Genomic DNA, 57,671 nt, shown 5'->3' on the forward strand with positions numbered 1-57,671 from the left:
TGAACTGGGCCTTGAAGCGGGCTGGCGTATTGCGTGTAGAGGCCGAAACAGAGCCGGATAATGCAGCTTCGCAGCGTGTTCTGGCAAAATGTGGCTTTGTTCCCAATGGAATCGTTGGCGAGGAAGGGCCTCGCTATGTAAGAAGGTAAGGGGAGCGGTTGAACATGCAGGTTTTGTATATACATGGCAAAGGTGGAAATGCTGAGGAAAGCAAACATTATGAGCCACTTTTTCCCCAAGATAAGGTTAGCGGGCTGGATTATCAGACCTTTTCGCCTGGGGATACTGGCCGGGAGATTCGGACTGCTGTTGAGCAGCTGACAGAAAAGGGTGAGGAGATTATCCTGATTGCCAACAGCATTGGTGCCTTTTTCAGCATGAATGCGGGAATAGACGGGCTTATTCAGAAGGCATATTTCATTTCACCCATTGTGGACATGGAGCGTCTTATTCTGGATATGATGAGATGGGCCAATGTAACGGAGGCGGAACTAGAAGCTCAAGGTGTAATTCATACCGAATTCGGCGAGGATTTATCGTGGAAGTATCTGAGCTATGTCAGAAATCATCCCCTTAAATGGAATGTGCCAACGCAGATTTTGTACGGCGAAAAAGACCAACTGACATCGCTGGCAACGATGAAGGATTTTGCCGAAAAGCATCATGCAGGGCTGACGGTTATGGAAAATGGTGAGCATTGGTTCCATACGGAGGAACAGATGGCTTTTCTTGATAAGTGGATTTTGGAGGCAAAGTAATGGATATAGAAAGCATGGCCCGATATTGGTCGCAGGATGCAGAAAATTATGGTGATATCATACGGAAAGAACTGGCCAGTTTTCGTGTAGAGGCGTGGCAGAACTATTTGCGGGAAAAATTGCCTGCGGATACGCACAAGGTGCTCGATTTGGGCTGCGGCCCCGGATTTTTTTCCATTATCTTGGCCCAAATGGGCTATGAAGTAACAGCCGTGGATTGTTCAGAGGGGATGTTGGCTCAGGCAAGGCAGCTGATTGAAAGTGCAGGCATCGAAATCACGTTACAGCAAAAGGACATCAATCATCCGGAGTTTCCGGATGATTCCTTCGATGCCATTGTGAGCCGTAATGTAACCTGGACTTTATCAAATCCGTGGCAGGTATATGAGGAATGCCAGCGGATGCTGCGGACAGGTGGACGCCTGCTGCTCTTTGACGCCAACTGGAATATGCCGCTTTTTGATGAAACTATGGCCAAACGGGCAGAAGACCGGCGGGAAGAATGCTTACGCCAGTATGGAGATGCTCTGGATTCTGCAGCGGATATAACCGAGCCTTTTGATCCGTTACAGCTGCCCCTCAGTGGAACAAAACGTCCCTATTGGGATGTAGAGCTGTTGCGTAACATGGGCTTTGGCGATGTGCATACAGAATTTGATGTGACGGAAAAGCTTTGGGATGATAAAGAGCGGCTGCTCTACGGTGAAACGCCAATGTTCGGCATCTTTGCCACGAAATTCTAGGAGGCTGGCTGATGGTTACTTATGAATATGGTAATCCCAATGCGGTTATTACACTCGTTCAGACTGTGGATGAACATGATATAGCAGGAATGGATGATGAAGTGGCAGAAATTCAGAGGCTGTCCGGCAAAGAATTTCGCTTGTTGGCCGTCAAGGTGGAAAGCTGGAACCGTGATTTATCTCCGTGGCCGGCACCTGCGGTTTTTGGAAAGGATGATTTTGGCGATTGTGCAGGAGAACTGTTGACCGAAATCCTAAAGCTTTGTCAGGACGAAAGCAAAATCTATTATCTGGGCGGATATTCGCTGGCGGCCCTGTTTTCCCTTTGGGCTGCTTACCAAACCGATAAATTCGCGGGCATTGCTGCTGCTTCACCATCTATCTGGTTTCCGAGGTTTGTTGACTACATGAAGAGCACGGCGATTAAATGCCCAAACGTATACCTCAGCCTTGGCGATAAAGAAGAAAAGACCAAGAATGCGGTTATGGCTAGTGTGGGCGATTGCATCCGGGATGGTTACGCATGGCTGAAGGAGCAGAGGATTAACTGTACGCTGGAATGGAATACAGGCGGGCATTTTCGGGAGCCCGAGATTCGGACAGCGAGAGCCTTTGCGTGGCTTCTAAGTTCAGTCGCGGTAGTTCATTGTAGTCCTGAGAGACTTTAAGGAGATAATATTTTTGCGTAATTTACTAATTGGCTCGCTGCTATTGTCGCTGGCCGGCAGTATTTGGGGCGCTATGTTTATTGCGGTCCGCCTGACCGTAGGCGTGATTACGCCTGTGGCTTTGGTTTGGCTGCGGTACGGTGTGGCGCTGGTCCCGCTAGTGCTTATCATGTTGTATCAAAAAACTTCCTGGAAAATTGAGCGCAAGGACTGGAAGCTCCTGCTTATTTCTGCGTTGACCGGTCAAACGCTCTCCATTGTCACGCAGGAATCGGGAACCATGCTGACTTCAGCACAGATGGGTTCGGTGATAACGGCGGCTACACCGGCATTTATGGTGGTGTTCGGCTGCCTGATTCTGCATGAGCGGTTTAATTTCAGCCGTTTGTTGTCTGTAGTTTTGGCAACGGTGGGGGTACTGCTAATCGTCGTTGACCCGGAGAATCTGCAAACCGGCAGTCTTTTGGGCGGTGTCTATTTGTTTGTAGCAGCTATCACCTGGGCATTGATGTCCATACTTGTGAAACTGCTCAGCCGCTATTCGGTGTTTACGCTGACTTTTTATAGCGTACTCATCGCGTTTTTGGTGCTGAGTCCCTATGGAATATGGTGGCTGATTAACGAAGCAAATTATGGGGCTTTGGTTATGCCGCAGATATGGGGCTCGGTACTTTATGTGGGGATGATTTCCACCACGGCAGGATTTGTTCTTTGGAGCAAGGGGCTGACGTATATGGATGCATCCATTGGCGGTTTGTTTATGTTCTTTCAGCCGATCGTTGGCACAATCTTAGGCTGGTTATTACTCGGTGAAGCCATGACCAGTTATTTTTTGCCCGGTTTTGCGCTTATTGCCGTTGGTGTATTGCTGGCTATGAAGGGCGGCAATACAACTGCCGAGGAAAAACTGCAAAGAAGCCGCAAAGAGTATGCACAAAGGTGTTCGCGGTAATGTTTCTTTAGTTAGATAGCTTTTAGGAAATGTTATATTGGGAGGAGAGGTTACGATGAAAGTCGAATTGGTTCATGTGGGCAATAAGGCAATTCGCGGCTGCATAGGCTGTCGGGCATGCAGACCATGCGGACATTGGCGCGTAATATGACCTTCCTGATGAAGAGCATCCAACTGGGCAAGGAAAAATTTGGCCTGCCAGAGAAAGAATCTTGGCAAGCCACTAACTTTATTCGCTGATTGCTGCTTTTGTGTACCATTCCTGGGCCTTCTGCAGATTTTTTTCTACGCCCAGCCCGTTTTCATACAGATGCCCCAAAGCTGCCATGGCCGGTGCTGCGATAATATCACCGCGCTGGGCGGCGAGGCCGGCATCTTGTAAGGCTTTGGCAAGTAAGCTGTGTGTCTGGCCGTCTTTGCGTTGCTGGAACAGCCAGTCGCGGATGGCTTCGATATCATAGGCAAATGACCAGGTATACATATGGTTGCCGCCGGCAAAGACGGAGTAATTAATAGGCGCGTTGGCTGCGGTCATATCTTTGACGTTTGCATTGATTTCTGTCATATTTGCATGACTGTCCCAAAAGGTCTTATTCCGCGCAACTTTGCTGCCCAGGGATTCCCAAAGGGCTGTTGCGGCATTCATGCCGGGGAAGGCTTTGGTATCGCCCTCACAGACGGTGATCCAGAGTTTTTTGTCCTTCATGGCGGCCATTTCTTCCACATTCCACTGGCAGGCTACGAGCCATTGCGCGGCAAATAAATCCGGATATTTATCGCTGATGGCAATGTTGGCCATACCGCCCTGCGACTGGCCGGTGCCATAGATGCGATTCTTGTCTACGCTGTAACGCTCAATCACATCATGGAGTAAATTGGACACAAGGGTAAGTCCCGGTGTCCAGACATTTTCATCGGTGGTCATCATGCCGATTTTGTCAACTAAGTCGGCGGTATACTGCGGAGCAAGGATGATGCATTCATGCTTGGCCTGTTCGCTGTCGCTGGCCCAAATGGTGGCGCCGTTGCCCTGGAACAGCGGTGTTTTTATCGCGTTGATGTTGGCACTGGCATCGGCCACGAAAAACAGCAGGGGATATTTTTTCTTTGGGTCATAGTTTTGGGGCAGATATAGATTATAAGGAATCGTGGCGCCCACTTCCTTATCGGTGTATTCGTATTGCTGGAACCGTTCTAAGTCCGGCTCATTTACGGCTGTCGCGGATACAGTCAGTGGGGCAAAGGTGGTGCCGTCAATAGCAGTAAGAGGACGCACCTGTTGTACCTGCAGGGATAAATCCGGCAGTTTGCGGTTGGATTGGCGGGGCGCATCAGTGCCCTGGCCGTTTTTATCATCGGCAGGTTTTGCCTGACGCCCCGGCTTTTTGCTTAAATCCCCATCATAGACATTGTTTTTCTGGGCAAACTGTAGGATGACATAACGCCCTGCCTGCGCCTTATTCGTAAGTTTCGGTTTATCGTTTACCATTACGGCGGTAATCTCTTGGCCGGATACAGCAAAGTCCGTGGGTTTTACGGCTGAGGGTAAAAGTGCTTTCGGGTATTCCAAAATCGCTTCGGCAACCTGTTCGCCGCTGCCATAGACACGCGTTACAGCTGTAACTTTTTGCAGGCCATGAATAGCAGCGCCTGCCTGCACTTCACCAGCTTGTACGGTGGCTGCCTGTACGGGGAGTGTGCCCGGCAGCATAAATGCTCCTGTCCCCACCAAAGTCAAAGCCAATATTTTTTGATATCTGCGCATAATCGTACCTCCATACTCATTTTAAGCAATAAAAAAATCGACGTTCCCTAAAAAGGGCAGAAAGCCACAGAGGCTATCCACGTCGATTTTCTGCCGCCGAAGCGGCACGGCTCCTACACAGCCGTTTATGCTATTGGACATACTATACCATATTTATGGCATTAAGACAATCGTTATTTTGTGTATTTGTCAGTGATGTATTCTGCAAGTTGACAACTGCTGGCAATCGTAATAGAATACGAAGTGTCGAGTATTTTATTCGGCTAAATATTGTTTTTTACTGTTAAGGAGCTTGCTGTTTGAGAAACAACACCTTGGAGATTGCAGGCTGACCGGGAGGTTGGCTTAGGAGCAATTTCACACCGACCTCCCTGTATTGCAGTCATCAATCATCAGGAGGAAAAACAATGAGCAAAAATGACTATCGTATTCGTTTGGAAAAAATTGAGGAACATCGTGAAGTAGAAAACATGGTACGGGAATCCTTTTGGAATGTCTACCGTCCCGGTTGTTTGGAGCACTATGTGCTGCATTGTCTGCGAAATGACCCAGCCTTTGTGCCGGAGTTGGATTTTGTCATGGAAAAGGATGGTCGGTTGATCGGCCAGAACATCTTTATGCGTGCCGTTATCAAGGCTGATGATGGCAGGAAAATCCCGATTATGACGATGGGCCCTATTTGCATATGTCCGGAACGGAAAAGGCAGGGCTATGGCAAGATTTTGCTGGATTTCAGCTTGCAGAAAGCTGCTGAATTGGGTTGTGGGGCCTTGTGTTTTGAAGGAAACATCGGTTTCTATGGCAAGAGCGGCTTTGACTATGCCAGCAATTTTGGCATTCGCTATCATGGCCTGCCGGAAGGGGCAGATGCATCCTTTTTCTTGTGCAAGGAACTTGTACCGGGTTATCTGTCAGGCATTACTGGTGAATATACCACGCCAAAAGGTTATTTTGTAGATGAGGCGAAGGCTGAGGCATTTGACAAGGATTTTCCTTTCAAAGAAAAATTGGTGTTGCCAGGGCAAATTTTCTAAACGTATGCTAGTAGAACTAGGCCCAGTGAATGAAACCGGTCCGTTGAATGAGACTGGCCCATTAACCGGCCGCAGATGAACAGGGATTAGCTAGATAAAACAATGGGGCTGCTGCACAAAAGCCTTTTACCGCAATAACCAATATGCAAGAAAGATTTGCATACTGGTTATTGCAAGGGAAAGGACTTGTGCAGCAGCCCTGTTTTGCGTGGATTTTAAGATGGCGTAATCAAGATTTATTCTTGACTTGAAGTCTGCTCCAAGTGTTAAAATTGAAGCAATAGAGAAATCATTGGCAGGAGATCATAATGAATAGAAGAACTTTTATCGTGGGAGGTTTGGGAACCTTGGGAGTATTAGCTGGCGGCGGTGCGCTCTTTACCCAGCGGCCGGAATTTGGCAGGCTGCCGCAGGGGGAACGTCTGGCACGGATGGAAGACTCACCGCATTATAGAAATGGCAAGTTCCAAAATCTAGTTCCCGTACAGGTCATGAATGAGGAGAATGGTGAAAATCGTTTTGTGGCGATGGCAAAATTCCTCTTTGGGGATAAGTCTCATTTATCGCCGAAGCAGGTAATGCTGTCAAAGAAGACGGATTTGCGCAGCCTGAATCCGCATGATGATGTGGTGGTCTGGCTGGGGCACTCCAGTTTCTTTATGCAGCTCGGAGGCTATCGCATCTTAATTGACCCCGTGTTCAGTTCCTATGCGTCGCCCATCTTTTTTATCAACAAGGCATTTCCTGGCAGCAACGTCTATACCGCCGAGGATATGCCGGAGATTGATGTATTGGCGATTTCCCATGACCATTGGGACCATTTGGACTATCCAACGATTATGGCACTGAAGCCGAAGGTGAAACGTATTGTCTGCCCGTTAGGCGTGGGAGAATACTTTGAAGGCTGGGGCTTTGAAAAAGAGCTTTTGCACGAAGAAGATTGGGATACGGAAATCAAATTAACGGATGATTTATCTATTCATATCCTGCCGTCCCAGCATTTCTCGGGGCGGTTTCTGACTTCTAATCCCACGCTTTGGTGTGGCTTTGCGTTTGTAACTCCGCAGCGCAAGGTATACTATACGGGAGATGGCGGATACGGTGCACACTTCAAGGCCATTGGGCAGAAGTTCGGCGGCTTTGACTTGATGCTGGGCGAAAACGGCCAGTACAATATGGCCTGGCATGCCATCCATATGCTGCCGGAGGAAACGGCGCAGGCGGCAGTGGATGTGGGGGCGAAAATGCTTCTGCCTGCTCATAGCGGCAAGTTTGCCCTGTCCCGTCATCCCTGGCAGGAACCTTATCAAAGACTTTCGCAGGCCAGCCAGGGAAAGGGATATAAACTGATGACGCCGGAAATCGGCGAAGCAGCTTATATTGCTGGCGGTCAGGCAGCAGGTTTTGATAACTGGTGGGAGCGTATGCAATAAAAATTTGACTTGGAGTAAACTTTAAGTGGTAAAGTAAAAGCAGTTTTTAGCAGGGAGGTTGATGTGATGAAGAAGAACATAACACGCAGGAATTTCGTGAAATTGGCAGGCATGGCGGTAGCAATGACGGCTTTGCCGGGCTGTGCGATTTTTGCGGCTGATACGCCAGAAAAAAAGCCAGAGGCAAAGAAAAAAGTTGCCGGTACCGGCGGTGAACATTATGTTCCGTATCGTGAACGGCAAGGGGCCGAGTCTGTGGTTTACTTTACCCGTGACCTGTCAGCGGCAGGCTTGCTGAAAATTTATGACCGTGTCAAAAAAGATTTGGGCGGCAAGGTGGCCATCAAGCTGCATACCGGCGAACCGCATGGCCCGAATATCATTCCTCGTCCCTGGGTCAAGGAACTGCTGCAGAAGCGTCTGCCGAAGGGCACCATCATTGAAACCAATACCTATTATGGTGGTGGCCGCGACACGACGGAAAGGCATCGTCAAACCCTGCAGGTCAACGGCTGGACGGATTTTACCAAGGTGGATATTACAGATGCCGAAGGGACAACGATGCTGCCGGTACCCAATGGTAAGTGGTTAACGGAGATGTCCGTGGGCAAGAATATGCTGCAGTATGATTCGCTATTGACGCTTACGCATTTCAAAGGCCATGCGATGGGCGGCTTTGGTGGTTCCAATAAAAATCTGGGCATTGGCTGCGCCGATGGCAAAATCGGCAAGAAGATGATTCATGCCGGGGACTCCGGCTCTCAATGGGGCGTAAATAACGAGGAATTCATGGAGCGCATGACCGAATCCACGCAGGCTACCGTCAACTATTTCAAAAATAGAATTGCCTTTATCAATGTGATGCGCAATATGAGCGTGGACTGTGACTGCGCTGGAACCTCAGCTAAGCCTGTGGTCACGCCGGATATTGGCATTGTGGCCTCCTTGGATATCCTGGCCGCTGACCAGGCATGTGTTGACTGCGTTTATGCGCTGCCCGAAGAGAGCAAACATGATTTAGTGGAGCGCATGGAATCACGTCACAGCATGCGTCAGCTGACCTATATGAAGGAAATGGGCATGGGCAATGACCGCTATCAGCTGATTGATGTGGATAATGGCGACAAAGTCATCACGGCTGCCGAAGCGGTAAAGGGCGTCAAAGGTACCTGGGTGCCGGATGGCAACTGATTAGCACAAAGGAGCGATAATATGGATTTGAAAACTATTCAGGAAAACAGTATGTTCCCGGTGGGCGGCGAAAATGTCAACTATGCCCAGTATTTTGACGGCAAGAGCTATCTCAATATGATTTCTATGGAGCAGGTGGTTATCGGCAATGTGACCTTTGAACCGGGCTGCCGCAATCATTGGCATATCCATCATGCCGACAAGGGCGGCGGACAGATGCTTCTCGTTACCGCCGGGCGTGGCTGGTATCAGGAATGGGGCAAGCCCGCGCGGGAATTAAAGGCTGGTGATGTCGTGCATATTCCCGCTAATGTCAAGCATTGGCACGGTGCGGCCAAGGATTCTGCCTTCCAGCATATTGCCATTGAAGTGCCGGGTGAGAAGACTTCTAATGAATGGTGCGAACCGGTGGAGGTGAATGAATACAATAAGCTGCCATAAATAATTGGCAGCTTTGGTAATGGATGTATTCAGTTGGTTTTCTTTATCTTTTTTAGTTCTCTATGCAGCCAATCCAGACGCTGTTTTTCCCGCAGGATGGCCTGCTCCAGGATGCAGCGGTGGCCGAAATGTTTCTGCTGTTCGCTTTCATCCGCGAACAGCAGCTGCCAGCGGGTCTGCAGGTATTGGTACTTTTCCTCATGTCGGGCAATTTCTTCCTGAAAGAGCCGGGTGACCAGCGGATGGTCGGCCGAGTCAAGCAGATACAATTTCATCGTGAATTCATCTCGGGTAGGCACCAGCGGATTTAAGGATTCATCCATCCAGGCGGACAGAAGTTTCTGTCCGTCTTTTGTGATTTGGTAGAATTTCTTTTCGAGTTTTTTGCCCACCAGTTCCGTGCGCGAGGAAATCAGGCCGTCGTCTTCCATGCGCCGCAGCTCCGGGTAAATCTGACTGTGGTTGGAGTACCAGAAGTCGCCGAGCTCTTCTTCAAACAGCTTTTTAATGTCGTAGCCTGCTAGATCCTCACGGTTCAGCAGCCCTAGAATGATATATTTTAATATGTTTTTTTGTGCCATAGTCATTCGTCCCTTCGTATATATCTGGAATCAGTATAGCATAGATAAAAAAAAATATCATGTATTTTATTACATGATATTGACAAGTCAAATAATCTGGTTTATGATACATATATCAACATCATGTAAATAAATACATAATGGCTTAGGAGGAATTTAACAATGAAATTTAAAGAACTAGATGACTTTTTGGGTACGCATTTTATTTATACCTACGATAATGGCTGGGAATATGAATGGTATGCCAAGAATGATCATACGGTGGATTACCGTATTCATGGCGGTATGGTCGCCGGCCGTTGGGTGAAGGATCAGGAAGCCAATATCGTCAAACTTACGGATGGCGTATTCAAGGTAACCTGGACGGAACCGACGGGCACGGATGTGGCTTTGGACTTTATGCCGAATGAAAACATCATGCACGGTACGATTTTCTTCCCAAAATGGGTACAGGATCATCCGTCCATTACGGTATGCTTCCAGAATGAGCACATTGACCTGATGGAAGAATCCCGTGAGAAGTACGAAACCTATCCGAAATATCTGGTACCGGAATTTGCCAAGATTACCTACATGGGCAAGGCTGGTCAGGACAACGAAGAAGTTATCGCCGAAGCGCCTTACAAAGGCATGACGGATGACATTCGTGCTGGCAAGTATTTTGATGCCGACTACAAGCGTGTAAAGAAATAATAGCTGGAGGTTCGTCATATGAACGCAGATAAATTGAGAAAAATATCGGTAACAGCTTTGCTGTCACTGGCTCTTATGGTTCCTGTAAATGGTGTTGGTCATGCATCTGGCAAGCAGGAGAATCTTATTTCCATGCAGCCGACTTATCGGGATGTAGTAGTCGCCAATGTAAAAAATGACAATGGCGCGCCCCGCCAGCTGCGCATGAATGTGTTCATCCCGCCCCAGGCCAAGAAAGAAAAAGTCCCTGTGTTGGTGTTTGTACATGGCGGCGGTTGGGCCAGAGGCACCTATGAAGGCGATGATGTAAAGCAGCAAGCGAAGCAGAGCAAGCAGAGCGGCAATGGCGCTTTGATGGATAAAGACAATACTTCGTCCTATAAGATTTTCAAAGATGTCCTGAATCATGGCATTGCCTTTGTTTCCGTGGATTATCGTTTGAACAGCGAAGCGGCTTTTCCTGCTCAGATTTATGACGTGAAAGCAGCAGTGCGTTTTGTCCGTGCTCATGCGGCAGAATATGGCATTGACGCCGACAGAATTGCCATAGCCGGTACCTCGGCTGGTGCTCATTTGGCAACAGAACTGGCTGTAACCAGTGGCAACAAGAACTTAGAAGGTACTGTAGGCGGAAATCTTGGCTATAGCAGCAAGGTCGCAGCCTGTGTTGACTTCTATGGCCCCACCAATTTGTTGACCATGGCTCCGGAAATGAGTCCCCAGCTGCAGTCACCTGCTGAAGCTGCAGAAACCCATGATTCGGTACGCGCCAATGAATCTATTTTATTGGGCTTTACGGGGGAAGGACAAGGCGTAGGCACCCTGCGTAAGATATATGAGGATGGTGATAAAACCTCTCCCTATTGGAGTATGGTGGAGAAGGCCAAAATGGGCAGCCCGGTATATCAGGTGACGAAGGATGCGCCGCCGTTCTTTATCGCACATGGCGGACATGATTCACTGGTACCCATTCAGCAGAGCATCAGCCTGCAAAAGGCATTGACCGATGCCGGCGTGGAAAATCTTTTCATGTGCAATTCTGAAGCACAGCATGGTTATGTGGGTGAAGATACCAATAAAGCCATGATGCGCTGGCTTTGCCAAAAGCTTGGCGTTAAATATTGATTCCCAAACATTTCCAAACAAATACACTTTAAGAGAAGCCGTCTGACAGGTGATTTTGTCAGGCGGTTTCTTGTTCAAAATCGCAATATATTACAGCAACTGAATTTGTCTGTCGACAAGAGGTAAACATTAGCGTTATAATATAAAAGAAAGCTTAAACATAAATTATGTAAATCGGAAGGGAGAGCACGATATACATGTTGGAATTGAAGAACATTTCCTTCCATGTCACCGAGGGCAACAGCCAGGTGGATATTATTCAGGACCTGAGCCTAACCGTTGACAACAGGAAATTTGTGGTCATTACGGGGCCCAACGGCAGTGGCAAGTCCACCCTGGCGAAAATTATAGCGGGCATTGAGCAGCCCACTTCCGGCCAGATTCTTTTGGACGGCCAGGATATTACCAATAAGAGCATTACGGAGCGGGCACAGATGGGCATCAGCTTTGCCTTTCAGCAGCCTGTGCGTTTCCGCGGCCTGCAGGTTATTGACTTGTTGCGTCTGGCAGCCGGGAAAAAGATTTCCCATATCAAGGCCTGCGATTATCTCTCCGAGGTAGGGCTTTGCGCGAATGATTATCTCAACCGTGAAGTGAACAGTTCCTTGTCTGGTGGTGAACTCAAGCGTATTGAGATTGCTACGATTCTGGCCCGAAAGACGAATCTTTCCATCTTTGACGAGCCGGAGGCGGGGATTGACCTTTGGAGTTTCCAAAACCTTATCCGCATCTTTGAGAAAATGCGGGCAGAAATTGAAGAAAGTTCCATCATCATCATTTCCCATCAGGAGCGCATCCTGCAGATTGCTGATGAAATCATTGTGCTGGCCGACGGCCGGGTACAGGAACATGGCGCCGGCAAAGACATCCTGCCTAAAATCATGGACACGGAAGTCAGCATGCCCATGTGCAGAAAATTTCAGTAAGGGGGTAGCGCTATGTTGAAGATGGACGAGATACAGAAAAGACTGCTGCTGGAGGTGGCTGACCTGCACGATGTCCCCATGGGGGCTTACAATCTGCGCGCTAACGGCAAGTCCGTGGGCCGTGGCAGCAGTGCCAATATCGAAATCACCTCCAAGGAAGACGGTTCCGGCATTGATATCCGCATCAAGCCCGGCACCAAGAATGAGAGTGTACACATTCCTGTCGTCATGAGCGAAAGCGGCATGAAGGAAACGGTGTACAACGACTTCTACATCGGCGAAGGCGCTGATGTGGTAATTGTGGCAGGCTGTGGCATTGACAACTGCGGCACCCAGGATTCGGAACACGATGGCGTTCATCGCTTCTTTGTGGGCGAAAATGCCAAGGTCAAATATGTGGAAAAACATTACGGTTCCGGCGATGGCAAAGGCCAGCGCATCCTGAATCCCGTAACGGAAGTGACCATGGAAGCAGGCAGTTCCATGGAGATGGAAATGGTACAGATTAAGGGCGTGGATTCCACCAGCCGTACCACCAAGGCAAACCTCAAGGCAGATGCCAGCCTGATTGTGCGCGAACGCCTGATGACGCACGGCACGCAGTATGCTTACAGTGAATACGAAGTGACGCTGGATGGCGAAAATGCCAGCGCTGATGTAGTGTCCCGCGGCGTAGCTAAGGACAAATCCTATCAGAAACTGGATTTGCGCATCGTAGGCAACGCAGCCTGCCATGGCCATACGGAGTGTGACTCCATCATCATGGATGAGGGCAGAATTCTGGCGGTGCCGTCCCTGGAAGCCAATAATGTGGATGCCATGTTGGTGCATGAAGCAGCTATCGGCAAGATTGCCGGGGACCAGCTCATCAAGCTGATGACTTTGGGCCTAACGGAAAAAGAAGCCGAAGAACAAATTGTCAACGGCTTCTTAAAGTGATATTCTTCTATAGAACTCCTTCAGTTTTGGCTGGGGGAGTTTTTTGCAGTTCAGCATTCTTTTGCCAGGCGGCGTTTGGCTTTATAACTTTCGATTCGCATGAGAAATCGCTTTTGCAATGCCTGAAACTTTTCCGGTGAGATAACGATATTGCGTTTACGAGCTCCTGCCATCTGGTCGATTTCCGCATCTTCCAGTTCAAAGAGATCTGCATCCTGCAACAATAATAATTCATCTGCCTGGAGTATCATAAGTATTTCCTCCCTATTTCGACATTTAGTATGTAATGTTGTTCCTTCTATAGCCATATACGATTGGCAGATAAATGTATTACAGTTTCTCCAAAAGAAAATTGAATTTTTTTACCAAAATCACAGGATGATAAAACTAAGCCCCTCCGTGCCAGGAAGGGCTTAGTTTTATTTTTTCGGATAAACACCGATGGTGAGTTTATTGAGGATGGGAATGGCTTCGCCGATTTTCCGGCAGATAATAGCGGCCAGAATGGAGAGTATCAGCGTTGCCCAGTAGAAGGTGATAACAACAGGCGCGGTCATAAGTTTGCCGTGGTTCTGCAGCCACAGGCCGATGTAGGTGATGAACAGGGGATGGGCCAGATAGGCGAAGTAGGAATGTTTGCCTAAGATATGGAGCAGATTGTTTAGGGCTTTGGGATAGCTCTGATAGGTGAAGATGGCAAAGAAGAACAGGCTGGCGGCCATGGTGTAGAGAATCCCCCAAGGGCAGAGCTGATGCGCCGTGTTGATGGCCTCAAGTGCCGTGTAACCGTCAAAGTAAATCTTCTCGTAGTAATAGGTCATAAGACCGCCCAAGGTGAAGAAGAAAAAGCAGCAGAGTCCATGAAGATGTTTTTTCATAAAGTCCATGAACTTATCGCTGTGAACGGAAAGCCAGCCCCCCAGCAGGAAGATGAAGAAGTAATGGAGCACCCAATAATTGAGGCGGTACATCAAAAAGGGCTTGAGAATGCTGTTATCGGGCAGGCTGTAAACGTAGAGGTTGAAGGCTGTATCAAAGCTCGACCAGTAGTCAAAGGCCATCTGCAAAATCAATAAGATACCCAGACGGTAAAGGGTCAGGCGGCGCACTATGGCAATCCAAAGGGGCATCAAGAGATAGAACCACAAGAGAATGACCATGAAGTAGAGCTGATACTTGGCATTGCCGAAGAACAGGACGGATAACAAATGCAGCGGGTCAGGAAAACCGACGCCGTAGAGCAGACCGTCATGCAGCAGATAAAGCAGGGACCAGGCAAGATAGGGAATCAGCACGGTCTTTAGACGCCGCTTGGTGAAACTCACGAAATCAAAGGGCGCGTTGATGTTCAGATTGTAGAACAGGCCAAAGGCAGAGATAAAGAAGAAGATGGGCACGCTGAACCGGGTAAAGGTTTCAAAGAGCGCCACCAGATGGATGTTGGCCGCCGGGTTCATGATGTACTGGGAACCGATATGAATGCCGATAACCCCCATCATGGAAATGCCACGGATGTATTCGATGGCGGCAAGCCTGGGCTTGCGGGGCAGAGTTGCTGTTTGCATAAAGAAAAAACACCTCGATAAAAAATAATTACCTACCTATCATAACAAAAAATAAGACGCAATGCCACCAAGGATTCAAGAGGATATTTTATAGTGGATAGCGAATAGCTTACATAATGGGTTTCGTGAAAGAGATTTGCGAGGCATAGGAGATGGAATAAAATGGAAAAATACACCGTAGCTGAGCTGCCTTTGGACGAGCAAAATGTGCTGGAACAACTCTATGGCGGACAGATGAATGAAAATCAGGGCTATTCGCCCAATCATATTCTCTATGTGCGGGAGCTTACAACAGCAGAAGAAGGGCTGTTTACGAACTGTACATCCTTTCAGCCTTTAGGTGTGTTGGTGCAAAATCTGTACAAAATTCGGGGCAGATTGCTGCCGCCGCATTTCAATCGGGCACTGTATAAAATGGTGGAAGAATGTGACGCCCTGCGCCTGAACTACTGCTCGGTGGGCAAGCGCATTTTGGCTGTGGTCTTTCAAGAACGGCGTGTGCTTGCCCCAGTTGTCTATCGCAATCTGGAAGGCATAGAAGAGGATGAACTTGATGCAACCTTGCACCGTATTATGGATGCAGATTTGCGTCAGGGCATTGATGTGCGTCATGGGTGCCTGATGCGGTTTTCCATCTTTCACACCCACAATGATGAATATGCGGTGCTGGTAACGGCTGTGCAGGCCGTGCTGACGGATTTTGATGTGCGTAAGCTCTTTGTCAGAGCTTTGGGCTTAAAATGGGAGGACAGTGCGCAGCCAGCCAATGGCGCCATGATGCAGAAGTCTGCCATGGCGGCCCCTGTGCGGGAGTACTGGAAAAAGATACTCGGGAACTTCCCCCAGAATTGCCGTATTCCCAAGTATGGCAAAACCTCCATTCCTGTCCCCAGACATCGGGCATATTTTACGCATTTGCCCGCGCCCATTTTGTCGGATTTGCGGGAAAAGGCCAAAGACAAGAAAAGTATGCTCATGGCCATCCTGCAGACGGCTTGGGGGCTTTTCCTGCTTCAGGAAAATGGATGCCGGGATGTAGGTTTCTGCCTGCGGGTGCCCCGCCGGGAAAAAGGTGCTGACGGACAGAGCCGCATTCCAAGTTTGGTGCCCCTGCGCCTGCAAGTGGAAAATGACAATGTCACCATACAGGAAATCGTGAATAAACTGTTCCAGCAGTTTGTAATTTCCCAGCCTTATGCTGCTTTGGGCCGGTCGGATATCGAAAGTCTGATGGGCAAGCAGAAGGGGATTTTTGACCATTTTCTGGATTTTTGTGATTTCCACTATGAGACCCACTCCTTTGAGAAAGCTTCGGGAGCTGTGGATGGGCAGCTTATTCTGCAAAAATTCTGGGACGGACGGGACAACAAATTAAGTATAGCCTTCCATCATGAGGAACATCAGTTGTCCATAAGCATGCAATACGATGAACGCTTTTTTGACCGGGAGAGAATCGAAATTCTGGTCAAGGAATATCTGCAGGTCCTCCAACAGATGCTGACGGATTGGAATCTGCCGATAGGCGTTTTCCAGGAGAGATTGGGCAACCGCCTGGAGAGAGTGGAGAATTCTGTTACCGAGAGAGTGGACAGCCGTGCCGTATTGCAGGATTATTTGTCTCGTATCACTCTGTTCAAGGAATTGGACCGTGGATTCATTCAGCGCTTTATGGAATATGCCCGGTTGGATGTCTATTTTGAAGGGGACCGTCTGGCGGGGAAGGATTTGGATGGACAAATGGTCTTTTTAGGAATGGGCCGGGTGGCTCGCAGTATCGAATTGGGTGACGGCTGGTACCATACGCTCGATATCCAGAAGGAAGGCGGCTGGCTCAACGAAACGGTGCTGCTGCCAGATAGAAAGGGCGATATGGCCCTGGAAGTGCTTACGGAGCGGGCGGTGATTCTCACCGTTCCCTTGGACAAGGCACATATTATTATGGACCAGACCCCGTTGATGCCCAAGTGCGTTATCCAATACGTTATCCGGCAGATGGAAAAATATCAGCGGTTGTGGATTCAATCCTAATCCTGTATAATTATTCCGTAATCATTTTTGCGGAGGTGCAGAATGCAGAAGCGAAGAATTGTCATTGGTGGCATCCTTTGCCTGGCTCTTATAGGAGGCGGGGCGGCTCTTTTGTGGCCGTCCCGGGAAGCTCCCGCCAGCCAGCAGATAACGGAAACCACCGTGGCCACCAGAAACGAAGATGTATCCCCAATCAATAAGATTCCGCAGACTGGGACGGAGCAGCCCAAGGAAAAGCCTCCGGTAAAGCAGCCCATCAAGGATGTCTTTGCCTACAGCTTTGAAGGTGAGAAGGTCTTTATTGTGGCCGGTTCGGTAACGGCTAATAAAGAAAAGCATGAATGGCAGGCCAAGATAAAGAGCATCAACAAGAAGGGGGAGCCCCAGTCCGTACAGCAGGTGTTCTTCAAGCAGGAAGGCAAGCAGATTCTCACCAGCAACGGCAATGGCAAATGGCGTCCCATCGACGAGATGGATAAGTCTCTGTTCAATAAAGTCGTGGATATTTCCGGCACCTTTTGATAAATTTGTTAAAGTTTTTTTGAAAAATTGTATTTTAGGTGTTGACAAGGCTTGCCCTTATCCGTATAATAATACATGTCGCTGAAACACAGCGGTAAAAATTAAAGACGGCCCGGTAGTTTAGTTGGTTAGAATGCCGCCCTGTCACGGCGGAGGTCAGGGGTTCAAGTCCCCTTCGGGTCGCCACTTGCGGAAATAGCTCAGTTGGTAGAGCATCACCTTGCCAAGGTGGGGGTCGCGAGTTCGAGTCTCGTTTTCCGCTCCATTTTTATGGCGACATAGCCAAGTGGTAAGGCCGAGGACTGCAAATCCTCTATCCTCAGTTCGATTCTGAGTGTCGCCTCCAAAATGAAAGCAAGCCTTCTCCTGTTTGACGGGAGGAGGCTTTTCTGTATTGAAGTTACGGCATAAATATTGTAGAATATAGAGTATGTGATTTGCGGGGAGGCTGTAATCAATGGAAACAAGTGATAAAGATTTAATCGAAGAAAAAACTGGCAGTGAAAAGATTTTTGACGGAAACCTGCTGCATGTTTATAAAGATACAGTGAAACTGCCCAATGGCGGCGAAGCTACGCGCGAGTGGATTAAGCATCCTGGTGCTTCCGCCGTGATTCCGCTGACGGATGATGGTCAGGTGATTCTCGTGAAGCAGTACCGCTATCCCATCGGCCGCATTACCTTGGAGATTCCGGCAGGAAAGCTCGATGCTCCGGATGAGGACCCGCTGCTTTGTGCAGAGCGGGAGCTGTCTGAGGAAACGGGTTACAAGGCGGAAGAGATTACGAAGCTTACCACCATTGCTACGACCGTGGGCTTTTCCAACGAATACATTCACCTCTATGCGGCTACGGGCCTTACGGCAGGCAAGCAGCATACCGATGAGGATGAGTTTATCAACGTGGTGAAGATGCCGCTGGAGAAGGCCGTGGAACTGGTACTGAAGGGCGAAATTTACGATTCCAAATCCGTGACGGCGATTTTGATGTTGGAACGCAGCCGGAAGGAGAAATAAATGTTTGATTTTGATATAATGCATATTATCGCAGGCCTGCCGGGCTTGCTGATTGCCATGGTGGTGCATGAGTATGCTCATGCCCAGGTGGCGGTATGGCTGGGGGATTTTACGCCGCGACTAATGGGGCGCCTGACCCTTAACCCCAAGGCTCATGTGGACCCCATTGGCATGCTGATGCTGTTTTTGGTGCACTTTGGCTGGGCCAAGCCGGTGCAGATTAATCCCCGGAATTTCAAGAACCCCAAGCGGGATGATATTCTGGTATCGCTGGCCGGGCCTATGGCGAATTTTGTCACGGCCTTTTTAGCGCTGGTAGCCCTGCTGGTTTACCTGCGGGTGGGGGGCGATATGACCGCTGGCGTGTCCATGGTCTTTCAGATGATTATTGAGTTCAATATCGGCTTTGGCATCTTTAACCTGATTCCGCTGCCGCCCTTGGACGGTTCCCATGTACTGATGCAGCTGCTGCCCCGGGATATGGCCTACAAACTGGCCGAGCTGGAGCGCTACAGCTTTTTGATTCTCATTGTGCTACTGATGACGCCGGTGCTCAGCATGATTTTGATTCCTTGTCGGGCTTTTATCTGGCAGGTTTTCATGTTACTGTTACGGCCTTTTATCTAAATGGAAGATTACAAGATTAAGATTGATGCCTTCGAAGGTCCTATGGACCTTCTTATGCATCTCATTGAGAAGAACAAGATTGATATCTATGATATTCCCATTGCGGAGCTGACCCGTCAATATTTGGATTATCTGGACAAGTTCCGGGAATTCAATATGGAGATTGCCAGCTCCTTTCTGGTGATGGCGGCAACGCTTTTGCAGATTAAATCCCGCATGATGCTGCCCAAGGCACCGCAGGCAGAAGGGGAGCCCGAGGAGGACCCCCGCTTCGAACTCGTACAGCGGATTTTGGAATACCGCAAGTTCAAACAGGTCAGTCAGGTGCTCGGAGATATGGCAGGCGTGCAGGAGCGCTTTGTGGCCCGTGAGCCCATGGAACTGCCGGTGCATCATTTGCCACCGGGAAATCTCTCTTTGCGCCAGCTGGTGGAGGCTTTTCATACGGTGCTCTCCGTCAAGGAGGAGCTTTCCATCCCCAAAGCATTGGTGGAACCGGAGGAATACAGTATCAAGGACAAGATGGAAGATATTATTCTGCTGCTGGGACGCAGCCGGGGGAAGCTGCTCTTTTCCGAGGCGTTCCGTTCCGGCACCAGAGGGGAACTCATCGTGACCTTTCTGGCCCTGCTGGAACTCATGAAGCTGCGGACGGTAACGGTCAAGCAGCAGCGTTCCTTTGCGGAAATCTATATCTGTGTCCGGGAGGAGGAAGTTCATGCCTGAGAAAGTACGGGCAGAAATAGCCGATACAGGGCTCGTGGAAGCGGTGCTTTTTGCGGCGGGCAATCCCATGACCGTCAAGGAAATCGCTCATATCATCGAGCTGGATGTATTGGGGACCCAAAATATCATTACGCGGCTGCAGGCGGAACTGGACGAGCGCAAGAGTGGCCTGACCTTGCGGCAGGTGGCAGGCGGCTATCAGCTGGCCACCCGGCCCGAAGCCTTTGTAACCGTTGAGCGGCTGAGTCAGGTGGTGGATCGGAAGATTTCGGCGCCGACCATGGAGACGCTTTCCATCATTGCCTTTAAGCAGCCCATCACCAAGGCGGAGATTGAAAATATCCGCGGGGTGCGCATTGAACGCGCCCTGCAAAAATTACTGGAATTGGAACTGGTGGCGGAAGTGGGGCGCAAACCTGTCTTAGGGCGGCCCATTCTCTACGGCACCACGGATACCTTCCTGCGGTGTTTCGGCATCAATACCTTGGAGGATTTGCCGGAACTGCCCACCACAGAAGAGGCGGTGGCAGGACTCGACAACGAACAGCTGGAACTTTTCCAGGAGGTTCAGCATCTGCAGGAAGTACAGGAAATGGAAACAAACGAGGAGACGGAATAAATGGTTGAATTATTAGCCCCGGCAGGCAGCCGTGAGGCGCTGATTGCTGCCGTGGAAAGCGGCGCAAATGCTGTTTATATGGCCGGTACCCAGTTCGGGGCCCGGGCCTATGCCAATAATTTTGATGAGGATGGCTTGAAAGAAGCCATCCGTTTTGCACATTTGCGGGACGTGTTGATTAACATCACCGTCAATACCATTGTGGATGATGAGGAAATTCCCGCCCTGAAGGAATATCTGCTGTTCTTGCGGGAAGCAGGGGCGGATGCCATTCTGGTGCAGGATTTGGGTGTGGCGAAAATCGCCCGGGAAATCGTGCCCGATATGCCGCTGCATGCCAGCACGCAGATGACGGTGCACAGCCTCGAAGGCGTTTTGGCCCTGCAGGAATTAGGCTTTACCCGCGTGGTATTATCCCGCGAATTATCCTTAAAGGAAATCGCCCATATCTGCGCCAACTGCAACGTGGAGATTGAAGTCTTTATGCATGGCGCGCTCTGTGTCTGCTATTCGGGCCAGTGCCTTATGAGCAGCATGATTGGCGGCCGCAGTGGCAACCGTGGCCGCTGTGCCCAGCCCTGCCGTTTGCCCTATACGCTGGTAGATGAAGCGGGCAATGATGTGCTCGGGGATAAGGCCGGCAGTTACCTGCTGTCCCCGCGTGACCTTAATACCATTGATGTGATTCCTGACCTGATTAAGGCAGGTGTCGCATCCCTCAAAATCGAAGGCCGCATGAAGCGTCCCGAATATGTGGCTACGGTGGTAGGAACCTACCGTCAGGCCATTGACCAATATTTGACAAGTCAAATATACGAAGTTGACATGTCAGCCCGGGATAATCTGGCGCAGATTTTTAATCGTGACTTTACCACGGCATATCTCCTGAATCGTCCCGGTAAGGCCATGATGAGCGACAGACGGCCAAACAACCGCGGCCTGCTCATTGGCCGGGTAACGGCTTATGACTGGGATAAGCGGCTCGTGACGGTGAAACTTTCCGGCCGTCTGGCTCTGGGCGACCAGGTTGACTTTTGGGTCAAGGTCGGGGGCCGGGTGACGGCCACGATAAATGACATGTCAAATGTCAAAGGTCAAAAACTGACGGAAGCGGCTAGCGGCGATACGGTGCGCTTTGCCATACCCGCCGCTGTGCGCGACCATGACCGCGTCTTTAAGGTCTACGATGCCCAACTGATGGAACAGGCCAAGGGAAAATACGCCAGCGGTGCTCCTGTGCGCCGCATTCCCATCACTGCCGAAGTCAAGGCCGCCATTGGCAAGCCCTTGACGGTTGTTTTGCGGGATAATGCCGGACATGTCGGCCATGGAAAAACGGAGTTTATCGGTGAAGCCGCCAAGAAGCGTCCCCTGTCGGATGAAGTCATCCGCAAACAAGTGGACAGACTCGGTACATCTGTCTATGAACTGACGGAGCTGCAGGCGGAAATCAGCGGCGAAGTCATGGTGCCCATGAGTGAAATCAACGAGGCCCGCCGTCAGGCTGTCGAAGAACTCGATGCGCAGCGTTTGGCGCATTATCCGCTGCGCGTAGCAGAGCCTGTGCCTTTCAAGGCCGAAGCATTTGCCGGGAAACTCTCCCAGCCCAAACTTATGGTGGCAGTGGATAGTTTAGAAAAGATGCGCGCCGCCATCGAAGGTGGTGCCGACGGCATCCTCTTTGGCGGCGAATCCTATGAGCATGAAGCACTGACTGTGATGGATTACGAAAAGGCCTGGCATCTGGCCAAGAAGGCCAACGTGCGTCTGGACTTTAATCTGCCACGCATCATGCGCGACGATTTCCAGCCCTTCTTCGAGAAGATTCTCACAGCGGCCAAGAACTTCCCGCCAGCGGCTGTGCATGTCCATAATATCGCACAGATTGCGCTCGTGAAGCGGCTGACGGATTTTGCCATTCATGCCGATTACAGTTTGATTTCCTATAATAAGAGCACGCTGGCTTTCCTAAAAGATTACGGTGTGGCTTCGGCAACCTTATCGCCGGAACTCAAATGGCAGCAGATGGAAGCCTTGGCCAAGGAAGGCGATTTGCCTTTGAGTGCTATCGTGCACGGCCGTTTGGAACTTATGGTTTCCGAATACTGCGTGACGGGTTCCTTCCTTGGCAATGTCGGTGAAGGTGCCTGCAGCCATCCCTGCACCAAGGGGCGCTATGCGCTCAAGGACCGCAAGGAGGCGCTGTTCCCGCTGCGTATGGACCAGTTCTGCCATATGCACGTGCTCAACAGCAAGACGCTCTCCATGCTGCCTCATGCCATGAAGTTTAAGGGTGCCGGCATCAAGACCCTGCAGATTGAAGCTAAGGCCATGAAGCCGGCGGAAATCACGGCGATTACCCGTGCCTACCTGCAGGCTATGAAGCTGCCCGCCCAGCTCGACGAAGCCCAGGAAGATGCGTTAAAGCGTCAGGAAGGCATGGATATTACCCGCGGACACTACTTTAGAGGAGTTCAATAATTCAATGGAACAGGAATCGTTTAAGGTTTTAGAATACAAGAAGATAACGGATAAGCTGGCAGAATATGCCGGTTCTGCACTGGGCAAGGAAAAGGCCCATGACTTATTGCCCAGCTCGGATTTTGCGGAGGTGCAGGAGTGGCAGGAGCAGACCACGGAAGCCGTGAAGGTGCTCTCCATGTCGGCGCCTCCTTTGGGCGGCATTCGCGACATCCGCCTGCTGCTCAAAAAGGCTGCCAAGGGTGCCATCTTAGAACTCGAAGAACTGCAGAACATCATGAGCACCATGTATGCCATGCGCACCATCAAGTATTTCTTCCGGGATTTGGAACTGGAAGCTCCGATTTTGCAGGAATGGGCGCGCTCGCTGGAAATTTTGGGGCAGTTAGAACGCAATCTCAACAATGTCATTGACGAACACGGCAATATGCGTGAAGATGCCAGCGTGGAACTGCGCCGCATCCGCCGCGAGCTCAAATCCTCCCAGACCCGCATCAAGGATAAAATCAACAGCATTCTCCATGACGGAGCTTATCAGAAGATGTTTCAGGATGCCATCGTCACCGTCCGTGATGAGCGTTATGTTATTCCCGTAAAGGCCGAATACCGCGCGCATTTCCCGGGGCTTATCCACGACCAGTCTGCCAGCGGTTCCACACTCTTTATCGAGCCGATGGCTGTGGTGGAACTCAACAATGATGTGAAGCAGCTGACGCTTGCTGAACAGCAGGAGATTCAGCGCATTCTGCGTCAGCTCTCGGGAGAAATTCAGCGCGAGAAGGATACGCTTTATGCCAACTGCGAGATTTTAGGGGATATTGACTTCACCTTCGCCAAGGCCAGACTGGCAGGAGCCATGAAGGCTGTGCGCCCGCTGATTAATGATGAAGGCCGCACGGTGCTCAGTAACGCTCGTCATCCCTTGATTGCTGCCGACAAGGTGGTGCCCACCAGCATTACACTCGGGCAGGATTACCGAATGCTTCTGATTACCGGCCCGAACACTGGTGGGAAGACCGTCACCATGAAGACACTCGGCCTTATGGTACTCATGGCCCAGGCAGGTCTTTATCTGCCGGTCGAGCAGGGGTCGGAAATCTCCATTTATGCTAATATCTACGCCGATATCGGTGACGAGCAGAGCATTGAACAGAGCCTGTCCACCTTCTCAGCGCATATGACTCATATTGTCAGCATCCTCGATAAGGTGGAAAGCGACGACTTGCTGCTTCTCGATGAATTGGGCGCCGGCACTGACCCGGAAGAGGGCGCGGCACTGGCGATGTCTATTCTGGAAAAATTGCTGGAGGTCAAGGCAACTACCGTGGCCACCACGCATTATTCCGAGCTCAAGACCTTTGCCTATACCCGCGAGGGCATTGAAAATGCCTGCGTGGAATTTGACATTGAAACCCTGCGGCCCACGTACCGTCTGCTGATCGGCATTCCGGGCGCCAGCAACGCCTTTGCCATCAGCCGCCGTTTAGGGCTGGCCGATTCACTCATCATCCGCGCCCAGCAGCTCGTCAAGGCCGACCATGCCCAGTTCGAGCACGTTATCAACGAACTGGAAAATGAAAAGATGATGTACGAGCAGCGCAACGCCGATATTGCCGAGCGTCAGGCGCGGGTCAAGAAGCTCGAAGAAAAACTCTTGAAGGCCAAGGAAGAATTGAGCCAGAAGAAAGGCGATATCATCCGCAAGGCCAAGGACAAGAGTGCGGCCCTTATCCGCCAGACCCGCCGCGAGTCGGAAGAGGTTATCAGCCAGCTCAAAGAGCAGTTTGACGACCTGGGCATCAAGGCGCGCCAGCAGGCCATCCAAAATGCGCGGGCCAAGATTAACGAGGCTTCCGCGAAAGCCAACCCGGGCATTATGGCCCAGAAGGGTGTCGGTCAGCGCATTGACCTCAAGACCATCCGCGTGGGTGATACGGTTTATGTGAAGAAGCTGGACCAGAAGGGCACCGTGCTTGAAATTCAAGGCAAGGACCTGACGGTACAGGTTGGTGCCCTGCGCACGAAACTCAAGGCCAACGCCTGCACCTTTATCTCCCATAAAGTAGCAGAAAAGCCAAGTGCCAGCACGGGCAGCCGCAAGAATTCCCAGTCTGCCAGCTTCCTGCAAAAGACCGCCAACATCGGCCGTGACATTGACATCCGCGGCATGATGGTGGATGAAGCGGAAATGGTGCTTGGAAAATTCATCGACGATGCGGTAATCGCCGGCCTCAGCCAGGTGCTGATTATCCACGGCAAGGGCACCGGTGCCCTGCGCAAGGGCGTCCATGCCTACCTCAAGAGCCACCGCAACGTGCTGAGCTTCCAGTTCGCGGATATCAACGAAGGCGGTACCGGTGCAACGGTGGTGGAATTAAAATAATACGGCCCTGTTAATACATGGACGATAGTGGGAATTTGTGTTACAATGGGGAAGTATAAATTTAAGGAGGCAGCTCATGGATAAACATTCTAATGCGAGCCGTCAAAAGCGTTCTGCTAAATCTGGCGGAACAGCAAAGCGTGTCATTTTAGGCTTTGGTCTGGTGCTCATGGTGATGATTACCGGTATCGGCTGTGGTTTTTTAACCGCGAGCATGAATACCAAGCCGGATTTAGCCAATGACATTTTGCCACCGGCATCTTCACAGATTTATGATATTAACGGCAATGAAATTGCCAATGTGCATGCGGCGGAAAACCGCCGTCCGGTAAAAATTGCCCAGGTTCCCAAGCAGCTGCAGGATGCGTTCGTAGCGGTGGAGGATAACCGGTTCTACGACCATTCCGGCGTTGACCCCCGGGGCATTGCCCGTGCGCTATATACCAACATCCGCGGTCATGGTGTAGCCGAAGGTGGTTCCACCATCACCCAGCAGCTGGCGAAGAACGCTTACCTGACCCAGGAGCGCACGCTGACCCGTAAGGTACAGGAAGTATTCCTGGCCCTGCAGCTCGAGCGCCAGTATACGAAAAAAGAAATTCTGGAAATGTATCTGAACCAGATTTACTTTGGCCAGGGCGCCTATGGCGTGCAGGCCGCTGCGCAGACTTACTTCGGCAAGAACGTGGAAGATTTGGATTTGAATGAATGCGCCATGCTGGCCGGCATTCCCAAGAGCCCGAACTATTATTCCCCGCTGAATAATCTGCAGGCCGCTCAGGAACGCAAGGCCATCGTCCTTGACCAGATGGAAAAGTACGGTTATATCACCCATTCCACGGCCGAAAAGACCAAGAAGGAAGATATGAAACTCGTGAAGCCGGCCAAGAAGAGCGATTCCGGTGTGGCTTCCTATTTCATTGATTATGTAACCCAGAAGCTCATCGATAAATACGGCGCTGATGCAGTTTATAAGGAAGGCCTCAAAATCTATACCACCTTAGATATGGATATGCAGAAGGCCGCCGAAGAAACCGTCAGCAAGCTGCCGACCTATAAGACGGATGGCAACGGCCTGGCCCAGCCGCAGATGGCACTCGTGGCCATTGACCCCCATAACGGCTATGTAAAAGCCATGGTCGGCGGCCGCGGCAACGACCAGTTCAACCGCGCCACCATGGCTGTACGCCAGCCTGGTTCGGCCTTTAAGCCCTTTGTCTTTATCGCTGCTTTGGAAAACAAATTCACCCCGAACACGGTGATTAACGACAGCCCCATTGACATCAATGGCTGGCGCCCGCAGAACTCCAGCGGTAATTTCAGCGGCAAGGTCACACTGCGGGAAGTAGCGCGTCATTCCATGAACGTGCCGACGGTTAAGATTGCGCAGAAATTAGGTATTGACAAGCCCATCTATTATGCGCAGGAAATGGGCATTTCCACCTTTGTTTTGGAAGGCCCGGCCAATGACCGTCAGCTGGCTACTTCTTTGGGCGGTATGACGAAAGGCGTAACGCCTCTTGAAATCACCAGCGCTTACGGCACATTTGCCAACAAGGGCGTCCATGTGGACCCGGTGGTAATCGTCAAGGTGCTCGACCGCAACGGCAAGGTGCTGGAGCAGAACGAGCCGAAACAGCGCAGTGTAGTCAGTGAAAACAGTGCGGCTGAACTCACGGATATGCTTGAAGATGTCATCAAGAAAGGCACGGGTACCCGTGCCAACATCGGCCGTCCGGCAGCCGGTAAGACTGGTACCACCAGCAACTACAACGACGCCTGGTTTGTCGGCTATACCCCGGATCTTGTTGCCGGTGTATGGGTGGGTAATGATGACAATACGCCAACCCGTGGCATCATGGGCGGCATGCTGCCCGCCGAAATATGGCAGGCCTTCATGAAGAAAGCCACGGCGCAGACTCCTGCCAAGAACTTTGATGGTTCACGCTCCAGCAATTATGGCGGTGTGGGTGAACTCGAAGACGACAAGAAGCAGGAACTCAAGAAGACCGACACGAAGAAAAAAGACGATAAAAAGGATGCTGACAAGAAGGATGCCAAGAAGGGCGCCGATAAGAAGTCAGATCCGAATAACAAGCAAAACAACAATCCGGCTGCCCCGCCTGTAGCTGCCCCGGAACCGGGCGGCGTAGGCAAGGGCCGGAACTAATAGAAAACATACAAAGGAGAGAGTTTGTTGGCAAACGTATTTGACACATTACAGGAACGCGGCTTTATCGCCCAGTGCACCAATGAAGCAGAACTGCGGGAACTTTTCGATAAGGAGCGCGTGACGTTCTATATTGGTTTTGACCCGACCGCTGACAGTCTCCATGCAGGACATTTTATTGCCCTTATGGCAATGGCTCATATGCAGCGTGCCGGCCACCGTCCCATCTGCCTCGTAGGCGGCGGCACGGGTACTGTTGGTGACCCGTCCGGCCGTACGGACATGCGCAAGATGCTGACCGATGAAGACATCGAGCATAACTGCGAATGCTTCAAGAAGCAGATTTCCCGCTTCATCGACTTCAGCGATGGCAAGGCCATCATGGTCAACAACGGCGATTGGCTCCGCAAGCTCAACTACATCGACCTGCTGCGCGAAGTTGGTGCCTGCTTCACCGTTAACCGCATGCTGGCTGCTGACTGCTATAAGCAGCGCTGGGAAAAGGGCCTGACCTTCCTCGAGTTCAACTACATGATTATGCAGGGGTATGACTTCCTGGAACTCAACCGCCGTTACGGCTGCAAACTGGAAATGGGCGGCGACGACCAGTGGTCGAACATCATTGCTGGTGTGGAACTGAACCGCCGCAAGAACAACACGGCTGTTTACGGTCTCACAAACAAGCTCTTGACCAAGAGCGACGGCAAGAAAATGGGCAAGACCGCAGGCGGTGCTCTGTGGCTCGATGCGGAAAAGACCAGCCCGTACGAATTCTACCAGTATTGGCGCAATGTGGATGATGCTGATGTGGAAAACTGCCTGGCGCTGCTGACCTTCCTGCCCATGGATGAAGTACGCCGCTTAGGTTCCCTCAAGGATGCCGCCATCAACGAAGCTAAAAAGGTTTTGGCTTACGAAGTGACGAAGATTGTCCACGGCGAAGAAGAAGCCAACAAGGCGCAAGCTTCTGCTGAAGCAATGTTCGGTGGCAACGGTGCCGGTGCAGACATTCCCGAAGTCAAGGCCGAAGCCGGTCAGAAACTTCTCGATGTGCTCGTAGCAGGCAAAGTCTTTGCCTCCAAGGGCGAAGGCCGCCGTCTGATTCAGCAGAACGGCCTGTCCCTCAACGATGAAAAAGTCAGCGATGTGGATTATGTGCTGACAGATGCTGACTTCAAAGATGGCGAAGCCATCGTGAAGAAGGGCAAGAAAAAATACTATAAACTCACGAAGTAAACTTATGGCTGACATGTCAATTTTTGACATGTCAGTTTTTTTATCCGTTGACTTGTCAATTCCTTGCAGGAGTTTTCCATTGTTTGGCGAATAGAAAATAATAGTTAATGAAAAAAACATAAAATAAAATGCAAATTTTTCTGACAAAAGTATTGCTAACCTATGGATTATTCGCTATAATTAAGGTAGTAAGAAGTCTGAAAACTACATAAACAACACCGTGGCAGACATGTGATGGCTGCACCAGCAGGAGGACACCTTTATTCCATCGAAAGATGCGAATGAAGTTTCGCTGGTTTGTAAAACGGAGCTTTGAACTTCCCTGCACAGCAGGAGGGCATAAGGTGAGGAGACTAAGTGCTCATAAGCGATAAGTGAAGTTTACAAACGAAAGAGGCGAGCAAAATGAAGACCTGGCAGCGGATGGTTTCCCTGCTGGTTTTCGCGGTGGTTGTTATGGCAGCAACTCCGGCTATGGCCGCCAATTTGGAAAACAGCGTTCTCCATTTCGTAAATGTAGAACGTATGGCAGCTGGCGTACAGCCCCTGACCATGGACGAAACTTTGGCTGCAGCTTCTGACATTCGTGCAGAGGAAGCAGGCGTTCATTTCGCTCATCAGCGTCCGGATGGCCGTGAAGTTCAGTCCGTAGTAGCAGACGAATCTTACAGCTGGTTCGGTGAGAACCTGGCCGTCAGCACGGCAGAAGATGCAGCGGAAATCGTTCAGGCTTGGATGAATTCTCCGACTCATCGTGCCAACATTCTCAACCGTCATTATACGAAAATGGGCGTTACCTGCGCTAAAGGGGCCGATGGCCGTTACTATTGGGCACAGGAAATGGCTTGCGATTGAGATGGAATTGCTGAGAGATGTTTTATAGACTGTGGAATACTTGCGTCAGAGGACGCAAGTATTCTTTTTTTGTGTGCAGAAAAGAGTGTGGATTTGTTTGAATTGGAAATTACGTTATCTTGGAGTATTGATGACCGCGGCAGTGGTCTGGGGAAATCATGCGGAAGCTGCAGTGTTGGTCCCTGGAGGCCCCGATGCACCTGATGCAGGCAGTTTGACTAGAGAGCAGCAGGATAGAGATTTGACCCATCCTGAGGATGAAGTCAACCGCGCGTCGATTGCCGCTCCGGAGAAGGAACGGCCGAACCTTACCATGCCGGACGAGGTGAAAATTCAGGTCAAGGGTTTCAAAATCAGCGGTCAGGACATATACAGCGATGATGTCCTGCAGGCTCTGGTGGCCGAATATAATGGGAAAATGGTGACCTTCAAGGATTTGCAGGCCGGAGCCGATAAAATCACTGCCTATTTCCGCAAACACGGTTACCTTATGGCCCGCTGTTATATTCCCGCCCAGAAAATCAGCGGTGGCATAGTGGAGTATGCCATCCTGGTCGGACGTTTGGACAAAGTGGAAATTGACAATAAGACGAAAATTCATGAGTCAGCGCTCAAACGGGAAATTGGCTTTTTGAAACCGGGAGATTATTTGACCCGTCAAAAATTGGAGCGGGCTGTATGGCTGTTGTCCGATTTGGCTGGGGCAGAAGCCAAGGCAACGTTAGCAACAGGCCAGCAGACCGGCACGGTAACGGTCAAGATTGAATTATCGGGCCATCAGGGCAAATGCGGCCTGTTAAGTGCCGATAATTACGGCAACCGCTATACGGGCTATTATTCCTATGGCCTGTCCTATGATATATTGAATCCTGCCCGTGAGGGCGACCAGCTGGCCTTGGCGGGAAACACCACAGGCTCTAAGCTGTACAATTATGGTTTGAATTACATCCTGCCTGTGGGCAAGGATGGTTTGCGGCTGTCTCTTGGCTATAACAAGCTATCCTATGAACTGGGGGATGTCTATGAACGATTGGATGCCTGCGGCACATCCCGCTCCGCTTCCTTGGGGCTAGATTACGCCATTAAGCGCAGCCAGATGCATAACCTCTATGCGGGCTTGCGCTATGAGCATAACAGCTTAAAGGATGAAATCCGCACGGCAAATTCCAATGTGCCCAAGCATAGCGATGGTGTGGTGTTGTCCCTTTACGGTGATGACCTGTCAGGAAGAGGCGCATTCAGCTGGCGGGTGGATTATAAATGGGGGAATCTCGCCTTTGAAAATGATGAAGGGCGGAGACGAGGACAGATAAGTCAGACATCCGGCACCTTCCATAAGCTCCGCTTCAATCTGATGCAGCAGCAGCGCTTGACCAATCGCCTGAATCTGATTTTGACTGCCAGAGGTCAGCTTGCCAGCTCCAATCTCGATTCCTCAGAGCATTTCTCCTTGGGCGGAGCCAGCGGTGTGCGGGCATATCCTGCCAGCGAGGCTTCGGGAGATATCGGCTATCTGTTGCGTGGTGAATTGCGTTACGCTCTGCCACCGCAGGGAAAAAATCAATGGCAGCTGGCCGCCTTCCTTGACCATGGCGGCGTGCAAATCAATAAGCATGATGACGGCCTGAGCGACAATGAACGCTTCTTGCAGGGGGCAGGCTTGGGCGTTATTTTCTCGCGCAGGGATGAATTCTTCCTTCGGGCGGATTACGCCTGGATATTGGGCGCAGCAAAGCCTCAGAGTGATACCAGCAGTCCGCGCGGACGCTTCTGGCTGCGCGGCGGTTTGTACTTCTAACAGAGAGGGGATATCGTCAATATGAAATATACACAGAAAAAAGCATTGCGCTGGATGGTGGCCATGGGACTGACGATGACTGCTTTTTCCTGGGGCAGTGTAGAAGCAATGCCCACAGGCGGCGAGGTCCGCTCCGGTGATGCGGAGATAAAAACGAGCGGCCAGACCATGGACATCGACCAAAAGACCTCGCGAGTGGCTCTCGATTGGACAGGCTTTGATATCGCCAAAGGCGAAACGGTTCGCTTTCATCAGAATCCCAGTGATATTGCCATCAATCGCATCTTAGGCAATAAGGCTTCGGAAATCTATGGCAATTTGCAGGCGGGAGGTACGGTGTTCCTCTTAAATCCGCAGGGAATTCTCTTCGGACAAGGAGCACAGGTGGATGTAGGAAACTTGATTGCTTCAACGGCACAGGTTGACGATAGCTTCATGAAAGGTTTTAGTGATGGCGGGGATGTCTCACTGAACCTTGGTGAAGCTTCTAAAGGTAAGGTAATCAATGCTGGTGACATCAAAGCCCAGGGCGGCCTCGTGGCTTTGCATGCAGCTAATGTCGAAAACACCGGCAGCATCAAAAATGACGGGGGCAAAGTGTCTCTTGCCGCCGTTAAAAATCTGGAACTCGCCATCGATACGGCAGGCAAAATTAATTTTGAAACCAACGGCGAAACCGCCAATGCCCATACGCTGAATGCAGGTACGATTCAGGCCGATGGCGGCTATGTGGTCATGACGGCCAAAAGCGCCGGCGATATGCTCAGCGAAGTGGTCAATAACACAGGCATTATCGAAGCCAAAACTGCCAGTATCAACGACAAGGGAGAAATCCTGTTAGATGGCGGTGAGCATGGCACGGTCAATGTCAGCGGTAAACTGGATGCTTCTGGCTTAGCAGAAGGTCAAAGCGGCGGCACTGTGCGCATTCTTGGCGAGAATACCAGTGTCAAGGATAGTGCGAAACTAACCGCCAGTGGCGATAAAGACGGCGGTCTTGTTGAAACCTCCGGTGATGTACTTGACGTGTCAACCAAGGCTGATATTGAGGCTAAAGGGCGCACGGGAAAGGCTGGGGAGTGGCTGCTGGACCCGCTGAATGTCTATATTGGAAATAACAATACAAAGAACGGAATACCATATACCATTAGTGATGATAAAGACAATATTAATACAATCCAAGGAGAAGGTTATAGCTTTATTGATGCTAATTCCGTAATTAGCAAACTTAATGATGGAACGAGTGTTACTATTAAGGCAATAGATAGTAAAACTAAAACGGTAGATAAGGAAGAGATAAGGATAAAAGACTCTAATATTATCGTTGATTCACCTATAGAAATGACTAAAGGAAAAGAAGCGACGCTGACATTAGAAGCTGAGCGCAATATAGTAGTAAAAGAAAAAATATCTGCAAGCGGTGATAATAAACTCAATGTAGTCCTACATGCTGATACTGACGGTGATGCAAAAGGCATGGTAGCAATTAGTGCGGATATTAATACCAATGGCGGTGAATTTACAGCAGGAGCATGGAATACTAATGATGAGGGGAAGAAAGAAATTACAGTTGGTGTATACTTTGGACCTTATGATGAAAAAAACAATACACCTACTAATGATAAATTGACTGAGCAAGACGAACCATCGATTAACTTAACTACTAATGGTGGAAATATTAATATATATGGTGATGTGGCAATGGGGTTGAATGGTGGTACATTGACCGTTGATACCATAAGTAAATCTGGCAAAAATGGTACTGTCAATATTACTGGCAATGTAGACTCGCTGAATATTTACAAGGTGATATCAGCTAATAGTACAAATTATACGGATTATGTTCATGAATTAAATGGAATTAAGAAAACGATAAAACCTGAAAATGATGGTATTGAAAATATTGTTAAAGAATACTATGATAATTATCTGTATGCGCATGGTTACTATAAGAACTGGTCTGAATTACCGTCAGAGGAACAAAAAATAATTAAAGAGCGTTATGAATCATATGGTGGGGCATTAAATGATTATTATGTAGGTAACTTAAAAAGTAAATATAATAAAGAGTTGAAAGATTTAACCCCAAAAGAGAAAGAGGAAGTAAAAAAGAGTTTTGAGTCCTATGGTGGGGTAGAGAAAACTATTAAGGATTATTATGAGTCTAAGATACAAATCCCTGAAAAAAAATATGATGATTTAATTTCGAGTAACGACCCAAAAGACTTGAAAAAGCTTGATGATTTATATACGACAGTGCTCTCGCTAAAAGGTTGGGACAAGACTCCTGTTAATAGAGAATCAATATTGAATCGTTGGGAATTGTCCAAGGAAGCGGCCAAGGAGGGCACAGCTGGTGGCGCAAATGTGGGAGATAAGTATCTCGCGACAATTACCACGGCCTTGGAAGAATGGATTGTGGGCTCTAGGTTGGAGAATGTTTCTGATAAACAATTTTTTGTTGGAGGACATACAGTAAAGGTCGATTCTCCTAAAGACCGTGTGTTCCGTTGGGAAACTGGACCGGAAGGAGAAAATGGAGAAACATCTTTTTATACCACTACTGATAAAGGCAAAGGTTATGTTAGCTTAGATATGTATCAGGATTGGTTACATAATGATAAAAAGAATAATAATGATCCGAACAATGATAGTGCTAGTCCAACCGGCGATGGCCAACCTTGCTTAGCACTACGTTGGCGCGATAATGATTCATTTTGGAGTGATGTTGACAATCAGCAGAGTAATGTCAAAGGTTTCATTCAGGAAACGAATACTCAACCATCTAGTTTTAAGGTGAATAGTGGTAGCGCCAAGGTGACCATAGGAGGGAACATCGGGAAGTCGGCACGTTTGCATGAGCTTGATATTACGACTAGTGGCAAAATTACTATTGGTGGTGGTATCAATTATGCGGCCAAAAATAATGCAGGTACTGGAAATCAAGACTTGGACAAAGCCCTTCATAAATATTCTGCCGAGAACATAAAAGCAGATATTGTCAAATTAGGTGTTGAGGAAAGTTATCGCTATAATAATTCTGTGGAACGCCCGCAGTTTGCTCCATTAACCTTTACGCCAATTACCGGCGAGGCAGATTATCGTGAGGTACAGGAAGAAAAGAACAGCTCGGTTGAACAGGTCTTAGGTTTGACCACTGCCAAGCTGCCGCTGGTGAAGGAAGTCAATGGCACGCTTACAAGCTACGGCACTTATCGGCTGGCGGTTGCCCCGGACAAGGTGACGATGGAACTTGCTGATACGAGTGTTCCAGTGCCGGCCAATGGTATTCACGACCAGTATCGTGAGTACACCAAGAATCTGACGACGAAGCGTGGCGCGGCAGATTTCAAACTCAGCTACGACGGCTCCGTCTTTGCCCTTCATCCCATAGGGCAGGAGGCCGAAAAGATGTTAGCAGCTGGTGACGCGGCTCACAATGTGGATGTTGTAAGTCAGGCGCTCTACACAGCTTTCCATGATATGGGATTGACACTTGATGACTTAGATGCAGTATATGTATGTTTCGCATAACTGCGTAAGGGCAGCCCTGCAGGAGTAAATCTTGCAGGGCTGTTCCTTTTTCTAAAAAGCTCTATTCACAGAGCTTAACTTGTGATATAATTAAAACAAAATTAAAAAGTTGCGTTTTCTGAAAAAAACACTTAAGGAAAAGCGGTGATTTGACGATATAGAGTATATAGAGGAAATAAATGCCAGGGCAAGGGCTTCATGTTGCTCTGGTTTTTGATATACGAGAAGGGGATGATCTTATGAAATCTTCGCGGCAGAAGGCCCTGCAACAGGTAGTGGCCTTGAGCATGATGATGACAGCTTTTTCCTGGAACAGCGCAGAAGCTCTTCCGGAAGGAGGCACAGTTCGTTCTGGCGACGCAGATATCAGTAAGCAGGATCAAACTCTCGTAATTGATCAGCATACGCAGACCGTGGCGCTGGATTGGAACACCTTCGATATTGCCAAGGGAGAAACGGTCAGATTCAATCAGCAAGCGAGCGATATCGCTCTTAACCGGATCATCGGCAACAAGGCATCCGAGATTTACGGTAACTTGCAGGCAGATGGAACGGTGCTTCTGCTTAACCCTCATGGTGTTCTTTTCGGACAGGGGGCTCAAGTAGACGTTGGAAACCTGGTAGCCTCAACGGCACAGGTTGACGATAGCTTCATGACTGGTTTGGGAGGTAGCGTGGAGGCAATCTCGCTGAAACTCGGTGAAGCATCGGACGGCAAAATCATCAATGCCGGAGATATTCGGGCCCAAGGGGGCTTAGTAGCTTTGCATGCATCTGTGGTGGAGAACACGGGCAGCATTGCTAGTGAGGGCGGCAGGATTGCCCTTTCTGCGGCCAAAAATCTGAATCTTTCCATAGATTCGGCGAAAAAATTGAATTTCGAAACCACAGGGGAATTGGCCAATGCCCATGTGCTGAACACCGGCAGTATTCAGGCGAATGGCGGCCATGTGCTGATGACGGCGAAAAGCGCTGGCGATATGCTCAGTGAAGTCGTTAATAATGAAGGCATTATCGAGGCCCAAACCGCTAGCATCAACGACAAAGGAGAAATCCTGCTCGATGGCGGCGAACATGGTACGGTCAATGTCAGCGGTACTTTGGATGCTTCGGGGCTGGCAGAAGGCCAGAGCGGCGGCATTGTGCGCATCGTTGGGGAGAACACCAGTGTTAAGGCTAATGCAAAACTTACCGCCAGCGGCGATAAGGATGGCGGCCTCGTGGAGACTTCCGGTGATGTACTTGACGTGTCAATTTCGGCTGATATTGAGGCGAAGGGCCGTACCGGCAAAGCTGGTGAATGGCTGCTTGACCCCATTGATATCATTATCAGCAACGAGGCACCAGTCGGTTATACCCCGCTGAGCGATACGAGTGGTTCCTTTGTAAGCCATAGCACAACGAATCATGAAACGTACAGCTATATCAATTCTGACTATATCAGCCAGCTTCTCAGCCAAGGGGTAAATGTCACCATTCAGGCGATTGACGGCCATACCAACAGTGCCTCGCTTTATGATTTGGGTACCTCCAATATTACGGTAAATGCTCCCATTACGAAATACCAGATTGGCACGAGCCTCAACGATGCCACGCTGACCCTGCAGGCGCAGCGTAATGTGTCCGTCAATAAACCAATCCGTTCCACCAGCGGCATGCTCAATGTGAATCTGCATGCTGATACGGATGGGGATGCCAAAGGTATGGTAATTCTCAATGCAGATATCAATACCAATGGCGGCAATTTTTCTTCTGGCACCGGCAATGCTATCGAAAATGGTACTGTCGGTACATACTTTGGCCATGCAGACGGAGATGCTGAAAATGCGGCTCGCCAGATAATCACCAAAGGTGGCAATGTCAGCCTATATGGTGATGTGGCTTTAGGCCTTAATCAGGGTGCTTTACGGATTGACACCCGTGACGCTGCTGGTACAGGCGGTGCGATTAAGATTACCGGCAATGTAGATTCGGCCAATACCTATAAGCTGTTTATCAATAACACTGATAGCGGTACCAAAGTTAAAGATAATCCGGAAATGAAGAGCATTGCCAAATACTATTATGATGAGCATCTGAAGGATATCGTGTTTATGGCTTTCGATGCCTTTGCTGATTTAGCGCAAACGGATGAGCATTATGCAAAGTTATATCAGGAAGTTGCAGAACGTTGCTTTAATCAGTATGGCGGATACCAGAATCGGGTAGAACCCACGACTCCGGCAGAGCGAAAAGAAGCGCTGAAGGCTTATTTCAATGAGCATGTAAGTTTGGGCTCTGTAGGTGCTCCGAAAGATTTTGATGCATTGACCAGTGCAGAATATGAAAAATTAGCCAAGCATATACTGACAACTTGGGCCTTCAACAAAACGAACAATCGGGAATCTATCCTTAACCGCTGGGAAACTGCTAAGGAAGCTGCCAAAGAAGGAACCGCTGGTGGAGCAGCCATCGGTGACAAGTATCTGGCAACAATAACCACCGCTGTGGAAGATTGGGTGGTCAGCTCCCTTATGGCAGGAAAGGATTATGAACTGCTTCTTGGTGGGCGTACGGATTATGTTGGTCCACATGTTGTCAACGTGAATCGTATTTTCCGTTGGGAGACCGGCCCCGAAGGACTGGCCAATAATGGTGCCGGCACAGTATTTTTCACCGCCACAGGGGCAGGAAATGGCTATACAGCCGAAAATATGTATCAGGGCTGGTCCCATGATGTTACCAACCCCAGCAATAAATTTAACGAACCAAATAATGATGGCAAGTACGAACAGCCCTATGTGGCCGTTGGCTGGCGCTGTGATACCAGTTGGGCGGATGTTGACAACCAAAAGAACAATGTCAAAGGTTTCATTCAGGAAACCAATTCGGAGCATTCCGGGTTAAATCTGCAGGGCGGCACTGGCAATGTGACCATTGGCGGGAACATTGGCAAATCTGCAACCTTGCAGGAATTGACCATCAATACAGCAGGCAAAGTAGAGATAGGAGGTGGAACGAACCTGGCAAGTGGTGGTACCTTTACAGGCCAGGTATTCACAGACAATGGCGTGGACATTACCGGTGGTGCTGGCGGCATAACCGTTGGTGACCGTATCACTTCTGCTGCTAGCGGCGTAACTCTTACGTCACAGGGTGATATCACAACCAATGGAATTACGGCCAGTGACAAAGTAGCGCTGCTTACCACGGAAAATGGTAAGACCGTTACGATGAACGGTAATATCCAAACAAGTGCAACGGCTGTTGATGCAGTGATTATTGATGCGAAGGATGGCACGTTTATCAATAATTCTGTGGAGGCCAAGGGAATCGAAACGGGAACCGGGGGCAGCTGGAAGATTTATTCCAATGCACCGGCTGCAGACACCTTTGGTACCAACCTCAACAGTGGTACCTATGCCCTGTGGAACCGTGGGTCCGAATCTTACGGTTACACGGCGGTGCAGGCGGATGATGCCAGTGCAGTTGGCCGTTACATTTTCCGTCATCAGCCAGTGGTAACCTTTACCGCTAATGACCAGGAGAAGATTTACGGCAATGAAGCCCAGAGTCAGGCCACATGGACGGTTACTTCCGATTCCATGAACTACAGTGCAGCCTTTGATGAATCGTCTGTAGTTAATGGAACCAGTGTAGCAGGAAGTGCCACAAGTGATGGCTTTGCCGCAACGGCAACGAGAACAGATGGTCAATATAGTGCTTCGGACAACCATATGGCCGTCTATAAAATCAATATGAATTCCGACAGCCCGGCATTCCTGCAATCGCAAGCAGTTGCTAATGGCTATGACCCCATGCCATCCTATGGCTCCGGAAAAATCAACGTGAACCGGCGCGACTTAACCGTAGCCTTAGAGCTTAGCACTACATACGGCAGCACCGATTACACGCAGATGATTCTGGCGGATAATTTGGTTAATGGTGACAGCATCAGGCAAGTAAACTATACCCTGAATGACAGCTATGCAGCCCTTATCGGTGCCAGTGCTGTGACGGCGCCAGTGGGTGAGTATGCTAACGCTGTGCTGGCTACATCGTTGAGCTTTGAAGATACCAATGATGCAGCTAACTACAACGTTACCTACAACAATGCAAAGCTGACGATTACGCCGAAAGAAGTGCTGCTCGATTTAACTGGCAGCGGAACGTCTCTGGACAAGGAAAACATCCAGATTCAGGGCGCAAGCTATGCATCACAATTAGTTAACGGAGATACATTAGACAGCGCGCCTGCAGTTGCCTATGACATTGGCGGTCAGCTCTCGGGCAATACCTATGGGATTGACCTGCTGGTTAATGGCAATAAGGTGACGGACGGGACGACCGTAGATAATTACCGCTTCAAGTATACGGGCGTGTATACGCTGGAGCCGGTTAACCAGACTGCAGCAGGTGGTACCTTGGAACGTCCTCAGTTTGCTGCCTTGAGCCTTACTCCCCGCACAGGGGAAGGCAGCTATCAGCTGGTTACGGATACCAAGACCACTTCGGTACAGCAGGTTTTAGGTTTGACCACGGCGAAACTTCCCTTTGTGAAGAAAGTGGGCGGCAACCTTATAAGCTACGGTACTTACAAGCTGTCGGTAGACCCGGAAAGAGTGACACTGGAAGCAGCGGATACGAATATTCCCGTACCTGAGAATGGACGCCATGACCAGTACCGCGAATATACCCGCACGATAACGACGGAACGCGGTGGGGCAGAGTTCAAACTCAGCTATGATGGTTCCGTGTTTGCCTTGCATCCTGCAGGCAAACAGGCGGAAATGATGTTGAAAGCTGGCGACGCAGTGCACAATGTGGATATTGTAAGCAAAGCGCTTCACGTAGCTTTCAGTGAAATGGGATTGGGACTTGAGGATTTGGATGCGGTATATGTATGCTTCGATTAACTAAGTGAGGGCAGCCCTGCAAGAGAAAAACTTGCAGGGCTGTTTTTTCTGGATTTCTTTGCTTGTGGAAAAGTTTTATTAATTCTTGCAGGTTTTTTTTTTTTTTTTCGCGAATATTATTGTTGAATGAAAATTCAATGGTTATCCAGAGGCACTACACCAGAAAAGGATTTCAGGGAAGGAGGTAGTGCAGGGATGTATTATTGTTTGGTGGATTTTCTAGCTTTGCTGGTTTTGCTCATTACCAACCATGATGTGCTGCAGCGGGATTCAGTGGCCGCTGACAGGTCTTACCAAGGGCGATACCGCATGTTTTTGCTGGCGGTAATCAGCTATTATATTGTGGATGCAATCTGGGCATGGCTGTATGAGCTGCAAAAACTCACTTGGCTGTATGTGGATACAGAAATATATTTAATTGTCATGGCAGCGGGGATTTGGCTGTGGCTGCGTTATGTAGTGGCTTATTTAGGGATAAAAAATATCTTCAGCCAGTTATTTTGTTATGCAGGGCAGCTTTTATTTGCGGTGGTACTTATCGTGACCATACTGAACCGTTGGTGGTCATGTATGTTTTGGTTTGATGAAGCAGGGGTTTATCATGTCGGGCTTGCCCGGGATACAGTCTTTATTTATCAGATACTCATTCTGTTGCTGATTTCACTGTATACGCTGTGCTTTGCCTCGAATTGTAATGAAAAACAGCGGAAGCGGTATTATACCATCGGATTGACCGGCTTTATCATGCTGGTGCTGGTGGCGATACAGATTTTTTTTCCTACCTATCCGCTTTATGCTATCAGCTATATGCTGGGGTGCTGTCTTCTGCGTACTTTCGTTGTGGAAAACGAGCGGGAAGAGTATCGCAATAATCTGGAACTGGCACTGGAACGGGAGAAAGAGCAGTTTCAGGAGTACAAAAGAACGTGGAAGCTGGCTTATAATGATGCCCTGACTGGTGTGAAAAGCAAAAGGGCCTTTATGGAGCATGAAGAACTGCTGGACTGGCAGATGGCTCAGAAAGTAAAAAACAAGTTGGCGATTATCGTCTTTGATGTTAATAATTTGAAGCAGATAAACGATACATTGGGTCATGATGAGGGCGATCGGTATATCAAAGAAGCATGTAAGATAATCTGTGACATCTTTAAGAAAAGCCCTGTGTATCGCGTGGGTGGCGATGAATTTGTTGCTGTCCTGGAAAATGATGACTTTGATAACCGTGAGCAGCTGCAAAATGCCTTTAACCAGATCATTGAGAAAAATCTTTATCGTAATGATGTTGTTGTGGCAATGGGAATGGCAGAATACGTGCCCACGGAAGATGAATGCTGTCGGCAGATTTTTGAACGGGCTGACCAGCGAATGTATGCGCGCAAGCGCGAGTTGAAAAAGTTTACATCCCCCTCACCCCCTTGAGGGAGATAATAGTTCTGGGTGCATTCTTCCCGCCCGGAACTTTTTTTATGCATAATGATGGCCAAGCTGAAACGGACAGTAATCTTTTATCCTGCATAGCACAAAGGGAAATAAAAAACTTTGTAGAATAATTTGCTATATGGAAGATAAAGCAAGCGGAATCGAGGTGAGGCTTGTGAAAAAAACCAGCATCATCATTGGCGCAGTGATTGTCTATATCATCATCATGGCCGCAGGCATAGGCGCGTATTTCTACTTTGACCAGCAGCAAAAGTTACATCAGGAACAATTGCAAGCGCAGCTCCAGCAGCAAAAGGAAAAGACTCCGGAGGAGCTACAGCGCGAGGCGGAGAAGGCCAAGGAGGAAGAACTGCGCAGACAGGCCGAAGAACAGGAACGACAGAAGCGGGAACAGCGGCGCAAGAAAGAACGGGAACTCAAAGAGGCCATGAAGGAAGAAACCATCAACGGCATCACCTACTATAAGTATAATTGGCCCAAGAAACCGGAGCCTGGCGTGTATCTTCGTCCCTTCGTGATGGCGGGAGGCGTCAAGGCGGCCATGGCCTACGAAATCTATTACTTTTATCACATCAATGACCCTTTGCAGACGGCTTGGATTAATGGCGATTTCTTGGACATTGTGGCGGGCGGTGAATCGACCACAGTGCCTTTGGACTATTCCCGCATCAATAAGCACATGGCTTCGGATGCGGAGTGGCTGATAGAGAGCTATTCCCTGACGGCTGCCCCCAACGTAATGGCGGCCTTTAAGCGTATTCTGGCTACGGGGGGCGGTTCCATTGTGTATTACCACAGCGGCGGCAAATCCCGTCATCACGATTTGAGTGCCACAGAGGTAAAACGCATTCGCGAAATGATGGAACTTTATGAAATACTGGCGGCGGAATAAATTTTGTGCTATAATCGTTACTAATGCTGTATTCAAAGGAGGTGTTGCACCAAATGAAGACAACGATTATTGGTATTGCGGGCGGCTCTGGCTCGGGCAAGTCCACCTTTACCAATCGCTTGAAAAACTTTTTTGGTGAAAACATAACGGTCATATACCATGACAATTACTATCGGGCTAATGATAAGTTATCGATGGAAGAAAGACGGAAGATTAACTACGACCATCCCCAGGCCCTGGAAACGGATTTGCTGGTGAAGCATTTGGAGAAGCTCAAAGCCGGCAAGAGCATCAAGTGTCCGGTATATGATTTTACGCAGCACAATCGCTCGGATAAAACCATTACCATTCATCCCAGCCGGGTTATCGTCGTGGAAGGCATTCTGATTTTCCAGGATGAACGCCTGCGCGATGCCTTTGACATCAAGATTTTCGTTGAAGCAGATGCCGATGAACGCATCCTGCGCCGTGTGGTGCGCGATATGGATGAGCGTGGCCGTGAACTGCAGGATATCATTGAGCATTATCTGGCCACGGTTAAGCCCATGCACTATCTCTACGTGGAACCCACCCGCAATGTGGCGGATATCGTCCTCAACAGCGGCCTCAATGATGTGGCTTTTGATGTGATGAAGACCAAGATTGAGTCTATTTTGGAAAATCCTGATGAAGATTGAGAATAGACAGTTGTATTCTCTGTGTGTAATATAAAAGAGACCAAATCAGCCGTAATCCCTGTCCAACTGGCATGGATTGCGGCTGATTTTCTTTTGCATGCTTAACACAATGTCGTTTTTAGAAACACAAAAGTATATCTTTATAATAAAATACTTTACAAATTACTGTAAAGGTGTATAATGTTCTTATCAAGAATTAGAGGTGATGTATATGAACGAGAAAAACAGCAAGGACAGCAGCTTTTCCGGCCAGCTTGGCTTCGTGCTAGCGGCAGCCGCCTCCGCCGTAGGCGTTGGCAATCTTTGGCGCTTCCCGTATTTTGCCGCGAAGGATGGCGGCGGAATTTTCCTGCTGACGTATTTGATTCTGCTTGTGACCTTTGGTTACGCACTTCTGTCTTCGGACTTGGCTATCGGCCGTAAGACACAGCTCAGTTCCATCAAGGCTTATGGAGCCATGAAACCGGGCTGGAAATTCCTGGGTATCCTGACCTTCTTCGTACCGGCAATCATTATGACGTATTATGCGGTTATCGGGGGCTGGATTACCAAGTACGCAGTGACGTTCCTGACGGGAGCCGGCGCTGCGGCAGCTCAGGACAATTACTTCGTGGGCTTCATCACGAATCCTGTGGAGTCCGGCATCTATGCCGCCATCTTTATGCTGGCGACGGCTTATGTGGTCTATCGGGGTGTGGAGCGGGGCATTGAGGCTTCTTCCCGCATCATCATGCCGATTCTTTTGGTCACGGTTATTTTGATTTCTCTGTACGTTTTGACCTTGGAAGTCCATGATGCGGACGGCACGGTAAGAACGGGCTTGCAGGGGCTGGCCATTTACTTCCTGCCCAACTTTGAGGGGCTGACCCTCAGCAAGTACATCCAGATTGTGCTGGATGCCATGAGCCAGATGTTCTACTCCCTGTCTGTGGCCATGGGCATTATGATTACCTATGGTTCCTATGTAAAGAAGGATGTCAACCTCAATCAGTCCGTTTCCCAGATTGCCATTGTGGATACGGCAGTGGCTGTACTGGCCGGTATGATGATTATTCCCGCCATCTTTGCTTTCTCCGGGATGGAAGGCATGGCAGCAGGGCCGAAACTCATGTTCGTATCCCTGCCCAAGGTCTTTAACTCCCTTGGCATTGTGGGGATTATCATCGGAGCCGCTTTCTTCCTCATGGCGATCTTTGCCGCATTGACCAGCTGCATTTCCGTATTGGAAGCTATCGTGGCCAACTGCATGGAAATCTTCCATGCCGAGCGCAAGAAGGTAACCCTGGTTGTCAGCACCTTCTATACGGTGGTTACGGTCATTATCGCACTGGGCTACAGCCTCTTCTATGTGGAAGTTGGTCTGCCTAACGGTTCCACCGGACAGCTTTTGGATATCATGGACTACATCAGCACCGCCTGCATGATGCCCATTATCGCCTTCCTGTCCGCTATCCTCATCGGCTGGCTTGTGAAGCCGGAATGGATTATCGGCGAGATGGAAGCCGACGGCAGCACTATGCCGCGCAAAGGCCTCTATCGAGTGGTTATCCGCTATGTGGCGCCGGTTATCATGGTGATTCTGGCCCTGCAGGCTTTCGGTGTAATTAATTAAATATTGAATAGCAGGAAATTAAATTCCCCTTGGCGAAATCATAGCTTATAAAAAGTATGATTAAGGACAAGGGGAATTTTTATGTGGACTTGGCTCAGTGACTATAATTACGATTTTGCATTAGCGAGCATTCCAATCCAAGTTATTCTGATGATTGTTTATATTATGCGCCAGCAGCTGCCTACCCGGCAAAGCCGCAGCTTTATGCTGGTCATGGTCATGAATATCATCATGACGGTTATGGATATTATTTCCTGTGAACTGAACGAAGTATGGCAGGAATATCCGATTTCGCTCAGCTATGCACTGAATATTGCTTATTTTTTAGCCTTTATTATCCGCGGCTGGGGGTTATTTGACTATGCGGCTTCGGTGGTGGATGCAGCCTCCCGTTGGGGACGCAAGTTTACCCTGATTCTGGCCCTGCCAGCGTTATTTGTCTGCGGGCTTATTCTTTCCACGCCATGGACCGGGACGATTTTTACCATGGACCCGGTGACAGGCTATCATAACCTCGGCTGGTATAATTCCATCTATTTCAGCACCTGGTTTTATATCATAGCTTCGGTACTCCTGATGCTTGTCTGCCGGAAAGATGTGGTGTTCAAGGCCAAGACAGGTATTTACATCTGTAATGTGATTCTGGCCGTGGGGATTATTTACCGGCATGCTTTTATGCATGTACTGGTTACCAGCTATTTCAGCCTGCTGGCTATCCTGATTATTTATCTTACCACGCAGAATCCGGACTCCTTCCGGGATAGAGTGGTAGACGTGCTGAACAAAGCCGCTTTTACCGAAATGGTGATGGATTTTGTACTGCATAAACGGCAGTTTTCCTGCTTTGGCGTCAGCATCAAGAATTATTCCGCCTATAAAACCGTGTATGGCTCGGAAACAATGTATAAGAGCCTGCGAGAAATCGGTCTTTGGCTCACCCACGAATTTCGCAGTTTCTATGTGTTCTATCTGGGCAACGGCCAGATGGTCATGCTGAATCATGATGCCGAATACAACGATATCCAGAATCTGGCCATCAAAATTCAGGAGCGCTTCCATTATACCTGGTCGGAAAACGGCGGTGTGCAGGTGCCGCTGCCCATCAATCTGGTGTTTATCTCCAAGGGCGTGCCCAAGAATTCCGTCCGCAGCGTGGAGTTGGGGCTGGAGCAGGCTTTTGTCGAAGCCGAACGGCGGGATAACGCAATGGTTTATGTGGCAGACGAAGCCTTGCTGACAAAACTGAAACGGCAGGAGCGCGTTCGCCTGCAGCTCCGGAAGGCCCTGCGGGATAAGACAATGGAAATTCACCTGCAGCCCCTGTACAATGTCCATACGGGAAAGCTTACCGCACTCGAGGCACTGGCCCGTCTGCGGGATGATCAGCTCGGCTTTATTCCACCGGCTGAGTTTATTCCTCTGGCGGAAACGGAAGGGGACATCATGGAACTGGGGCGGCAGATTTTTGCCAAGACCTGCCAGTTTGTCAGCGAAACGGATTTGGATTCGCTCGGCATTGAATTTTTGACCGTCAATCTTTCCCCGGCACAGTGCATGAACTACAGCCTGGGGGATGAGCTGGAGCGCATTGCGATGCAGCACCGCATCTCCATGGATAAAATCCGGCTCGAAGTCACCGAGTCTGCCATTGGCGATATGGATTCGCTATTAGAGCAGATGCGCCGTCTGAAAAACTGCGGCGTGGGCTTCCTGCTCGATGATTTTGGAGCGGGCAGTTCCAATCTCGTGCGCGTGATGAATCTGCCCTTTGCCATGGTAAAGATTGATATGCAGCTGGTCTGGTCTTACTTCCGCAGCTCGAGCAACATGCTCCTGCATATTGTGCGCATGTTCCAGGAGGATAAGATGACCATCATCATCGAAGGGGTGGAGGACAAGCATATGGCCCAGCAGCTTGCCAAGATGGGCTGTGATTACGAGCAGGGCTACTATTTTTCCCGTCCTTTGCCGCCGGAAGAACTGCTGGTATTCTTACAGGAACACCGCGATTATGACTGGCTGACGTAAAAAAATTCTGCAAAGCCTTTACAGCTGGGCGCAGGCGTGGTATACTCTAATAGTTAAATCTTAAAGTATTTTATGCTAAAGAGTGGGTGAAAGCCCACTCTTTACTCTTATGTTTTGAAAGCAAATCAGATGTATAGGGAGGTGGATGTATGGCAGCAAAGAATATTGAAGAATCCGTAGAACTCATGGTGCAGGAACTTCTAACCGGCCAGGACGTCATTGAACTGGTGGATGTGGAGTATGTCAAGGAGTACACGGACTACTATCTGCGTGTCTACATCGATAAAGAAGGCGGCATTGACATTGAGGATTGCCAGGAACTCAGCGAAAAGCTGGAGGTAATGCTCGATGAAAAGGATATCATTCCCGATGCCTATATTTTGGAGGTATCGTCGCCTGGTATTGACCGCGTGCTCAGAAAGCCCCGGGATTTGGAACGGGAGCAGGGCAAGGCCGTGGATGTGACTCTCTATGCACCTTTGGATGGCAAGAAGAATCTCACCGGTGTGCTCACTGGCTTTGACGGCGAAAAGTTCACCCTGGATGATGAAATCACCATCGAGCTGAATAAGGCGGCACAGATTCGCCTGCATATTGATTTTTAAGGCATAGCCTTTATATATTTGGGAGGATTAGAATTTTGGCAAGAAGAACTACGAAAGCGAAGGATAACGGGCAGGAGTTCCTGGAGACTCTGCGGGAATTGAGCCGGGAGCGTGGCATTGATGAGGAATTCTTATTTGAAGCCATTGAAGCTGCTCTGATTACGGCTTACAAGCGCAACTTCGGCTCTGCTCAGAATGTTCGCGTTACCCTGTCCCGGGATACGGGCACGTACCATGTGTATGCCGTTAAGACCGTGGTGGAGGATGCTGCTGACGAAATTACGGAAATCTCGCTGGCACAGGCCCGCACCATTCGTCCGGAATACGAAGTGGGCGATGTCATCGAAATCGAAGTGACGCCGGCTAACTTTGGCCGCGTGGCTGCCCAGACAGCTAAGCAGGTGGTTGTACAGCGCATCCGCGAAGCAGAACGCGGCATGATTTACGAAGAATTCCAGAGCCGTGAAAGCGATATTTTGACGGGCCTCGTGCAGCGTGTGGAAAACCGCAACGTATTCATCGACCTGGGCAAGACGGAAGCCGTGCTGACGCCGGCTGAACAGATTCCGACGGAAACCTACAGCCATGGCGACCGCATCAAGGCGTTCATCGTGGAAGTCAAGAAGACCAACAAGGGCCCGCAGGTTGTGGTATCCCGTACCCATCCGGGTCTCTTAAAACGCCTCTTTGAACTGGAAGTTCCCGAAATTCAGGAAGGCATCGTAGAAATCAAGTCCGTTGCCCGCGAACCGGGCAACCGTTCCAAGATTGCCGTTTGGTCCAAGGATGAATCCGTGGACCCCGTTGGTTCCTGCGTAGGCTACCGCGGTATGCGCGTGCAGGCCATCGTTGACGAACTCGGCAGCGAAAAAATCGATATCGTAAAATGGAGCGAAGACCCGGCGAAGTTCATCGCTAACGCGCTGAGCCCGTCCAAGGTTGTGTCCGTGGCCGTTAACGAAGCTGAGAAGGTTTCCCGCGTAGTCGTTCCGGACTATCAGCTGTCCCTGGCCATCGGCAAGGAAGGCCAGAACGCCCGCCTCGCTGCTAAACTCACGGGTTGGAAAATCGACATCAAGAGCGAAAGCCAGGCTGCTGATGAAGAACTGGACGAAAACATGAACGAAGTGGAAGTGGAGAGCGACGAAGCTTTCACCGCAGAGGGTGAATAAGGTGAAAACCAAGAAGATACCCCAGCGCATGTGCTTAGGCTGCCAGGAGAGCAAATCAAAACGGGAGCTTATCCGCATCGTGCGCAGTCCCGAAGGGGAATTTTCCGTGGATACCACGGGAAAAAAGCCCGGCCGGGGCGCCTATATATGTCCAAAAATGGAATGTTTTAATGCGGCCCGCAAGAGCAAGGGGCTGGAGCGTTCCTTCAAGAGTCCGATTGACAAGTCAGTATATGAGCTTTTGGAGCAGCAATTAAAAGAGCTGCCGGAAGCTGAGGGCTGAATATGGCAATTACAAAAGAGCAGCGCATCGTAAATCTTCTGAGCATGGCTCAGAAGGCCGGCCGCATTGTTTCCGGGGCCTTTGCCGTGGAACAGGCCGTGAAGAAAAAGCAGGCGGTTCTCGTCCTGCTGGCCGGTGATGCCGCAGAAGAAAGCAAGAAAAATTTCATTGCATTAACAGATAAATTCGCGATTCCTTATGTTTACTGTCTCGACCGTGAGACTTTAGGCGCATGCTTAGGCAAAGAATTTCGCGCCGTTGCCGCATTGACGGATGACGGCTTTGCGAAAAAACTTCGCCAGCTTATGGAGGAAACGCTATGAAATAATTCGGGGGTGGATTAATGTCCAACATTAGAGTTTATGAATTGGCTAAAGAATTCGGCAAGGAAACCAAAGAGGTTTTGGAAGTCTTACAGAAGGCAAATTTTGCCGTTAAAAATAATTTCAGCAGTGTCGGGGATGCCGAGCGTGAAGCCCTGAAGAAGCACTATAACAAGAGCGCAGCTCCTGCTGCCAAGGCTGCACCGGCTAAGGAAAACAAGCCCAAGGAAGTCAAAGAAGCTCCCAAGGCTAAGCCGGCAGAAAAGAGCGCCAGCCACAATCATGAGAAGCATGATAACGGCCAGCGCAAGGCTGTAAACCATAACAACAATAACAACGGCAATGGTCAGAACCGCAGCCATGAAGGTGGCAGCCGCAACAACGGTCACAATGAACGCAATAACAACAGCAGCAACAATGACCGTAACGACCGCAACGACAACCGCAGCGAACGCGGCAGCCGCAATGACCGCAACAAGAACGAGCGCAATGACCGGAACGACCGCCGCGGTGGCAAGAATGGCCGCAATGACCGGAATGAACGCAACGACCGTAACGGTGGCCGTAATAATGACCGCCGTGGCGGCAAGGGCCGTAACAACAAGCGCGGCAACCAGCAGCCGGCACCGAAGATGGAAATCGCCCGTCCGAAGCACATCAAACTGCCGGAAATGATTGCGGTTAAGGACCTCGCTTCCAAGATGAGCTACACGGCTGCAGAAGTCGTGAAGAAGCTCTTTATGATGGGCGTAATGGCAACCATCAACCAGGAAATCGACTTCGAGACGGCAGCTCTCGTAGCTTCCGAATTCGGCGTGACCTGTGAAGAACTGCCGCCTGATGCAGACCCGACGGAAATCCCGGAAATCGAGGACGACCCGAAGAGCCTCAAGCTCCGTCCGCCTGTTGTTACCGTTATGGGTCACGTTGACCATGGTAAGACTTCCCTTTTGGACAGCATCCGCAATACCCATGTATCCGCTCACGAAGCCGGCGGTATTACCCAGCACATCGGTGCTTATCAGGTAAACTGCAAGGGCAAGAAGATTGTCTTCCTCGATACGCCGGGTCATGAGGCCTTCACGGCTATGCGTGCCCGCGGTGCCCAGATTACGGATATCGCAATTCTCGTGGTAGCTGCCGATGACGGTGTTATGCCCCAGACCATCGAAGCTATCAACCACGCCAAGTCCGCAAACGTGCCCATCATCGTGGCTGTCAACAAGATTGATAAGCCGGGCGCAAATCCGGACCGCGTGAAGCAGGAACTCATGGAACATGGCCTCGTTCCGGAAGAATACGGCGGCGATACCATCATGGTTCCCGTATCGGCAAAACAGCAGATTGGTATTGATGACCTTCTGGAAAACGTTCTGCTCGTTGCAGAAGTCGAAGAACTCAAGGCTAACCCGAACCGCGATGCCCGCGGCGTTATCATCGAAGCCAAGCTCGATAAGGGCCGTGGTACGGTGGCAACGGTACTCGTACAGAACGGTACCCTGCGCATCGGTGATTCCGTTGTCTGCGGTACGACCTATGGTAAGGTTCGTGCCATGGTGGATGACCGCGGCAACAACGTCAAGAAGGCTGGCCCGTCCGTGCCGGTTGAGATTCTCGGTCTTAACGATGTACCGGCAGCCGGTGACATCCTGGCCGTGCTCGAAGAAAAACAGGCCCGCTCTATTGCGGAAGCCCGCGTAGAACGCCAGCGCACCAACCTCATCAAGAGCAAGAAGGTATCCCTCGATGACCTGTTCCATCAGATTCAGGAAGGCGAAATCAAAGACCTCAATATCGTGGTCAAGGCCGACGTACAGGGTTCTGTCGAAGCACTCTGTGGCTCGCTCCTCAAGCTCAACAAGAACGACGAAGTACGCGTCAGCGTGGTTCACTCCGGTGTAGGTGCCGTTAACGAGTCCGACGTTATGCTGGCTTCTGCATCGAATGCCATCATCATCGCCTTCAACGTGCGCCCGGATGCCAATGCCCGCCGCGTTGCGGATACGGAAGATGTGGATATCCGCACTTACCGCGTCATCTACGATGCCCTCAACGACGTCAAGGATGCTATGAGTGGTATGCTCAAGCCCAAGTACAAGGAAGTTGTACAGGGCCGCGTAGAAATCCGTCAGGTTATGAAGTTCTCCAAGGCTCTCGTTGCCGGTTCCTACGTACTCGAAGGCAAAATCTTCAACAACTCCAAGATTCGCATTATCCGCGACAATATCGAAGTGTTCGATGGTGAGATTGACTCCCTGCGCCGCTTCAAGGATGAGGTGAAGGAAGTAGCTGCCGGTTACGAATGCGGTATTTCCATCATCGACTACCGCGACTTCAAGGAAGGCGACATCATCGAAGCCTACACCATGGAAGAAATCGCTACGGATATCAACGAAGCCAACAAAGAGGCCGCCAAGAAGCGTCAGGCAGAAGCCGCCGCTCGTGCTGCCAAAGAAAACGAGGAATAATGACGAAAATTAAAATAGAAGGAGGTGCGTAACTGTGGGACAGCTGCGTGTGGAAAAAGTACAGGAATTGATGAAGCAGGAAATCAGCCAGATTATCCTGCGGGAGTTAAAAGACCCCCGCATTGGCTTTGTGACCGTAACTTCCGTAGAATGTACGGGAGATTTGCGGGAGGCCAAGGTCTATGTGAGCCTGATGGGAAATGAATCCCAGGTCAAATCCTGCTGGATGGGGCTTAACAGCAGCCTCGGCTTTATCCGCCGGGAAATCGGCAAGCGGATTCGCCTGCGCGTAACCCCGGAAATCAGTTTTGCGCTGGATAAGTCGCTGGATTACAGTGCGCATATCCAGGAACTGCTCTTAAAAATCAAGGCAGAGGAAGGCGAGAAAAACGCCGAATCTGCTCCTGAGGAGTAAAAACAGATGCATATTTCATTGACGGAAACGGCAGCTGCCTTAAAAGCTGTACAGCGCATTGTGATTACGGCCCATGTGAACCCCGATGGCGATGCCATCGGCAGTTCCCTTGGCCTCATGCATGCACTTAAGGCTTTGGGCAAAGAGGTGCAGGTTTTCATCGATGATGATATCCCGGCAGCATTTTCTGTGCTGCCGGGATATGAGCTTATAGGGAAACCTGCGGAAGGGCAGAGCATCCCCGCTGACCTTTTGGTAGCGGTGGATGTAAGCCTCGACCGCATTGGCAAAGTAGCGGAGGCCGTCAAGGCTCCGACACTCAACATTGACCATCATATCACCAATGACGGTCAGGCCGATAAGCTCTATCTCGATGGAACGGCGGCCGCCACTGCCGAAATCATTTACCAATTAATTGAAGAACTGGGCGTACCCTGCACGCAGGATATGGCCATGTGCCTGTATACGGGTCTTGCCCTCGATACCGGTTGGTTCCGCTTCTCCAATACCAAGCCGCGGACCATGCAGGTGGCAGCAGCCCTGCTTTCCTGTGGTGCTCAGCCTCATGTTATTTCCGAAGCGCTCGAACAGCGTCCCCTCTCGGAGGTACAGAGCCTGGCCTTTGCCCTGCAGAAGATTGAACTTCTGGCGGATGGCAAGGTAGCTGGTATCTGCCTAGACCATGCCGACCTGCAGGAACATGAAGCTCCCGAAGGCCTTATCGGCATGGTGCGGGTTATCGAAGGCGTGGATATCGCCTTCACGCTGAAAGAAAAAGAGCCGGGGCTTTGCCGGGTGAGCCTGCGCTCCAAGGGCATTGATGTGACGAAAATTGCCCTGCAGTTTGGCGGCGGCGGTCATGTACGGGCAGCAGGCTGCTCGATTGAAAAGAACTGTGCGGAAGCCAGAAATGACCTTATCAAGGCCATTTTGCAGGTCGTGGAGGCTGAATCGTGACGGAGGTAAAGCCCGTAAGCGGCTTTCTCAACATCCTAAAGCCTCCCGGCATGAGCTCCCATGATGTGGTGGGCTATGTCCGCAGGGTGCTCCATACCAAAAAGGTAGGCCATGCCGGTACCTTAGACCCGGCTGCGGCAGGTGTGCTGCCTGTGGCCGTGGGTACGGCCACCCGCCTTATCGAGTACCTCGAAATTACGGATAAGACCTACCGGGCGGAAATCAAATTGGGCATTGCCACCGACAGTGGTGACGACACAGGCAAGATTTTGACAAGTCAACTTGACTGGTCAGATTTTGACATGTCAACGCTGGAAAAGGTGCTGCAAAAGTTCACTGGCAAAATCCGGCAGACGCCGCCAGCCCATTCGGCGATAAAAATCAACGGCCAAAAGGCCTGCGATTTATTGCGGGCGGGTAAAGATGTGGAAGTTCCGTCCCGGGAAGTCACCATCTACCGGTTGGAACTCTTGGCGCACAGCCACGATATGCTGCTGATTGATTGTGATTGCAGCAAGGGAACTTATATCCGCAGCCTCTGTCAGGATATCGGCGAAGCCTTGGGGTTTCCTGCCACCATGGCATTTTTGCTGCGGCGCAGAGTCGGTGACTTTACGGCCGAAGCTGCGCTGACTTTGGAAGAACTTGCCGAAACTGGAGAACAGGCTCTGCTGCCTGCAGATAAATACCTGAGCTCCATGCAGCGTTTTGACTTGAATCCCAAGCGGGAAAAGGCTTTCTGCAATGGCCTTTCGAGTACCGTGAAGAATTTTACGGCGCAGACGGAAAGCCTGCGGGTTTATGCGGACGGTCATTTCATCGGCATAGGCCGTTACGATAAAGAAAGAGAAGAACTTTTGCCGGTGAAGGTTTTAGGGCGGTGACGAGAAAATCGTGGAAGTATACAACAAACTAACAGATTTAACCAAAAAATATCCCCGCCTGACGGTGGCGCTGGGCATGTTTGATGGCGTCCATATCGGCCATCAGAGCATCATCAGCCGGGCAGTGGAGCTGGCCAAAAAGATTGACGGCAAGTCCGTAGTCTTTACCTTCAGCAATCATCCGCTGTCGGTGCTGGCTCCGCAGGCCATGCCGCCGCAGATTGGCAACAACATCCTGCGGGAAAAGCGGCTGGAGGAACTCGGCGTGGACATTCTGATTGCCATGCCCTTTACCAAGGAATTTGCCAGCCGCCGTCCCGAAGAATTTTTGGAAATTCTGCGTATGAATCTGGCACCATATTATGTGGTGACGGGGCCCAATTACACCTTTGGCTACAAGGGCAAGGGCACCCAGCGCATGCTTTTGCGGGAAGGGAACACTTACGGCTTTACGGCAGAAATCTGCCCGGCCATCCTGCGGGATGGCCGGCCGGTTAGTTCCACCCGCGTGCGCAGTCTGCTGGCAGAGGGCGATTTGCATACCGCCAGCGATTTTCTGGGCTATCCCTTCACGCTCATAGAACGTGTGATTCACGGCGACGAGCGCGGCCGGGTCATTGGCTTTCCTACCGCCAATCTGGCCATCAGCGAGCAGCGGGTCATGCTGCCCAACGGTGTCTATGCGGTGGGCGTCAAGTTCCAAGACAAATATTACAACGGCGTTGCCAATATCGGCAACAATCCCACCTTCGCAGGCTGTAACCGCCGCATCGAAGTCAACATTGACAGCTTCAACGGAAATCTCTACGACAAGCTCATTGGCGTGGAATTTTTGGAGAAGCTCCGCGACGAAGTGAAATTCAGCGGCGTGGAACAGCTCGTGAAGCAGATAAAAAAAGATAAGGAAAAAGCCAGAACTTATTGGCGTTACTGAAATTTTGACCTGTCAATTTTTGACGGGTCATTTTTTATTTATCTGTAATATCCTGTCCCTTCATACGTATGTATAAGGTAGCAGGATTTGTTAGAAACATTGTAGAAATTTAACCCTAGGTTATGACTTAATTTTGCAGCGCAGGACGGGAGGCTGACGATGGAGCGCAATGGTGTTTTGGTTCAGCAAAAGTATATGGAATATTTTGGCTCTACCATGGGCTTTATCGTGTCCTTGTATCTGGCCTCCATTGTGGACGGGATATTGGTGAGCCAGCTCATCAGTCCGGCGGCATTTGCCGCTATCAATCTGACCTTACCTGTTTACTATGCCCGCAATATACTCTTCTTTCTCTTTGTGGATGGCGGCGCTGTCTTAGCGGCGCAATTTATTGGCGCCCGCGATAAAGTTTCCTGTGCCCGGGTCTTTACCATTTCCATTGCCTGGGGCGCAGCAGCAATGACGCTTTTAGGCATCATCGGCTGTTTGCTCTTATCGCCTACGGCGAGCCTGCTGGCCGGGAACAGTTCATTGCAGGAAGCGGTGGCAGATTATCTGCTACCTTTGTGGCTCACAGGACCGCTGCTCATCTTAACCAATGGCGTTTCCTCTTTTCTGCGGCTCGAGGGTCTGCACAAACTGGCCATTGCGATTCCCGTCGTGGCCAATATCTGCAATCTGGCCTTTGACTATCTCTTTATTGCGGTCTTTGGCTGGGGAATTGCCGGCGCAGGCTGGGCTACGGGAGCAGGTTACGTCTGTTCTTTGCTGCTTCTCGTGCCTTATTTGCGCCGTCCCGACAGAAGCTGGCATTTGACTGCCATTCCTGCCGATAACCAGCGGATTTTTCGCCGGGTGATGGCGGTGGGGCTGCCCATGGCCATGATTCCCTTGGGACTCGTGTTGCGCAATCTCGCAGTCAATGGTATTGCCGTGGAAACTCTGGGAGATATGGGCGCGCTGACCGTTTCCCTCTGCAATGCAGCGCTGCTCTACGCTCTGATGTTTGCCGATGGCTCCAGCACAGCGCTTGCCAGTGTCTGCGGTGCTCTTTACGGGGAAATGGACCAGAAGGGTGTTCTGCAGGTATTAAAGCGGTCCCTGCGCCTGACCTTTGGCCTGTGTCTGGTGATTTTCCTGCTGATATTCATTTTTCCTGCGGAGTTTATCCGCTTCTATGGCGTGGAAAACATCACGCCGGAACTTATTCTTTACCTGCGCACGAGCATTATTTACATGCTGCTGCTGGCCCATGTGTTTATTCTGCGGGCCTTTTATCAGGCCACCCGTCAGGAGAAAGCAGCTACCATCTTCTCCTTGCTCGAAGGTGTCGTGCTGGTGATTGGTCTGTTCTTCCTGCTATCCAAGTTCAGTCTTGTGCTTATGTGGGCAGCACCAGCCATTTCCGCCGTTGCAGCTATCGGCTGGCTCGTCTATTATATGCGGCGGCAGGCCAGAAAGATGGGGCGGGATAGTTTCCTCCTGATGCAGCAGGAAAAAAATTCTGCGGTATGGGAAACGAGCATTTCCGCTACAGTGGAAGCAGCCACAGAGGCCGCCGAGGCCGTGGAAGAATTTTGCGCCCGCTTTGCGGATTTGGATTCCCGCCAATCCTATGCGGCACAAGTGACCGTAGAGGAACTTTGCGTCAATATTGCCGAACATGGCGGATTGGGCACGGATGGCCATATCGATGTATTCCTGCGTCTGCATGAACAGCCCGTAAGCGAGATTGTGGTAAAGGTGCGGGATGCAGGCAAGCCATTTAATCCCGTGCATTTTCTCGATGAGCAGGGCGAAGAGTTTTCTGGCCTGCTCATGGTGCGCAAACTGACCACGAAGATTGAATATGCCCGCATTCTTGGCTTTAATACCACCATAGTAACGATAGGAGAGCGTGGCCCAAAATGAAGTACAGCTACCAGATATACAGTCCAAGCGGCAATGACACCGCCCTGGTGCTGCCCTTGGAGCAGGATGCACAAAAGCGGCGGCTTGTGGCGCGCCAGATTATGAAGCTGCACCCAAAGGTCGAGCAGGTTGGTTTTTTAAGCAGCAAAAACCCGCAGCTTTTAATGGCGGGAGGCGAGTTCTGCGGCAATGCCCTGCGGGCAGCGGCAAGTTTTTATCTAGCGGACAGGGCTGGCGAATTAAAAATGGAAGTATCCGGCACAGGCGGCCATGCGTTAAAGGCTGGCCGGACACTGAGCGGTGAAGTCTATGCCCAGATGCTCGGCCCCCACAGGATTCATGAACTGGTAGAGGCCCGCGAGGATTTCTTTTTGGTACGTTTGCCGGGAATCGTGCAGGTGATTATGCCCTGCCATAAAAAGCAGGTACAAGGCCTGTCGCCGTCGAATATAAAAGAGCAGGCCGTAAGGATTCTGCAGGTGCTGGATTTGATGCAGGAACCGGCGGCAGGCGTAATCTTTGTGACAAAGGACAAAGGACGGCGCTGCATAGTTCCCTGTGTTCGTGTAGCGGCAGTGGATACTATGATTTGCGAAAGTGCCTGCGGCAGCGGTACTGTGGCCGCAGGACTTGCCGTCTCATTTCTCACGGGAAAAAATGTGGATATTCCCATCGGCCAGCCGTCAGGACAGATTATCCGCGCCCAGATTTGGCGTAAGGGAGAAATGGTGACAGAGGGCAGAATATCCGGTCAAGTCAGCACGGATGACAGACGGTATTCGCTAAATATAGGAAAGGGGTAGGGCGATGAAGAGGAGAAGTATTCGCCAGCAGGTACAGCGGCTGTTGTTTTTATGCAGTGTGGTTTCCCTGTTACTCTTGGGAGGCATTGCCCTTTTGGGCATGCTGGGTGCACGGAACACCTCCCTGCAGGATGGCCGGGAAATGGGTGAAGAAGCTGCCCAGACCGTCAGCAGTACCCTGAAACATGAGGCGGAAAACCGTCTGCTGATGCTGGCGGATGAAAAATCCCGCTATATCAATCTGGAACTGCGGCGCATTGCTGACCGCACCGAGCTCATGGGAAACGAGTTAAGCTGGATTCATGAACATGCAGGCGAGTTTCATCCGCGTCATGTGGATGAACCCCGGCGGGATAATGCCGGAAAATTTGCGGCCCAGCTCGAATATGCTTCCTGGGCCGACAGGGCAGCCTTGCAGGGAGAAGTCGGACTGGCCGCCAATCTGCAGGACATTATGATGCAGGTGGCCCTGATGAATGGGGAAGGAACCGCCATCACCGCAGCCTCGGAGCATGGCTATTCCATTTCCGTAGATGCGGATTCAGCGGAGCGATTTGCCTCCCC

49 protein-coding genes and 3 tRNA genes (2 of these 52 running past the window's edge) are annotated in these 57,671 nt (G+C 50.2%); 48 read left to right on the top strand and 4 right to left on the bottom strand.

From position 1 onward, the window contains the following. The 6 genes from T320_RS14150 to T320_RS15030 form a co-directional block, all read left to right on the top strand. Positions 1 to 149 carry the 3' end of a GNAT family N-acetyltransferase gene (locus T320_RS14150; RefSeq protein WP_072023974.1) on the top strand. It extends 325 nt beyond the left edge of the window, so the window shows 149 of its 474 coding nt (coding positions 326-474); its start codon lies beyond the left edge, outside the window; its stop codon occupies positions 147 to 149. A gap of 15 nt (positions 150 to 164) precedes the next feature. Beyond that, on the top strand, positions 165 to 758 hold the full coding sequence (locus T320_RS00595) for an alpha/beta hydrolase (protein ID WP_197019337.1): 594 nt from the start codon (positions 165 to 167) through the stop codon (positions 756 to 758). After that, positions 758 to 1,501, top strand: a complete 744-nt coding sequence (locus tag T320_RS00600) for a class I SAM-dependent methyltransferase (RefSeq protein WP_037351932.1) — start codon at positions 758 to 760, stop codon at positions 1,499 to 1,501. The genes T320_RS00595 and T320_RS00600 overlap by 1 nt, the downstream gene beginning before the upstream one ends. An 11-nt stretch (positions 1,502 to 1,512) precedes the next feature. Beyond that, positions 1,513 to 2,169 carry an alpha/beta hydrolase gene (locus tag T320_RS00605; RefSeq protein ID WP_051608512.1) on the top strand — a complete coding sequence of 219 codons (657 nt, stop codon included), beginning with the start codon at positions 1,513 to 1,515 and terminating at the stop codon, positions 2,167 to 2,169. 13 nt (positions 2,170 to 2,182) lie between these two features. Beyond that, positions 2,183 to 3,121, top strand: coding sequence for a DMT family transporter (locus T320_RS00610; RefSeq protein WP_037351935.1), 939 nt, complete (start codon positions 2,183 to 2,185; stop codon positions 3,119 to 3,121). 117 nt (positions 3,122 to 3,238) lie between these two features. Further along, positions 3,239 to 3,361: a hypothetical protein gene (locus T320_RS15030; RefSeq protein WP_255327077.1), complete on the top strand. Its 123-nt coding sequence runs from the start codon at positions 3,239 to 3,241 to the stop codon at positions 3,359 to 3,361. On the opposite strand, the gene T320_RS00615 is transcribed toward T320_RS15030, so the two are convergent. After that, positions 3,351 to 4,886, bottom strand: coding sequence for an SEL1-like repeat protein (locus tag T320_RS00615; protein WP_051608513.1), 1,536 nt, complete (start codon positions 4,884 to 4,886; stop codon positions 3,351 to 3,353). The two genes, T320_RS15030 and T320_RS00615, sit on opposite strands and share 11 nt — an antisense overlap. Positions 4,887 to 5,293: 407 nt before the next feature. On the opposite strand from T320_RS00615, the gene T320_RS00620 reads away from it, so the two are divergent. The 4 genes from T320_RS00620 to T320_RS00635 all read left to right on the top strand — a co-directional run bounded on the left by T320_RS00620 (position 5,294) and on the right by T320_RS00635 (position 8,985). Continuing rightward, on the top strand, positions 5,294 to 5,920 hold the full coding sequence (locus tag T320_RS00620; protein WP_037351938.1) for a GNAT family N-acetyltransferase: 627 nt from the start codon (positions 5,294 to 5,296) through the stop codon (positions 5,918 to 5,920). 308 nt (positions 5,921 to 6,228) lie between these two features. Continuing rightward, positions 6,229 to 7,353, top strand: a complete 1,125-nt coding sequence (locus T320_RS00625; RefSeq protein WP_037351939.1) for an MBL fold metallo-hydrolase — start codon at positions 6,229 to 6,231, stop codon at positions 7,351 to 7,353. Positions 7,354 to 7,419: 66 nt separating this feature from the next. After that, positions 7,420 to 8,544: a DUF362 domain-containing protein gene (locus T320_RS00630; protein WP_037351941.1), complete on the top strand. Its 1,125-nt coding sequence runs from the start codon at positions 7,420 to 7,422 to the stop codon at positions 8,542 to 8,544. Positions 8,545 to 8,565: 21 nt separating this feature from the next. Next, entirely contained in the window at positions 8,566 to 8,985 is a 420-nt protein-coding gene (locus T320_RS00635) for a cupin domain-containing protein (protein WP_037351942.1), read from the top strand. A 29-nt stretch (positions 8,986 to 9,014) separates the two neighbouring features. On the opposite strand, the gene T320_RS00640 is transcribed toward T320_RS00635, so the two are convergent. Beyond that, positions 9,015 to 9,566 (bottom strand): PadR family transcriptional regulator, encoded by a 552-nt coding sequence (locus T320_RS00640; RefSeq protein ID WP_037352465.1) that lies wholly within the window; start codon positions 9,564 to 9,566, stop codon positions 9,015 to 9,017. Between the two features lie 162 nt (positions 9,567 to 9,728). Between T320_RS00640 and T320_RS00645 the strand changes: the two genes are divergently transcribed. The 4 genes from T320_RS00645 (at position 9,729) to T320_RS00660 (ending at position 13,249) form a co-directional block, all read left to right on the top strand. Continuing rightward, the gene (locus T320_RS00645) at positions 9,729 to 10,259 is read left to right on the top strand and encodes a phenolic acid decarboxylase (RefSeq protein WP_037351943.1); all 531 of its coding nucleotides are present in this window, start codon (positions 9,729 to 9,731) and stop codon (positions 10,257 to 10,259) included. A gap of 18 nt (positions 10,260 to 10,277) precedes the next feature. Beyond that, positions 10,278 to 11,384 (top strand): alpha/beta hydrolase, encoded by a 1,107-nt coding sequence (locus T320_RS00650; protein ID WP_037351944.1) that lies wholly within the window; start codon positions 10,278 to 10,280, stop codon positions 11,382 to 11,384. Between the two features lie 197 nt (positions 11,385 to 11,581). Next, positions 11,582 to 12,310, top strand: a complete 729-nt coding sequence (locus tag T320_RS00655) for an ABC transporter ATP-binding protein (protein ID WP_026760802.1) — start codon at positions 11,582 to 11,584, stop codon at positions 12,308 to 12,310. 12 nt (positions 12,311 to 12,322) lie between these two features. Further along, positions 12,323 to 13,249, top strand: coding sequence for a SufB/SufD family protein (locus T320_RS00660; RefSeq protein WP_026760801.1), 927 nt, complete (start codon positions 12,323 to 12,325; stop codon positions 13,247 to 13,249). Between the two features lie 50 nt (positions 13,250 to 13,299). Here the strand turns inward: T320_RS00660 and T320_RS00665 are convergent, their stop codons facing one another. Together T320_RS00665 and T320_RS00670 are read right to left on the bottom strand one after the other, a co-directional pair. Next, on the bottom strand, positions 13,300 to 13,500 hold the full coding sequence (locus T320_RS00665; protein ID WP_026760800.1) for a hypothetical protein: 201 nt from the start codon (positions 13,498 to 13,500) through the stop codon (positions 13,300 to 13,302). Between the two features lie 168 nt (positions 13,501 to 13,668). Beyond that, on the bottom strand, positions 13,669 to 14,814 hold the full coding sequence (locus T320_RS00670) for an acyltransferase (RefSeq protein ID WP_037351947.1): 1,146 nt from the start codon (positions 14,812 to 14,814) through the stop codon (positions 13,669 to 13,671). 162 nt (positions 14,815 to 14,976) lie between these two features. Here T320_RS00670 and T320_RS00675 point away from each other — a divergent pair, with 162 nt between their 5' ends. The 34 genes from T320_RS00675 to T320_RS13770 all read left to right on the top strand — a co-directional run. After that, the gene (locus T320_RS00675; protein WP_037351950.1) at positions 14,977 to 16,842 is read left to right on the top strand and encodes a condensation domain-containing protein; all 1,866 of its coding nucleotides are present in this window, start codon (positions 14,977 to 14,979) and stop codon (positions 16,840 to 16,842) included. Positions 16,843 to 16,884: 42 nt separating this feature from the next. After that, entirely contained in the window at positions 16,885 to 17,364 is a 480-nt protein-coding gene (locus tag T320_RS00680; protein WP_037351952.1) for a hypothetical protein, read from the top strand. A gap of 109 nt (positions 17,365 to 17,473) precedes the next feature. Next, positions 17,474 to 17,550 (top strand) — tRNA-Asp (locus T320_RS00685). Between the two features lie 3 nt (positions 17,551 to 17,553). Beyond that, positions 17,554 to 17,629: transfer RNA gene (locus T320_RS00690), tRNA-Gly, on the top strand. 7 nt (positions 17,630 to 17,636) lie between these two features. Continuing rightward, positions 17,637 to 17,710 (top strand) — tRNA-Cys (locus T320_RS00695). A gap of 111 nt (positions 17,711 to 17,821) precedes the next feature. Then, positions 17,822 to 18,379 carry an NUDIX domain-containing protein gene (locus T320_RS00700; RefSeq protein ID WP_037351955.1) on the top strand — a complete coding sequence of 186 codons (558 nt, stop codon included), beginning with the start codon at positions 17,822 to 17,824 and terminating at the stop codon, positions 18,377 to 18,379. Then, the gene (locus T320_RS00705; RefSeq protein WP_037351957.1) at positions 18,380 to 19,006 is read left to right on the top strand and encodes a site-2 protease family protein; all 627 of its coding nucleotides are present in this window, start codon (positions 18,380 to 18,382) and stop codon (positions 19,004 to 19,006) included. Then, a complete protein-coding gene (locus tag T320_RS00710; protein ID WP_026760794.1) occupies positions 19,007 to 19,732 on the top strand; it encodes a segregation and condensation protein A in 726 nt (241 codons plus the stop codon). Further along, positions 19,725 to 20,351, top strand: coding sequence for an SMC-Scp complex subunit ScpB (scpB, locus tag T320_RS00715; protein ID WP_037351973.1), 627 nt, complete (start codon positions 19,725 to 19,727; stop codon positions 20,349 to 20,351). Before T320_RS00710 ends, scpB begins: the two co-directional genes overlap by 8 nt. Next, positions 20,352 to 22,832 (top strand): U32 family peptidase, encoded by a 2,481-nt coding sequence (locus T320_RS00720; RefSeq protein ID WP_037351975.1) that lies wholly within the window; start codon positions 20,352 to 20,354, stop codon positions 22,830 to 22,832. A gap of 4 nt (positions 22,833 to 22,836) precedes the next feature. Beyond that, positions 22,837 to 25,215, top strand: coding sequence for an endonuclease MutS2 (locus T320_RS00725; protein ID WP_037351977.1), 2,379 nt, complete (start codon positions 22,837 to 22,839; stop codon positions 25,213 to 25,215). Between the two features lie 76 nt (positions 25,216 to 25,291). Next, on the top strand, positions 25,292 to 27,385 hold the full coding sequence (locus T320_RS00730; RefSeq protein ID WP_026760791.1) for a transglycosylase domain-containing protein: 2,094 nt from the start codon (positions 25,292 to 25,294) through the stop codon (positions 27,383 to 27,385). Between the two features lie 27 nt (positions 27,386 to 27,412). Beyond that, positions 27,413 to 28,621, top strand: a complete 1,209-nt coding sequence (gene tyrS / locus T320_RS00735) for a tyrosine--tRNA ligase (protein WP_037351981.1) — start codon at positions 27,413 to 27,415, stop codon at positions 28,619 to 28,621. A 405-nt stretch (positions 28,622 to 29,026) separates the two neighbouring features. Then, positions 29,027 to 29,476: a CAP domain-containing protein gene (locus T320_RS00740; RefSeq protein ID WP_051608514.1), complete on the top strand. Its 450-nt coding sequence runs from the start codon at positions 29,027 to 29,029 to the stop codon at positions 29,474 to 29,476. A 97-nt stretch (positions 29,477 to 29,573) separates the two neighbouring features. Next, a complete protein-coding gene (locus tag T320_RS00745) occupies positions 29,574 to 31,274 on the top strand; it encodes a ShlB/FhaC/HecB family hemolysin secretion/activation protein (protein ID WP_156032676.1) in 1,701 nt (566 codons plus the stop codon). 21 nt (positions 31,275 to 31,295) lie between these two features. Then, positions 31,296 to 34,808, top strand: coding sequence for a two-partner secretion domain-containing protein (locus T320_RS00750; RefSeq protein WP_037351985.1), 3,513 nt, complete (start codon positions 31,296 to 31,298; stop codon positions 34,806 to 34,808). Positions 34,809 to 35,047: 239 nt separating this feature from the next. After that, complete coding sequence (locus T320_RS13755; protein WP_051608515.1) at positions 35,048 to 39,703, top strand: two-partner secretion domain-containing protein; 4,656 nt, start codon at positions 35,048 to 35,050, stop codon at positions 39,701 to 39,703. Between the two features lie 195 nt (positions 39,704 to 39,898). Next, the gene (locus T320_RS13760; protein ID WP_051608516.1) at positions 39,899 to 41,122 is read left to right on the top strand and encodes a GGDEF domain-containing protein; all 1,224 of its coding nucleotides are present in this window, start codon (positions 39,899 to 39,901) and stop codon (positions 41,120 to 41,122) included. A gap of 175 nt (positions 41,123 to 41,297) precedes the next feature. Then, positions 41,298 to 42,035, top strand: coding sequence for a hypothetical protein (locus T320_RS00765; RefSeq protein ID WP_156032678.1), 738 nt, complete (start codon positions 41,298 to 41,300; stop codon positions 42,033 to 42,035). A gap of 53 nt (positions 42,036 to 42,088) precedes the next feature. Next, positions 42,089 to 42,712 (top strand): uridine kinase, encoded by a 624-nt coding sequence (gene udk, locus T320_RS00770; RefSeq protein WP_026760784.1) that lies wholly within the window; start codon positions 42,089 to 42,091, stop codon positions 42,710 to 42,712. A gap of 211 nt (positions 42,713 to 42,923) precedes the next feature. Continuing rightward, positions 42,924 to 44,324: a sodium-dependent transporter gene (locus tag T320_RS00775; RefSeq protein WP_037351989.1), complete on the top strand. Its 1,401-nt coding sequence runs from the start codon at positions 42,924 to 42,926 to the stop codon at positions 44,322 to 44,324. A gap of 150 nt (positions 44,325 to 44,474) precedes the next feature. Then, positions 44,475 to 46,352: an EAL domain-containing protein gene (locus T320_RS00780; RefSeq protein WP_197019338.1), complete on the top strand. Its 1,878-nt coding sequence runs from the start codon at positions 44,475 to 44,477 to the stop codon at positions 46,350 to 46,352. Between the two features lie 149 nt (positions 46,353 to 46,501). Next, positions 46,502 to 46,957 (top strand): ribosome maturation factor RimP, encoded by a 456-nt coding sequence (rimP, locus tag T320_RS00785; protein ID WP_037351993.1) that lies wholly within the window; start codon positions 46,502 to 46,504, stop codon positions 46,955 to 46,957. 35 nt (positions 46,958 to 46,992) lie between these two features. Beyond that, positions 46,993 to 48,129: a transcription termination factor NusA gene (gene nusA / locus T320_RS00790; RefSeq protein ID WP_026760780.1), complete on the top strand. Its 1,137-nt coding sequence runs from the start codon at positions 46,993 to 46,995 to the stop codon at positions 48,127 to 48,129. A gap of 1 nt (position 48,130) precedes the next feature. Continuing rightward, positions 48,131 to 48,412 carry an RNase P modulator RnpM gene (gene rnpM / locus T320_RS00795; RefSeq protein WP_026760779.1) on the top strand — a complete coding sequence of 94 codons (282 nt, stop codon included), beginning with the start codon at positions 48,131 to 48,133 and terminating at the stop codon, positions 48,410 to 48,412. A gap of 2 nt (positions 48,413 to 48,414) precedes the next feature. After that, positions 48,415 to 48,735, top strand: coding sequence for a L7Ae/L30e/S12e/Gadd45 family ribosomal protein (locus tag T320_RS00800; RefSeq protein ID WP_037351996.1), 321 nt, complete (start codon positions 48,415 to 48,417; stop codon positions 48,733 to 48,735). A 20-nt stretch (positions 48,736 to 48,755) separates the two neighbouring features. Further along, positions 48,756 to 51,203, top strand: a complete 2,448-nt coding sequence (gene infB, locus T320_RS00805; protein ID WP_037352001.1) for a translation initiation factor IF-2 — start codon at positions 48,756 to 48,758, stop codon at positions 51,201 to 51,203. A gap of 34 nt (positions 51,204 to 51,237) precedes the next feature. Further along, entirely contained in the window at positions 51,238 to 51,618 is a 381-nt protein-coding gene (gene rbfA / locus T320_RS00810) for a 30S ribosome-binding factor RbfA (RefSeq protein ID WP_026760776.1), read from the top strand. A gap of 6 nt (positions 51,619 to 51,624) precedes the next feature. Next, complete coding sequence (locus tag T320_RS00815; protein ID WP_037352008.1) at positions 51,625 to 52,575, top strand: DHH family phosphoesterase; 951 nt, start codon at positions 51,625 to 51,627, stop codon at positions 52,573 to 52,575. Then, entirely contained in the window at positions 52,572 to 53,459 is an 888-nt protein-coding gene (gene truB / locus T320_RS00820) for a tRNA pseudouridine(55) synthase TruB (protein WP_037352010.1), read from the top strand. The genes T320_RS00815 and truB overlap by 4 nt, the downstream gene beginning before the upstream one ends. A 10-nt stretch (positions 53,460 to 53,469) precedes the next feature. Continuing rightward, entirely contained in the window at positions 53,470 to 54,393 is a 924-nt protein-coding gene (locus tag T320_RS00825) for a bifunctional riboflavin kinase/FAD synthetase (RefSeq protein WP_026760773.1), read from the top strand. Between the two features lie 159 nt (positions 54,394 to 54,552). Continuing rightward, positions 54,553 to 56,304: an MATE family efflux transporter gene (locus T320_RS00830; RefSeq protein WP_037352013.1), complete on the top strand. Its 1,752-nt coding sequence runs from the start codon at positions 54,553 to 54,555 to the stop codon at positions 56,302 to 56,304. Continuing rightward, a complete protein-coding gene (locus T320_RS13765; protein ID WP_051608517.1) occupies positions 56,301 to 57,107 on the top strand; it encodes a hypothetical protein in 807 nt (268 codons plus the stop codon). The genes T320_RS00830 and T320_RS13765 overlap by 4 nt, the downstream gene beginning before the upstream one ends. A gap of 4 nt (positions 57,108 to 57,111) precedes the next feature. Then, positions 57,112 to 57,671, top strand: the 5' end (the start) of a protein-coding gene (locus T320_RS13770; RefSeq protein ID WP_051608518.1) for a SpoIIE family protein phosphatase. The gene runs 2,032 nt beyond the window's last position; the window shows 560 of its 2,592 coding nt (coding positions 1-560); it begins with the start codon at positions 57,112 to 57,114; its stop codon lies off the right edge, out of view.

The organism is Selenomonas sp. FC4001 (assembly GCF_000701565.1).
Taxonomy (GTDB): domain Bacteria; phylum Bacillota; class Negativicutes; order Selenomonadales; family Selenomonadaceae; genus Selenomonas_A; species Selenomonas_A ruminantium_B.

Excerpts from the sequence above, each read along its gene's own strand:
- T320_RS00595 (WP_197019337.1), top strand. The coding sequence starts at position 165 with ATGCAGGTTTTGTATATACATGGCAAAGGTGGAAATGCTGAGGAAAGC.
- T320_RS00600 (WP_037351932.1), top strand. The coding sequence starts at position 758 with ATGGATATAGAAAGCATGGCCCGATATTGGTCGCAGGATGCAGAAAAT.
- T320_RS00605 (WP_051608512.1), top strand. The coding sequence starts at position 1,513 with ATGGTTACTTATGAATATGGTAATCCCAATGCGGTTATTACACTCGTT.
- T320_RS15030 (WP_255327077.1), top strand. The coding sequence starts at position 3,239 with ATGCAGACCATGCGGACATTGGCGCGTAATATGACCTTCCTGATGAAG.
- T320_RS00615 (WP_051608513.1), bottom strand. The coding sequence starts at position 4,886 with ATGCGCAGATATCAAAAAATATTGGCTTTGACTTTGGTGGGGACAGGA.
- T320_RS00620 (WP_037351938.1), top strand. The coding sequence starts at position 5,294 with ATGAGCAAAAATGACTATCGTATTCGTTTGGAAAAAATTGAGGAACAT.
- T320_RS00625 (WP_037351939.1), top strand. The coding sequence starts at position 6,229 with ATGAATAGAAGAACTTTTATCGTGGGAGGTTTGGGAACCTTGGGAGTA.
- T320_RS00630 (WP_037351941.1), top strand. The coding sequence starts at position 7,420 with ATGAAGAAGAACATAACACGCAGGAATTTCGTGAAATTGGCAGGCATG.
- T320_RS00635 (WP_037351942.1), top strand. The coding sequence starts at position 8,566 with ATGGATTTGAAAACTATTCAGGAAAACAGTATGTTCCCGGTGGGCGGC.
- T320_RS00640 (WP_037352465.1), bottom strand. The coding sequence starts at position 9,566 with ATGGCACAAAAAAACATATTAAAATATATCATTCTAGGGCTGCTGAAC.
- T320_RS00645 (WP_037351943.1), top strand. The coding sequence starts at position 9,729 with ATGAAATTTAAAGAACTAGATGACTTTTTGGGTACGCATTTTATTTAT.
- T320_RS00650 (WP_037351944.1), top strand. The coding sequence starts at position 10,278 with ATGAACGCAGATAAATTGAGAAAAATATCGGTAACAGCTTTGCTGTCA.
- T320_RS00655 (WP_026760802.1), top strand. The coding sequence starts at position 11,582 with ATGTTGGAATTGAAGAACATTTCCTTCCATGTCACCGAGGGCAACAGC.
- T320_RS00660 (WP_026760801.1), top strand. The coding sequence starts at position 12,323 with ATGTTGAAGATGGACGAGATACAGAAAAGACTGCTGCTGGAGGTGGCT.
- T320_RS00665 (WP_026760800.1), bottom strand. The coding sequence starts at position 13,500 with ATGATACTCCAGGCAGATGAATTATTATTGTTGCAGGATGCAGATCTC.
- T320_RS00670 (WP_037351947.1), bottom strand. The coding sequence starts at position 14,814 with ATGCAAACAGCAACTCTGCCCCGCAAGCCCAGGCTTGCCGCCATCGAA.
- T320_RS00675 (WP_037351950.1), top strand. The coding sequence starts at position 14,977 with ATGGAAAAATACACCGTAGCTGAGCTGCCTTTGGACGAGCAAAATGTG.
- T320_RS00680 (WP_037351952.1), top strand. The coding sequence starts at position 16,885 with ATGCAGAAGCGAAGAATTGTCATTGGTGGCATCCTTTGCCTGGCTCTT.
- T320_RS00700 (WP_037351955.1), top strand. The coding sequence starts at position 17,822 with ATGGAAACAAGTGATAAAGATTTAATCGAAGAAAAAACTGGCAGTGAA.
- T320_RS00705 (WP_037351957.1), top strand. The coding sequence starts at position 18,380 with ATGTTTGATTTTGATATAATGCATATTATCGCAGGCCTGCCGGGCTTG.
- T320_RS00710 (WP_026760794.1), top strand. The coding sequence starts at position 19,007 with ATGGAAGATTACAAGATTAAGATTGATGCCTTCGAAGGTCCTATGGAC.
- scpB (WP_037351973.1), top strand. The coding sequence starts at position 19,725 with ATGCCTGAGAAAGTACGGGCAGAAATAGCCGATACAGGGCTCGTGGAA.
- T320_RS00720 (WP_037351975.1), top strand. The coding sequence starts at position 20,352 with ATGGTTGAATTATTAGCCCCGGCAGGCAGCCGTGAGGCGCTGATTGCT.
- T320_RS00725 (WP_037351977.1), top strand. The coding sequence starts at position 22,837 with ATGGAACAGGAATCGTTTAAGGTTTTAGAATACAAGAAGATAACGGAT.
- T320_RS00730 (WP_026760791.1), top strand. The coding sequence starts at position 25,292 with ATGGATAAACATTCTAATGCGAGCCGTCAAAAGCGTTCTGCTAAATCT.
- T320_RS00740 (WP_051608514.1), top strand. The coding sequence starts at position 29,027 with ATGAAGACCTGGCAGCGGATGGTTTCCCTGCTGGTTTTCGCGGTGGTT.
- T320_RS00750 (WP_037351985.1), top strand. The coding sequence starts at position 31,296 with ATGAAATATACACAGAAAAAAGCATTGCGCTGGATGGTGGCCATGGGA.
- T320_RS13755 (WP_051608515.1), top strand. The coding sequence starts at position 35,048 with ATGAAATCTTCGCGGCAGAAGGCCCTGCAACAGGTAGTGGCCTTGAGC.
- T320_RS13760 (WP_051608516.1), top strand. The coding sequence starts at position 39,899 with ATGTATTATTGTTTGGTGGATTTTCTAGCTTTGCTGGTTTTGCTCATT.
- udk (WP_026760784.1), top strand. The coding sequence starts at position 42,089 with ATGAAGACAACGATTATTGGTATTGCGGGCGGCTCTGGCTCGGGCAAG.
- T320_RS00775 (WP_037351989.1), top strand. The coding sequence starts at position 42,924 with ATGAACGAGAAAAACAGCAAGGACAGCAGCTTTTCCGGCCAGCTTGGC.
- T320_RS00780 (WP_197019338.1), top strand. The coding sequence starts at position 44,475 with ATGATTGTTTATATTATGCGCCAGCAGCTGCCTACCCGGCAAAGCCGC.
- rimP (WP_037351993.1), top strand. The coding sequence starts at position 46,502 with ATGGCAGCAAAGAATATTGAAGAATCCGTAGAACTCATGGTGCAGGAA.
- T320_RS00800 (WP_037351996.1), top strand. The coding sequence starts at position 48,415 with ATGGCAATTACAAAAGAGCAGCGCATCGTAAATCTTCTGAGCATGGCT.
- infB (WP_037352001.1), top strand. The coding sequence starts at position 48,756 with ATGTCCAACATTAGAGTTTATGAATTGGCTAAAGAATTCGGCAAGGAA.
- T320_RS00815 (WP_037352008.1), top strand. The coding sequence starts at position 51,625 with ATGCATATTTCATTGACGGAAACGGCAGCTGCCTTAAAAGCTGTACAG.
- T320_RS00830 (WP_037352013.1), top strand. The coding sequence starts at position 54,553 with ATGGAGCGCAATGGTGTTTTGGTTCAGCAAAAGTATATGGAATATTTT.
- T320_RS13765 (WP_051608517.1), top strand. The coding sequence starts at position 56,301 with ATGAAGTACAGCTACCAGATATACAGTCCAAGCGGCAATGACACCGCC.